39 protein-coding genes and 2 pseudogenes are annotated in these 49689 nt (G+C 62.9%); 30 read left to right on the forward strand and 11 right to left on the reverse strand.

The features are described from left to right. Window positions 1–85 precede the first annotated feature (85 nt). Window positions 86–511, forward strand: a pseudogene (locus tag J6497_RS32715) (hypothetical protein). Between the two features lie 418 nt (window positions 512–929). Here the strand turns inward: J6497_RS32715 and J6497_RS32720 are convergent. After that, window positions 930–1151 (reverse strand): hypothetical protein, encoded by a 222-nt coding sequence (locus tag J6497_RS32720; protein WP_312010408.1) that lies wholly within the window; start codon window positions 1149–1151, stop codon window positions 930–932. A 181-nt stretch (window positions 1152–1332) separates the two neighbouring features. Here J6497_RS32720 and J6497_RS32725 point away from each other — a divergent pair, with 181 nt between their 5' ends. Both J6497_RS32725 and J6497_RS32730 read left to right on the forward strand, forming a co-directional pair. Next, a complete protein-coding gene (locus J6497_RS32725) occupies window positions 1333–1536 on the forward strand; it encodes a cold-shock protein (protein ID WP_225708337.1) in 204 nt (67 codons plus the stop codon). 621 nt (window positions 1537–2157) lie between these two features. After that, window positions 2158–2430: pseudogene (locus tag J6497_RS32730) on the forward strand (isocitrate/isopropylmalate family dehydrogenase); the annotation flags it as partial. A gap of 279 nt (window positions 2431–2709) precedes the next feature. Here J6497_RS32730 and J6497_RS32735 read toward each other — a convergent pair. After that, window positions 2710–3105 (reverse strand): helix-turn-helix domain-containing protein, encoded by a 396-nt coding sequence (locus J6497_RS32735; RefSeq protein ID WP_130581961.1) that lies wholly within the window; start codon window positions 3103–3105, stop codon window positions 2710–2712. 527 nt (window positions 3106–3632) lie between these two features. Here J6497_RS32735 and J6497_RS32740 point away from each other — a divergent pair. Beyond that, entirely contained in the window at window positions 3633–3956 is a 324-nt protein-coding gene (locus tag J6497_RS32740; protein WP_225708338.1) for a hypothetical protein, read from the forward strand. Window positions 3957–3997: 41 nt separating this feature from the next. Here J6497_RS32740 and dctA read toward each other — a convergent pair whose 3' ends face one another. Next, window positions 3998–5320: a C4-dicarboxylate transporter DctA gene (gene dctA / locus J6497_RS32745; protein WP_225708339.1), complete on the reverse strand. Its 1323-nt coding sequence runs from the start codon at window positions 5318–5320 to the stop codon at window positions 3998–4000. A 462-nt stretch (window positions 5321–5782) separates the two neighbouring features. Here dctA and J6497_RS32750 point away from each other — a divergent pair, with 462 nt between their 5' ends. The 3 genes from J6497_RS32750 (at window position 5783) to J6497_RS32760 (ending at window position 8691) form a co-directional block, all read left to right on the forward strand. Next, window positions 5783–6781: a TRAP transporter substrate-binding protein gene (locus J6497_RS32750; RefSeq protein WP_225708340.1), complete on the forward strand. Its 999-nt coding sequence runs from the start codon at window positions 5783–5785 to the stop codon at window positions 6779–6781. Between the two features lie 87 nt (window positions 6782–6868). Beyond that, the gene (locus J6497_RS32755; protein ID WP_376708308.1) at window positions 6869–7375 is read left to right on the forward strand and encodes a TRAP transporter small permease; all 507 of its coding nucleotides are present in this window, start codon (window positions 6869–6871) and stop codon (window positions 7373–7375) included. Then, window positions 7372–8691: a TRAP transporter large permease gene (locus tag J6497_RS32760; RefSeq protein WP_225708342.1), complete on the forward strand. Its 1320-nt coding sequence runs from the start codon at window positions 7372–7374 to the stop codon at window positions 8689–8691. Before J6497_RS32755 ends, J6497_RS32760 begins: the two co-directional genes overlap by 4 nt. A 262-nt stretch (window positions 8692–8953) precedes the next feature. Here the strand turns inward: J6497_RS32760 and J6497_RS32765 are convergent, their stop codons facing one another. Continuing rightward, on the reverse strand, window positions 8954–10222 hold the full coding sequence (locus J6497_RS32765; RefSeq protein ID WP_225708343.1) for a serine hydrolase domain-containing protein: 1269 nt from the start codon (window positions 10220–10222) through the stop codon (window positions 8954–8956). 124 nt (window positions 10223–10346) lie between these two features. On the opposite strand from J6497_RS32765, the gene J6497_RS32770 reads away from it, so the two are divergent. The 8 genes from J6497_RS32770 to J6497_RS32805 all read left to right on the forward strand — a co-directional run bounded on the left by J6497_RS32770 (window position 10347) and on the right by J6497_RS32805 (window position 21574). Further along, on the forward strand, window positions 10347–11261 hold the full coding sequence (locus J6497_RS32770) for an intradiol ring-cleavage dioxygenase (protein WP_225708344.1): 915 nt from the start codon (window positions 10347–10349) through the stop codon (window positions 11259–11261). A 476-nt stretch (window positions 11262–11737) separates the two neighbouring features. Further along, window positions 11738–13207, forward strand: coding sequence for a CmpA/NrtA family ABC transporter substrate-binding protein (locus J6497_RS32775; RefSeq protein WP_225708345.1), 1470 nt, complete (start codon window positions 11738–11740; stop codon window positions 13205–13207). Between the two features lie 64 nt (window positions 13208–13271). Further along, the gene (locus J6497_RS32780) at window positions 13272–14360 is read left to right on the forward strand and encodes an ABC transporter permease (RefSeq protein WP_225708346.1); all 1089 of its coding nucleotides are present in this window, start codon (window positions 13272–13274) and stop codon (window positions 14358–14360) included. Window positions 14361–14372: 12 nt separating this feature from the next. Further along, window positions 14373–16085, forward strand: coding sequence for an ABC transporter ATP-binding protein (locus J6497_RS32785; RefSeq protein ID WP_225708347.1), 1713 nt, complete (start codon window positions 14373–14375; stop codon window positions 16083–16085). 42 nt (window positions 16086–16127) lie between these two features. Next, window positions 16128–16553 (forward strand): globin family protein, encoded by a 426-nt coding sequence (locus tag J6497_RS32790; RefSeq protein ID WP_225708348.1) that lies wholly within the window; start codon window positions 16128–16130, stop codon window positions 16551–16553. Window positions 16554–16564: 11 nt separating this feature from the next. Next, complete coding sequence (locus J6497_RS32795) at window positions 16565–17773, forward strand: NAD(P)/FAD-dependent oxidoreductase (protein ID WP_225708349.1); 1209 nt, start codon at window positions 16565–16567, stop codon at window positions 17771–17773. Beyond that, window positions 17770–20472 carry a nitrate reductase gene (locus J6497_RS32800; RefSeq protein WP_225708350.1) on the forward strand — a complete coding sequence of 901 codons (2703 nt, stop codon included), beginning with the start codon at window positions 17770–17772 and terminating at the stop codon, window positions 20470–20472. Before J6497_RS32795 ends, J6497_RS32800 begins: the two co-directional genes overlap by 4 nt. A 199-nt stretch (window positions 20473–20671) precedes the next feature. Further along, window positions 20672–21574, forward strand: coding sequence for an SMP-30/gluconolactonase/LRE family protein (locus J6497_RS32805; RefSeq protein ID WP_225708351.1), 903 nt, complete (start codon window positions 20672–20674; stop codon window positions 21572–21574). Between the two features lie 150 nt (window positions 21575–21724). Here the strand turns inward: J6497_RS32805 and J6497_RS32810 are convergent, their stop codons facing one another. Together J6497_RS32810 and J6497_RS32815 are read right to left on the reverse strand one after the other, a co-directional pair. Then, entirely contained in the window at window positions 21725–22654 is a 930-nt protein-coding gene (locus J6497_RS32810) for a response regulator transcription factor (protein WP_225708352.1), read from the reverse strand. Continuing rightward, window positions 22644–26012 (reverse strand): hybrid sensor histidine kinase/response regulator, encoded by a 3369-nt coding sequence (locus tag J6497_RS32815; protein ID WP_225708353.1) that lies wholly within the window; start codon window positions 26010–26012, stop codon window positions 22644–22646. Before J6497_RS32815 ends, J6497_RS32810 begins: the two co-directional genes overlap by 11 nt. Before the next feature lie 175 nt (window positions 26013–26187). Between J6497_RS32815 and urtA the strand changes: the two genes are divergently transcribed. From urtA to J6497_RS32855, 8 genes are all read left to right on the forward strand, one after another. Continuing rightward, on the forward strand, window positions 26188–27450 hold the full coding sequence (gene urtA / locus J6497_RS32820; RefSeq protein ID WP_225708354.1) for an urea ABC transporter substrate-binding protein: 1263 nt from the start codon (window positions 26188–26190) through the stop codon (window positions 27448–27450). Between the two features lie 105 nt (window positions 27451–27555). Then, complete coding sequence (gene urtB / locus J6497_RS32825) at window positions 27556–28482, forward strand: urea ABC transporter permease subunit UrtB (protein WP_225708355.1); 927 nt, start codon at window positions 27556–27558, stop codon at window positions 28480–28482. Window positions 28483–28501: 19 nt separating this feature from the next. Beyond that, window positions 28502–29641 (forward strand): urea ABC transporter permease subunit UrtC, encoded by a 1140-nt coding sequence (gene urtC / locus J6497_RS32830; RefSeq protein ID WP_225708356.1) that lies wholly within the window; start codon window positions 28502–28504, stop codon window positions 29639–29641. 10 nt (window positions 29642–29651) lie between these two features. Further along, window positions 29652–30407 (forward strand): urea ABC transporter ATP-binding protein UrtD, encoded by a 756-nt coding sequence (urtD, locus tag J6497_RS32835; RefSeq protein ID WP_225708357.1) that lies wholly within the window; start codon window positions 29652–29654, stop codon window positions 30405–30407. A gap of 197 nt (window positions 30408–30604) precedes the next feature. Continuing rightward, entirely contained in the window at window positions 30605–31294 is a 690-nt protein-coding gene (gene urtE / locus J6497_RS32840; RefSeq protein WP_225708358.1) for an urea ABC transporter ATP-binding subunit UrtE, read from the forward strand. 39 nt (window positions 31295–31333) lie between these two features. Further along, on the forward strand, window positions 31334–32563 hold the full coding sequence (fmdA, locus tag J6497_RS32845; RefSeq protein ID WP_225708359.1) for a formamidase: 1230 nt from the start codon (window positions 31334–31336) through the stop codon (window positions 32561–32563). Between the two features lie 90 nt (window positions 32564–32653). Continuing rightward, window positions 32654–32995 (forward strand): FmdB family zinc ribbon protein, encoded by a 342-nt coding sequence (locus J6497_RS32850; protein ID WP_225708360.1) that lies wholly within the window; start codon window positions 32654–32656, stop codon window positions 32993–32995. Window positions 32996–33219: 224 nt separating this feature from the next. Further along, on the forward strand, window positions 33220–34059 hold the full coding sequence (locus tag J6497_RS32855; RefSeq protein WP_225708361.1) for an aldo/keto reductase: 840 nt from the start codon (window positions 33220–33222) through the stop codon (window positions 34057–34059). Here the strand turns inward: J6497_RS32855 and J6497_RS32860 are convergent. Continuing rightward, entirely contained in the window at window positions 34056–34310 is a 255-nt protein-coding gene (locus J6497_RS32860) for a hypothetical protein (protein ID WP_225708362.1), read from the reverse strand. The genes J6497_RS32855 and J6497_RS32860 overlap by 4 nt on opposite strands. A gap of 140 nt (window positions 34311–34450) precedes the next feature. On the opposite strand from J6497_RS32860, the gene J6497_RS32865 reads away from it, so the two are divergent. Next, complete coding sequence (locus J6497_RS32865) at window positions 34451–35395, forward strand: DMT family transporter (RefSeq protein ID WP_225708372.1); 945 nt, start codon at window positions 34451–34453, stop codon at window positions 35393–35395. A gap of 192 nt (window positions 35396–35587) precedes the next feature. Here J6497_RS32865 and ppk2 read toward each other — a convergent pair whose 3' ends face one another. After that, the gene (ppk2, locus tag J6497_RS32870) at window positions 35588–36508 is read right to left on the reverse strand and encodes a polyphosphate kinase 2 (protein WP_225708363.1); all 921 of its coding nucleotides are present in this window, start codon (window positions 36506–36508) and stop codon (window positions 35588–35590) included. Between the two features lie 149 nt (window positions 36509–36657). On the opposite strand from ppk2, the gene J6497_RS32875 reads away from it, so the two are divergent. Continuing rightward, window positions 36658–37827: a fumarylacetoacetate hydrolase family protein gene (locus tag J6497_RS32875; RefSeq protein WP_225708364.1), complete on the forward strand. Its 1170-nt coding sequence runs from the start codon at window positions 36658–36660 to the stop codon at window positions 37825–37827. Between the two features lie 917 nt (window positions 37828–38744). Here J6497_RS32875 and J6497_RS32880 read toward each other — a convergent pair. After that, complete coding sequence (locus J6497_RS32880; RefSeq protein WP_028165031.1) at window positions 38745–39206, reverse strand: Lrp/AsnC family transcriptional regulator; 462 nt, start codon at window positions 39204–39206, stop codon at window positions 38745–38747. Window positions 39207–39344: 138 nt separating this feature from the next. Between J6497_RS32880 and J6497_RS32885 the strand changes: the two genes are divergently transcribed. Further along, a complete protein-coding gene (locus tag J6497_RS32885; RefSeq protein ID WP_225708365.1) occupies window positions 39345–41711 on the forward strand; it encodes a thiamine pyrophosphate-binding protein in 2367 nt (788 codons plus the stop codon). A gap of 192 nt (window positions 41712–41903) precedes the next feature. Next, window positions 41904–43334, forward strand: coding sequence for an aldehyde dehydrogenase family protein (locus J6497_RS32890; protein WP_225708366.1), 1431 nt, complete (start codon window positions 41904–41906; stop codon window positions 43332–43334). Between the two features lie 57 nt (window positions 43335–43391). On the opposite strand, the gene J6497_RS32895 is transcribed toward J6497_RS32890, so the two are convergent. After that, entirely contained in the window at window positions 43392–44354 is a 963-nt protein-coding gene (locus J6497_RS32895; RefSeq protein ID WP_225708367.1) for an SMP-30/gluconolactonase/LRE family protein, read from the reverse strand. A gap of 91 nt (window positions 44355–44445) precedes the next feature. On the opposite strand from J6497_RS32895, the gene J6497_RS32900 reads away from it, so the two are divergent. Continuing rightward, on the forward strand, window positions 44446–45264 hold the full coding sequence (locus J6497_RS32900) for an NAD-dependent epimerase/dehydratase family protein (protein ID WP_225708368.1): 819 nt from the start codon (window positions 44446–44448) through the stop codon (window positions 45262–45264). A 63-nt stretch (window positions 45265–45327) separates the two neighbouring features. Further along, entirely contained in the window at window positions 45328–47031 is a 1704-nt protein-coding gene (locus tag J6497_RS32905; protein ID WP_225708369.1) for an IlvD/Edd family dehydratase, read from the forward strand. Window positions 47032–47043: 12 nt separating this feature from the next. Here the strand turns inward: J6497_RS32905 and J6497_RS32910 are convergent, their stop codons facing one another. Then, a complete protein-coding gene (locus J6497_RS32910; protein ID WP_225708370.1) occupies window positions 47044–47838 on the reverse strand; it encodes an enoyl-CoA hydratase/isomerase family protein in 795 nt (264 codons plus the stop codon). 261 nt (window positions 47839–48099) lie between these two features. Between J6497_RS32910 and J6497_RS32915 the strand changes: the two genes are divergently transcribed. Beyond that, the gene (locus tag J6497_RS32915) at window positions 48100–49320 is read left to right on the forward strand and encodes an NAD(P)/FAD-dependent oxidoreductase (RefSeq protein ID WP_225708371.1); all 1221 of its coding nucleotides are present in this window, start codon (window positions 48100–48102) and stop codon (window positions 49318–49320) included. The last annotated feature ends 369 nt before the right edge of the window (window positions 49321–49689 follow it).

Here is a 49689-nt window from a genome sequence, read left to right on the forward strand (position 1 = left end):
ACCGAGAACTGGTAACGGAACGCCAAGGTGCCCCTAAACCTCGTGGATTGCGAACCGGCCGCGCTGGCGGTGTAATCGCCCGGCTATGGGCACGAAACCGCGCGAGGTTATCTGGGGCGGCAGGATCATGGGCGCCGACATACGCGCTCAGGCCGCCCGGGAGGCCGCCCAGAAGGCCATCCGGGAGTCGGACCGTGCGGAGGCGGAAACCTGGTCCGTGCGCATGGAGGACTATGGTGGGCGGCCCAGCCGTCGCCGACGATCGGCCAGTGCATTAATGGCGGCCTCGGCTGGGCTTGAGGTCGAGTGCAACCGCTGCAAGACCAGGGCAAGCCTTCCCCTGGACGCCATCCGCCGGCCGCGCGACACGCCGCTCTGGAAGCTGGAGGCCTCGCTGAAATGCCGGTCATGCCGGAAGGGCCGCTACGCGCCGCCGGTCCACATGATCAAGCTGAGGGAGACGCAGAGGATCACGCCCTACAAATGGGTGCATCCCGACGAGGAACGGTGAACAAGCCCAGCCAGACCCCCGTCCTTGGTCAGGATGCTAGCCGTCGAGGCTGTCTGGCCTTGGTCGTTCTCTGTTTCCGGTAAGCTTTGAAGTCAGCCAAGAGCTGTTGGGGATCCAACGTTTCCGCTTGCCTAACCTGCTCTCGCAACCACTCCAACTCGACAAGCTTTTCGAGCAGATCAGACGAATATTGCTCTACTAGCAATCGTCGGTTCATGGAAATCCCCACAGCCGCAATTCCTGTACGCACGCGAGCATTCTCTGGATACCTTCTTATGCTGAGCTGTGATAGCCAGATATCCGGGAAAGCACTGCCGCTACTTTAGGATGAGCTTCAATGGACAGCCCCGTGCGCAAAGGCGCCTCCGAAAGGGAATAAATTTTTTTACCAAATTAGCAGGGCGGTTGCGCCGTCCGACTATCCCGCCCTGTCATCGGTCAGGTGCTTCAGCATCTCCTCACAGGCTTTCTCGGCTTCCGCAAAGGTCTTGAACGGCGAACCGCCGACTCTGATCGCAGGCCTGTTCAGATCGATGAGGCGCCATGAGGCAACAAAGCCGGGCTGTCCATGAAGGCCGGGGCCGCTCCGACTCTCATTGCTGATCACGAACGAGAAGCCGTAACTGTTCGCACTCCACATTTGGAAGTCTTCCGTCGGACCGATGACGCGGCTGAACTGCATGAGACGGATGATGATCTAGATCGGCTCAGAATTGAGCCAAACCAACCCGCCTGTGCGCGTGCCCCGGGCGGGTTTTTCTTGCCGTGGACCGTGCCGCCATCATAGATTACCGCCATTGGTTTAAAAACGGAGTGCCGACGTGGCAACGGGTATTGTGAAGTGGTTCAATGCAACCAAGGGCTATGGATTTATTCAACCCGACAACGGCGGCAGGGATGTGTTCGTGCACATCTCGGCCGTCGAAAAAGCGGGACTGAGCGGTCTCAACGAGGGTGCCAAGGTGAGCTACGAAGAAATGACCAACAGGGGCAAGACGTCCGCTGAAAATTTAAGAGTCGGATGAATTTCAAATCCGCCGGCTTCGCGCTGGCGGCCGCTTTCTGTTAGGCACCAACGCCGACGGTAGTCCCAAAAAGATGCGCCGCCGGGCTCGGAATATACTGTCCCGGCGGCGGCCAGTTTCAAGCTGGGGCGCTGAAATCCGAGTCGTGGGATCATCTGCGCGCATGCCAAACGAAAGGCAGCCCGGCCCGGGGAAAAGATGGGACGGCGCGCGAAAGATCCAAAGGTTTGAGCCGAAACATTGAGGCCGCCTCAGTTGGCGGCCTCTGTCCCAGAGAACCACGGTCGGACGTCGGCGCCGCGCTTCCCGCAGGCTTGGCAGACGAACCACTCTTCGATGTCTGAGAGCCTCAGATTGTCCGGCCATCCATCGGCGTCCATGGTGATCGAGCGGCTGCACCTGTGGTCTTGCAGCAGACCAGCAGACGCTGAGCACCGGACGAGCGCATCTCGGCGAAAGTAATCTTTTGACGTCGATCCATCCTTACATACCACGCCTGTATGCAGGCGGATTTCTCTTAGTGGTAAGCAAACAGCGGGAGGGACGTTCGCCATCGTTCGCCGACGTTTATTCGACTGATATTCAACGAACCGGCATAATCCAAGCTAACTTATTGATTTCATTGGTATTAAATTGGAATTGTTTCAGCCGTGCCACGGCACCGCGCCCGATATCATGGGGCAGGGCAAGGCCAATCCGACCGCGATGATCCTCTCAGCCGCGATGATGCTGGACTGGCTTGCCGACAAGCATGGGCTGGAGAGCGCGGCGGAAGCTGGCGAGCGGATCGAGCGCGCCGTCGACAAGGCCTATGCCGACGGCATCAAGCCGATCGAGTTCGGCGGCCGCAACGGCACCGCCGACATCGCCAAGGCGGTGCTGGCGCTGCTGTAGGTCGAACGCGCAAGAAGAGGGCCTCAGGCTCCGACGATCGCAACCAATTGTCGCCCTCGGCATCAATGCTGCAACGGACGAGTCTCTGCGCATCACATTGAGCGCGGCGATATCAAGAGCGGCGATATCAAAAGCAAAAAGCGCCGCCATCTCAATGGCAGCGCTTCAGCAGGAGCCTCGATCCGAACCAACCTGGTCCGGTGCGGCGCTGCACCACGGTTCAACCCGCTTGCGCGGATCGCTGCGGTCCTCGCCACGACGCGGAGAAGGGCTGAATGCTCAGCCTTCGTTCGCGGCGATCGACTCCATCAACGACACCAATTGACGTTGAACCGTCTGGTCCTTGATCTTGCTGTAGGCTCGCAGCAACCTCAGGCTGAAAGCGCTGTCCAGGAACAGGAGGCTTTCGACTTCGCGAGACTTGTTGTCGCCGTCATAGAAGAACGTGACGGGCACGTCGAGCGCGGAAGCGATCTGCTGAAGGCGGGCAGCGCCGACGCGGTTCACGCCTTTCTCGTACTTCTGGACCTGCTGAAAGCTGACGCCGAGCTTTTCGCCCAGTTCCGCTTGTGAGATCTTTTGCTCCACACGCCGCAGGCGAATCCGCTTGCCCAACTCAATGTCGGGCTTGCCGGCACTGCGTTGCTTCATCTTCTTTGCTGCTGATCTGTTCATTCTGGTTACCCGTCCTTCAAAATCGGGAGGCCCTGCGCAGATTGGTCAGGGATTCGTCCATACTTCCGTGTCAACTTCGTCCGGGTCGTGAGCTCGTGTTGCGAACCACGGCATTCCAAGCTGATTGTCGAATGGTAGCCAAACGCCACGCGCTTTGGAAATACCCAGATACCGGCGCCGTCAGACTACCTGAAGTCGTCAACGCCCGGGCTATCCTGTGATATCCCGCAACCTACATTTGGCAAAATATTGGACAAACCACAACTACTACGGGTTCAATCGACACAGATTTTGGACGCATGCTTACTAGCTCGCCCTGCATACGTAATTCCACATCCCGTACTTGTACGGGGCCCCGAACGGCTTGGCTTCACCGAAAAATGACAGGGGAGGCAGCGTCGCGGCGCGCCTGTCCGGGCATTAGAACGAAAATAGAGGATCAATCACCCGCTGGACAATTTCGCAAAATTTCTGGATCATCCGCTCATTGACGCGCCCCACCACCTGCACACTTGTGGGAGAGGCTCATGAAGCGAAGAACTGAAACGCCGCGGATCTACCTCGCAAGTTCGGGAGCGGAAGAAATGCCGGTTGCCCATACCGAAGAACGTTTGCTCTCGCTGCTTGCGACGCTAGAGGAGTGCAGGGATTTCCTCACGGACAAGGCAAGTCCGGAAACGGCTCGTTTGCTGTCGCTGGCAATCCTCGAACTCAAGATGGAACTGCATCAGGTGACTGACGCCGAGCTCAAGGCGCTGTGCGATCTGATGACCTCGCAGGCGCAGACGCCGCAGGAAGTAAGGCTGGCCTCCGGCAGGCCGCTGCCGCCCTATCTGAAACTGGTCAAGTAGCAGAGCTCGATCCCTCCCGTCGTCTCGGACGGGCTCTCCTGTCAGCCCGCCGTCACGTCGACCAGTTCGGCGCCGTCGAGCACGAGGCGCGCTTTTTCGCGGTCGAGATCGCCTTCCCACGCTGCCACCACGACGGTTGCAACGCAGTTGCCGATCAGGTTGCCGAGCGCGCGGGCCATCCCGATGAACCAGTCGACCGATAGCACCAGCACGAGGCCAATGGCGGGAATGGTTGGTATGGCGTTCAGCGTTGCCGCCAGGATCACGATCGCCGAGCCCGGCACGCCATGCGCGCCTTTTGACGTGATCAGGGAGACGCCGAGCACCAGCAGAAGATCGCCGAACGACAGCGGCGTGTTGGTCGCTTGTGCGATGAAAACCACAGCCAGAGTGAGATAGATCGAAAAGGCGTCGAGGTTGAACGAATAGCCGGTCGGGATCACGAGCCCGACGACGGAGTCGTTGACGCCCAGTCGCTCCAGCTTGCGCATGATCTGCGGCAGCACCGCGTCCGAAGAGGCGGTCGCAAGCACGATGGTCAATTCCTCGCGCAGGTAGCCCAGGAATTTGAGGATGTTGATGCCGGCCAGGGCCATGACGCTGCCGAGCACGCCGAACACGAAGATCGCCACCGAGACGTAGAACAGCGCGACCAGCGACACCAGTTGCTTGAGCGAGCCGGCGCCGTATTTGCCGACCGTGTACGCCACGGCTCCAAGCACGCCGAGCGGCGCCACTCGCACGATCAGCCCCATCGCACGGAAGAGCACCGCCGAGACCGCATCGATCAGCGAGGTGACCTTCTCGCCCTTCTCGCCGCCGACCAGCGCCAGGCTGATGCCGAAGATCACCGCGAAGAACAAGACCTGCAGCACGTCGTTGCGCGACAGCGCATCGAAGGAAGTGGTCGGAATGATGTTCAGCAGGAAAGTGCCGATGCCGCCGCCCTGCAGCTTGTGGGCATTATCGGCATAGGTATTGAGCGCCTTGGCATCGAGCGTTGCGGTGTCGATGTTCATGCCATGGCCGGGTCCGAACAGATAGACCAGCAGCAGGCCAACGACGAGCGCGATCGTCGTCATCACCTCGAAATAGACCAGTGCCTTGACGCCGACGCGGCCGACCTTCTTGAGGTCGCCGGCGCCGGCAATGCCGTGCACGACGACGCAGAACACGATCGGCGCCACGATCATCGAGATCAGTTTGAGGAACGCGTCGCTGAAGATCTTCAGCCCGATCGCGAAGTCGGGAACGGTTACGCCGAGCGCGATGCCGAGCAACAGCGCGGCAAGCACCTGGACGAAAAGTGACGTGTAGAGCGGCTTGCGGGTCTCGGTGGCGGCCGTTGCTGTCATGGTTGACATGGCGTGTTCCCCATAGGTTTCGCCCATTTGGTAGCAACTTGCGTGCCAAAACGTCGCAGGCGCATGTTCGAGCGAAGCGGGTAGTCGGCGGAACATCTGGCAGGTTGCGCGCGCCAGGGTCTTCGCTTCGGGGACGCAGCGAGATTTCGGCTCGTCTCGGTGCCGCTATCGAGCGCGATAGGTCAGCGCATGGACGACCCCATGGGGGCAGGAAGCCGACCGTCGCCTCGCCATCGAGTTGCTCGCGGCCGCATCGGAAAATCCCGAGGCCTAGGCGCGGGGATTTCCCGCCGAGATCGTCGCCTGCCGTGCAGCGCTCGGCCCGAATGGGCGTTCGATCGCCGCCTTGAAATCAGCTTCCATCGCTCCGTCCTTTTGCATACGCTCGGGATCGCGGCCGCTTTGTCGGCGGCACCCACGACCCCCGGTTAACAGGGGCGGGGCATCACAGGGAGGGAGACGATGAAGCGAAGATCCGTGCTCGCCGGGCTTGGCGCTACGGCCGTCGTCGGCACATTCGGCACGCCGTCAATTCTCAAAGCTCAAACGCCTGTCTCGCTGAATGGCGCAGTGCAGTTCAACGACGATCACGCGTTCACCAAGGCGCTGGTGCGATTCCAGGAGCTGGTGCAGAAATACTACGGCAAGCCCATCAATTTTACGCTGCACAAGAACTCGTCGCTGGGTCTTGAGAAGCAGTATTTCGAGTACATGTCGCAGGGCAAGGCCGTCGACTACGCGATCGTCTCGCCGGCCCACATGTCGACCTTCGCCAAGGCCGCGCCGTTCATTGATGCTCCCTTCGTGTTCAAGGGCATCGAGCACATGAACAAGGTCGTCGAAAAGAATATCCTTGCGCCGATCGCCGACGAAGTGGCGAAGAAGGCCGAGGTGGTTCTCGTCGGCTACGCAGGAGGCGGCGTCCGCAACATATTCGCCAACAAGCCGCTGCGGACGCTTGCCGATATCAAAGGCCTCAAGATCCGCGTGCAGGGCGCGCCGATCTGGTCGAAGACGTTCGCTGCCGCAGGCATGAGCCCGACGGTCATCGCCTATAACGAGATCTACAACGCGATCCAGAACGGCGTGATCGCCGCCGGTGAGAACGAGGCGGCGGGGGTCGAGGCGATGAAATTCTACGAAGTCGCGCCGCACCTCAGCTTGACGCAGCACGCCGTGTCGATCCGGCCGGTCTGCTTCTCGGTGAAGACGCTCAAGACCCTGCCCAAGGAGCTGCAGGACGCGATCTTCAAGGCCGGCAAGGAGGCCGGTGATTTCGGCCGGCAGCTCGAATCGAGCGAAGAAGTCGTCAAGCTCGATGCCTTGGAGAAAGCAGGCAAGCTCAAGCGTGTGCCGTTCGAGGAGCGCGACGCCATGAAGAAGCTCGCTGATCCCGTGATGGCGACCTACGCGAAGGAGATTGGTGCCGAAGGCATCTTTGAAAAGATCAACGTCGCGTAAGCCGCCAGAGCCATTGAACGAAACGTCAGGGCAAGCCCATTGCTTGCCACGGGGACAACTAAGACCACGCGGGGGCCAATGACCGGAATGCCGCTGACAACCATACCAAGTTTGTGGCGTCGGGTTACAGCCGGCTACGCGAAACTGTTGGAGATCCTGCTGGCGGCGTGCGTCGGCATCCTGCTCGTCCCCGTCACGCTGCAGGTGATCTCGCGTTACACCCCCTTCATCCCGTCCTACATCTGGACCGAGGAGATGGCGCGGTTCCTGTTCATCTGGACCATCATGATCGGTGCGATGGTCGGCGTCAGGGAGGCGCTGCATTTCGAGGTCGACGTGTGGCCGGACCTGCCGCGGCGGGCCGAGGCCGCGGTGCGGATCGTTGCGCGTCTGGGCATCCTGGGGCTGGCGCTCGTGTTTGTATGGGCGGGGTTCGAGTTCACGCAGTTTGCCTGGAACAGGACGTCGGAACTGGCGGAGTTACCGCTCTGGCTCATTCACATTGCCTGGCCGGTGGCGGGCGCCACCTGGATCGTGTTCGCAGGCGAGCAGATTATCGATGAGGCGCGCATCCTGTTTGGGGCTGCGCAATGAGCGGAAACATCCTTTCCGCCGGACAGGCCGCCTCGATCCTGTTTGGTTGCTTCGTCGCGCTGTTGATCGTGCGCGTGCCGGTCGCTTTCGCGCTCGGCCTTGCCTGCCTGCCCGTCCTTCTGATCGAGCCGCGCCTGTCGGCAATGACGCTGGCGCAGGAAACTTTCAACGCTTACAACTCATTCATCCTGCTCGCGGTGCCGTTTTTCCTCTTGACCGCGAACCTGATGAGCATCGGCGGCATCACGGACCGGCTGGTTGCGCTTTCCCGCTCGATGGTTGGACATTGGCCGGGATCGCTGGCGCAGATCAACGTCGTGCTGTCGGTGTTCTTTGCCGGCATCTCGGGTTCTTCGACCGCGGATGCGGCGAGCCAGTCGAAAATCTTCATCGATGCCCAGACCAAGGAGGGGTACGACCTCTCCTTCTCCATTGCGATTACGGCGGTCTCGGCGGTGCTTGCCGTCGTCATCCCGCCCTCGATCCTGATGATCGTGTGGGGCGGGCTGATCTCCACCTCGATCGCGGCCATGTATCTGGCGGGCATCGTGCCCGGACTATTGATCGCGGGCGCGCAGATGCTGACCGTGCATGTCTATGCGGTGCGCCGTGGCTATCCGACCTATCCGAAGAATAGCTGGGCGGATTTCCGACGCGCCGTCTGGCGGTCGTTGCCGGCATTGACGACGCCGTTCATCATCGTGGGCGGCATTCTGCTCGGCTGGTTCACGGCAACCGAGTCCGCCTGTGTCGCCGTGCTCTATTCCATGGCGCTGTCCACATTCTTCTACCGCGAGACTGGGCTGCGGGAATTGTACAAGGCACTGCTCGATACCGGGCGTCTGGCCGCGGTCGCGCTGTTCTGTGTCGGCACCGCCAGCGCATTCGGCTGGCTGCTCGCCTATTACAGGATCCCGCAGGAACTGCTGGCCAACGTCGCGACCTGGGGCATGGGACCGATTGCGGCTGGCTTTTTCATCTCCTTCTGCTTTCTTGTCGTGGGCTGCTTCCTTGACGCTATACCGGCAATCGTGATCGTCGGCACCGTCCTCGAGCCCCTGGCAAGATCCGTCGATCTGCATCCGGTGCAGTTCGCGATCATCTCGATCGTCTCGCTGGCGTTCGGGCTGGTGACGCCGCCATATGGACTATGCCTGATGATCGCCTGCGCTGTTGCCGGCGTACGGCTGCGCTATGCTGTGAAGGACACCGTGATCATGCTGCTGCCGATGCTGATCGTGCTGGCGTCGCTCATCATCTGGCCGAACGTGTCGCTGTTTCTGCCGCGCCTGATCGTTCCGGAGATGCTGAAATAGCCTTGATCCATTCCGCGGCGCCGAGATCTGCGCCGCGGAATCTCTTAGAGCATGAGGAGACGAGGTCGAATTGTCTCCGCCATGGGCGCTGCTTCTCTTCACCTCTCCCGTAGGGAGAGGTCGGCGCGTAGCGCCGGGTGAGGGGATTTGCTCTATCGAGGGACCCGCAACCCCTCACCCGCGCCTTCGGCGCGACCTCTCCCCACGGGAGAGGTGAACTTGCGGACCAAGCCGATTCAACCAAATGACATCATGCTCTAGGTCAGAGATTGCTGTCGGTGATCGCGGCGTAGACCATGGTGCGCAGCTCGCGCCGCAGCGGGTAGGCGCTTGACGGCAGCACCTGCGTCATGAAGATCGTGATCAGCTCTTCCGCCGGGTCGATCCAGAATGACGTGGTCGCGGCGCCGCCCCAATTGTATTCGCCGGGGCTGCCGGCGAGCAGCGTCTGCGCCGGGTTCATGGTCACGGCAAAGCCGAGGCCGAAGCCGATGCCGTTGTAGGCCGCCTCGGAAAACAGCGAGCGCGACATCGCCGGCAGGTCGACATTGCCAGGCAGGTGGTTCGACGTCATCAGCTTCAATGTCTTCGGCCCGATCAGCCGCACGCCGCCGAGCTCGCCGCCATTGAGCAGCGCGCGGCAGAAGGTGAGATAGTCGGCGGTCGTCGAGCACAATCCGCCGCCGCCGGAGATCAGCGAGGGCGGCGACAGGAATGAGCTGGTGGCCGGGTCATCCTGCAGCGTCAGCCCGCCCTTGCGCTCGGCGGCGTGGAGCGTCATGCCGCCTTCCGGGTCGGCGGAATAGCAGGCCGCCAGACGATGCGCCTTGTCCGCCGGCACGAAGAAATCGGTATCGTTCATGCCGAGCGGATTGAAGATGCGCTCCTTCAGGAACTGCTCGAACGGGATGCCGCTGATCTTGCCGACGAGATAGCCGATCACGTCGGTGGCAACCGAATAATTCCATGCCTCGCCCGGCGAGAATTCCAGCGGGATCCTGGCGAGATCCTCGATCATGCTGTCGAGCGTCCCGGCCTTGACGACCTCGCCGATTTTCTTCTCGCGATAGGCGGCATCGACATTGGAGCGCTGCTGGAAGCCGTAGGTGAGTCCGGATGTGTGCCGCAGCAGGTCAACGATCAGCATCGGCCGTGACAGCGGCTTGGTCAGGAATGCCGGCGCGGTGCCGGCCTGGAACACGCCGAGGTTCTTCCATTCCGGGATATATTTGTGGACGGGCTCGTCGAGCGCGACGCGGCCTTCCTCGACCAGCATCATGAAGGCGACCGAGGTGATCGGCTTGGTCATGGAATAGATGCGAAAGATGGTGTCGTCCTTGACCGGCACCTTGCGCTCGACATCCGCAAAGCCCTGCACGGTCGAATGCACCACCTTGCCGCGGCGATAGACCAGAAGCTGTGTGCCCGGAAAGCGGCCGGCCTCGATGTAGTGGCGCTTCAGATGGTCCTCGAGGCGGTCCAGTGCGGCTTGCGACATGCCGGCGGATTCGGGGGAGGTGGGGGCTAGCATCGCTCTTCTCCGGTTGTGAGGCACGCCTTGATAGCCGAAAAGTGTCCGGTGTTCCAATCACCGGCCGCTTACCCCGGCAAGGGGGCGGGTGTAGACTCCAGCCGCGATATCAGGGAGGGAAACAATGCCTCAATTCAACGACACCGAACTGACCGCTGCCGTCATCCAGAGTTTCGAGGAAACGCCGAGCCCGCGGGCAAAATTCCTGCTTCAGGAATTGGTGAAGTCGCTGCACGACTATGTCCGCCGCACCGATCTCACCTTCGAGGAATGGGAATATGCGATCGATTTTCTGACCCGCACCGGTCACAAGTGCACCGATATCCGCCAGGAGTTCATCCTGCTGTCAGACGTGCTCGGCGTCTCCATGCTGGTCGATGCCGTCAACCATCGTGATCGCGATGGCGCCACCGAGACAACGGTGCTCGGTCCGTTCTATGTCGGCGAGCACAAGGTGACGCCGCATGGCACCGATATCTCGGCGACGCTGCCCGGCGAGCGATTGTACGTGCAGGCGCGCGTCACCGATCTCGACGGCAGGCCGGTTGCGGGCGCACCTGTTGACGTCTGGCATGCCGACGACGATGGCTTCTACGATTCACAGAAGCCGAGCTATGCGACGCAGGGCCCCTCGTCGCGGGCGCGCTTCATCACCGGCGATGATGGCCGTCTTCATTTCCGCACCATCCTGCCCTGCAGCTATCCGATCCCGACCGACGGCCCGGTCGGCGAGATGATCATGCAGACGCGGCGCCATCCGATGCGCCCCGCCCACATCCATTTCCTGGTCGCGGCGCGCGGCTATGAGCCCTTGATCACCCACGTCTTCATGGAGGGCGACAAATATCTCGACTCGGACGTGGTGTTCGGCGTCAAGGACGAACTGGTCGCCAAGATCGAGAAGCGCACCGATGCAGTGATGCCCGATGGCGCCAAGACAAGCGAGCCGTGGCACCTTATGACCTACGATTTCCGCATCAAGCCCGGCGAGGGAACGCCGCCGGCACCGCTCGGCGTGAAGGCCGCCGAAGACGCATAGCGTTAGCTATTTTGATCCGGTCGATCCCGCAAACTCGCTCTTGGCTCCCGCTTGCAGTGAGGTCGGCGCGAAGCGCCGGGTGGGGGCTCTCTCCACATATTCGGAGAACGTGATCGCGGAAGGAATCTCCTCCACAGCACGCCCCGCAAGCGAAATAGCTAGGGAGTTCCGCAGTGGTCGCCCAATTCTTGTGCGTCGCACAAGAATTGGGCGAATCGCAAATTTTGAATGCGGAGTGCGGAAGCTGGCGGTCCAGGCATCCGTCTCCCAAGTAATTCTTACAGCTACGTTTTCCGTCGCGCCGACGCTTGGCACGAAGCTTGAATAGACTTTGCGCGACGCCATTGAAGCCGTCCTTCGAAACCCATCATCCGAATTGTTACGCCGTCAAACCGGGCTTCCGGGAACGCGAAGCTATGGCCGAGCGGGATGAAAGTCGACGGTCGGCAACTCGGCGCAAAGGATCACGACATTCCATGACGAAGCCGACTGATCAGACAACGCCGCGCGGTCTCCATGTCCGACGAATCGGCAAAGCCATGGTGCGGACCTCGGCGCTTCCGGGGCTTGACCGCCGCGCATTCCTGGCTGCCGGCACCGTGGCTGCCGCGCTCGCCCTGGCGCCCCGCGGGGCGCGCTCTGCCGCGCTCAAGCCCGAGAAGGACGAACTGAAGCTCGGCTTCATCAAGTTGACGGATATGGCACCTCTGGCGGTCGCCAAGGAGAACGGCTACTTCGAGGACGAAGGGCTCATCGTCACGCTGGAGCCGCAGGCCAACTGGAAGGTTCTGCTCGACCGCGTCATCACCGGCGAACTCGATGGCGCCCACATGCTCGCTGGTCAGCCATTGGCCGCAACGATCGGCTTCGGCACCAAGGCGCACATCGTCACCCCGTTCTCGATGGACCTCAACGGCAACGCCATCACCGTGTCCAAGGAGATATGGGCGTCGATGAAGCCGCAGATTCCGAAGGACGCAAGCGGCAAGCCCGTTCACCCTATCAAGGCCGATACCCTGCGTCCGGCGATCGAGAAACTGAAGGCCGAGGGAAAACGGTTCAAGATGGGCATGGTGTTCCCGGTCTCCACGCACAATTACGAACTGCGATATTGGCTGGCATCAGGTGGCGTCCATCCCGGCTACTACTCGCCGGACGATGTCAGCGGAACGATCGCTGCCGAAGCGCTGCTGTCGGTGACACCGCCGCCGCAAATGCCGGCAACGCTCGAAGCCGGCACTATTAACGGCTACTGCGTCGGCGAACCATGGAACCAGGCCGCGGTGTTCAAGGACATCGGCGTACCCGTGATCACCGACTATGAGATCTGGAAGGACAATCCGGAAAAGGTGTTCGGTATCACCGCCGCCTTCGCCGAGAAATACCCCAATACGACGCTGGCGCTGACCAAGGCACTCATTCGCGCCGCGATGTGGCTCGATGAGAACGGCAATGCCAACCGGACCAAGGCCGTCGAACTGCTGTCGAAGTCCGAATATGTCGGCGCCGACAAGGCTGTCATCGCCAACTCAATGACCGGAACGTTCGAGTACGAGAAGGGCGACAAGCGCGAAATTCCTGACTTCAACGTTTTCTTCCGCTACTTCGCAACCTATCCCTACTACTCCGACGCTGTCTGGTATCTCACCCAGATGCGGCGCTGGGGTCAGATTGCAGATGCCAAGGATGACGCCTGGTATCACGCGATCGCCAAGAGCGTCTACCGCCCCGACCTCTATCTGGCCGCCGCCAAACTGCTCGTCGCGGATGGCAAGGCGAAGAAGGAGGACTTCCCCTGGGACAGCGACGGCTTCCGCGCCCCGACATCTCAGTTCCTCGACAACGTCACCTACGATGGCCGGAAGCCGAACGCGTACGTCGACAGCCTGAAGATCGGCCTCAAAGGCAAGCAGAAGATCGATGGCGCCAAGGTCGTCGACGGCTGACGATCGCAACGAGCCGGCCTCTCACCCGCAATGGAAACGAACTAACCTCGAGGAATAGAGCCTTATGGCACTGGTCAGCGACTACGTCGATGTCAAAGCAGAGGGATTGAGACGCGCGCGCAAGGAACGCACCTTCGCACGCATCAACACGGCCGAGGTCTATCTCAACATTCTCGGGCTGGGATGGCTGGCGCCCCTGGCGCGCATCGCCGCCGGCGACACCGTCAAGCCCCAATTGAAGCAACTGCGGCAAGGACTGTTCGTACCCCTGATCGGCATTGCGCTGTTCCTGGTAGCGTGGGCGTGGGCCGCGCCTCAGGTCAAGACGTCACTCGGCGCGATCCCGGGCCCGGCCGAGGTCTGGGTGCAGATGAAGAATCTTTACGCCGACCATGTCGCCGAACGCGCCAAGGAGGCGGCGTTCTACGAGCGGCAGAATGCGCGCAATGCCAAGGCCGTGGCCGATGGCCATCCAGAGGACGTGAAGCATCGCACCTATGCCGGCAGGCCGACTTATCTTGACCAGATCGTGACCAGCCTGCTCACCGTAGCGCTGGGCTTCGTGCTGGCGACATTTATCGCGGTGCCGCTCGGCATTCTCTGCGGCCTCTCGAAGACTATGAATAGTGCGCTCAATCCGCTGATCCAGATCTTCAAGCCGGTCTCTCCGCTGGCCTGGCTGCCGATCGTGACCATGGTCGTCTCGGCGCTCTACATCAATCCGTCCGAGGCGCTGCCGAAGTCCCTTGTCGTCTCCGCGATCACGGTGATGCTGTGTTCATTGTGGCCGACATTGATCAATACTGCGCTTGGCGTGGCGTCGATCGACAAAGACCTTTTGAACGTTGGCCGCGTCCTGCAGCTGCCGACCAGCCGGACCATCACCAAGCTGGTGTTGCCGAGTTCGCTGCCGCTGATCTTCACGGGCCTGCGGCTATCCCTCGGCGTCGGCTGGATGGTGCTGATAGCGGCCGAGATGCTGGCGCAAAACCCGGGCCTTGGAAAATTCGTCTGGGACGAGTTCCAGAACGGTTCATCGCAGTCGCTGGCCAAGATCATTGTTGCGGTCCTGACCATCGGCATCATCGGCTTCCTGCTTGATCGCGTGATGTACGCGCTGCAGTCGGCCTTCACGTTTTCCAGTCAGCGATGAGAGGAGGCCGGAATGTCGTTCTTGTCGCTCAAGGGCGTTTGCAAAGGTTATGGCACAGGCGCCAACCGGAGCGAGGTCCTTACCAATCTCGAGTTGGAGGTCGCCGAGGGTGAATTCGTCGCCATTGTCGGATTTTCCGGAAGCGGCAAGACGACGCTGATCTCGGCCATCGCCGGACTGGTGCAACCCGACGCCGGTGAGATCACCCTGAAGGGCAGGCCGGTGACCGGTCCGGGGCCTGACCGCGGCGTCGTTTTCCAATCCTATTCGCTCATGCCATGGCTCAGCGTGCGCGGTAACGTGGCGCTGGCCGTCGATCAGGTGTTTGCTCGCGAGAGCCGAGCCAATCGTGCGGTCCGCGTCGACCGCTACATCGAACTGGTCGGGCTATCGCACGCCGCCGCACGCTTGCCTTCCGAGCTCTCGGGCGGCATGCGCCAGCGTGTGGCGGTGGCGCGTGCTCTTGCCGCCAGTCCGGAGATACTGCTGCTCGATGAGCCGCTCTCGGCGCTCGATGCGTTGACCCGGGCCAAGCTGCAGGACGAGATCATCGACATCTGGTCGCGAGACAAGCGGACGGTGGTGCTCATCACCAACGACGTCGACGAGGCGATCCTGCTCGCTGATCGCATTATCCCTCTGCTGCCAGGCCCTAACGCGAGCCTTGGCAAGGAGTTCACGGTCGATATCGCGCGTCCGCGCCAGCGTTCCTCCATCAATGAGGATCTGAATTTCAAGCGGCTGCGCCAAGCAGTCACCAACTACCTGATGGATGCGGTGGCCGAGCGGACGGCGTCGTCGGTAACCGCGGCACGCACACTGCCCAACGTCGTGCCGATCACGCAAATGGAGAAGCCGCCGAGCGCCTATCAACGGGCTGCCACCTCCGTCTCGCGCAGTCTGGATCGCTATCTCGAGTACTCGCGGCTTTCCAAGATCTATCCCACGCCGACGGGGCCGCTCACCGTAGTGGACAATTTCGATCTTAAGGTACGGAAGGGCGAGTTCGTTACCGTCATCGGCCATTCGGGGTGCGGCAAGTCCACGGTGCTGTCGATGACGGCAGGCCTGAATGAAGTTTCGCTCGGCGGCATCATCCTGGACGGCCGCGAGGTATCGGCCGCCGGTCCCGATCGTGCGGTCGTTTTCCAGGCACCATCACTGTTTCCCTGGCTTACCGCGCGCGAGAACGTTGCCCTCGGGGTCGATCGTGTCTACCCGCATGCCAAGCGGCAGGAGCGTGACGAGATCGTTGATTACTACCTTGAGCGTGTCGGCCTGGCGGACTCGCTCGACAAGCCGGCGGTGGCGATGTCGAACGGCATGCGTCAACGTGTCGGCATTGCGCGCGCATTCGCGCTCTCGCCCAAGCTGCTGCTGCTGGACGAGCCGTTCGGCATGCTCGATAGCCTCACCCGCTGGGACCTGCAGGAAGTGTTGATGGAGGTCTGGGCGCGCACGCAGGTGACGGCGCTATGCGTCACTCATGACGTGGACGAGGCGATCCTCCTGGCCGACCGCGTGGTGATGATGACCAACGGTCCAAACGCCCGTATCGGTCACATCATGCATGTCGACATTCCGCGACCGCGCACGCGCAAGGCGTTGCTCGAGCACCCGAACTATTACCGCTATCGGCGCGAGTTGCTTGATTTCCTTGAGGCATACGAGCACGGCGCCGCACCGAAAGAGCCGGCGTCCGTCGCAAGTCCCGAAGCCGCGTGAGATACGGACCTTTCCATCCGAACTGAGCCGCAGGAGCAAGGAATGACACCCGAGCAAGTCAAACTCGTGCAGGAGAGCTTTGCCAAGGTCGCGCCGATTTCCGAGCAGGCCGCGAGCATCTTCTACGATCGCCTGTTCGAGGTCGCGCCGGCGGTAAGGGCGATGTTTCCGTCCGACATGACCGAGCAGCGCAGGAAGCTGATGGCGACGCTGGCGGTAGTCGTGAACGGCCTCTCCAATCTCGCATCCGTGCTGCCCGCCGCGAGCGCGCTCGCCAAGCGGCACGTCAGCTATGGTGCCAGGCCGGAGCATTATCCCGCTGTCGGCGGTGCGCTGTTGTGGACCCTGGAGAAGGGCCTCGGCGATGCCTGGACGCCGGAGGTCGCGGAAGCCTGGACCGCGGCCTATGGCACGCTGTCCGGCTACATGATTTCGGAAGCCTACGGCACCATCCAGGCTGCCGAATAGGGGAATGCACCGTGAGCGAACCGCTGGTCATTGTCGGCAACGGGATGGCGGCTGCGCGCCTGGTCGATGAATTGTCGAAGGTGGCGCTCGGGCGCTACGCCATCGCGGTGATCGGCAACGAGCCGCGGTTGGCCTACAACCGCGTGTTGTTGTCCTCCGTCCTTGCCGGCGAGACCACCTCGGAGGATATCGAGCTCAAGCCTGCATCGTGGTGGCGCGACCGCGGCGTCACCCTGAAATATGGCTGCGTTGCCACCGAAATCGATGTCGGCCGCCGCGAGCTGAAGATCGATGGCGAGGAGAGCATAGCATATTCGAAACTGGTGCTGACGACCGGCTCGTCGGCGCTGCGGCTCAACGTGCCGGGCGCCGATCTCGCCGGCGTGTACACGTTTCGCGACAGCCGCGATGTCGACCTGTTGTTGGCGCTCGCCGCGCGGAAGACACGTGTCGTGGTGATCGGCGGCGGATTGCTCGGACTTGAAGCCGCCTATGGCCTTGCGAAAGCCGGCGCGCCGGTGACGCTGGTGCACCTGATGGATCGGCTGATGGAGCGCCAGCTCGATGCGCCGGCAGCCTCGCTCTTGAAGTCGCTGGTCGAGAAGAAGGGCATCGAGATCCTGCTCGAGGCCAGCACCGCGCGCATCCACGGGCAGGGCCGCGTCAAACGCGTCGAGCTCGCGGATGGACGGCTGATCAAGGCGGACGCCGTGATCTTCGCCGCCGGCATCCGGCCGAACGTCGCGTTGGCGAAGGAAGCCGGCATTGCCGTCAACCGTGGCATCGTGGTTGACGATCAGTTACAGACCACCGCCGAAGGCGTGTTCGCGATCGGCGAATGCGCCGAGCATCGCGGCATCTGCTACGGCCTGGTCGAGCCGGCCTATGAGCAGGCGCGCGTGCTGGCGCGGCATCTTGCCGGGCAGGATGTCGCCTATGCCGGCAGCATCGTGGCAACCAATTTGAAAGTGTCCGGTGTCAGCGTGTTTTCCGCCGGCGATTTCATGGGCGCCGAAGGCAGCGAGAGCATCGTGTTCAGCGACGTTAACCACGGCACCTACAAGAAGCTCGTGATCGCAGACGGGCGGCTGACCGGCGCGGTCCTGATCGGCGACACCACCGATGCGCTCTGGTATCTCGACTTGATCCGCAGCCAGCATCCGGTTGCCAAGATCCGCGGCGACATGATGTTCGGCCGTTCGCTGGCGGAGGCGGCATGAGCGCCGATCCAGCCCTCCATGCCGTCAAGACCACCTGCGCCTATTGCGGCGTCGGCTGCGGCGTGCTGGCGACGCCGGACGGCAGCGGCGGCGCCGCGATAGCGGGCGATCCCGATCATCCTGCCAATTTCGGACGCCTGTGCTCGAAGGGCTCCGCGCTCGGCGAGACACTGGGGCTGTCGAACCGGTTGCTGCATCCGATGATCCGCTGCGACAACGGGATGGAGCACATCGCCTGGAGCGACGCGCTCGACCATGTCGCGCACCGCTTCAAGTACATCATCGCCCGCGACGGTCCCGGCGCGGTCGCGTTCTATCTCTCCGGCCAGTTGCTGACGGAGGATTATTACGTCGCCAACAAGCTGATGAAGGGTTTCATCGGCAGCGCCAATGTCGATACCAATTCGCGGCTGTGCATGTCCTCCTCCGTGGCCGGCCACCGCCGCGCCTTCGGCGCCGACACCGTGCCCGGCTGTTACGAGGATCTCGAACAGGCCGACCTCCTGGTGCTGGTCGGCTCCAACGCCGCCTGGTGCCATCCGGTGCTGTTCCAGCGCATGCTGGTCAACAAGCAGCAGCGCGGCGCGCGCGTGGTGGTGATCGATCCGCGGCGCACCGATACCGCTGGCGACGCCGATCTGTTCCTCGGCCTGAAGCCGGGGACCGATACTGCGCTGTTCTGCGGCTTGCTGGTGCATCTCGCCGATAACGGCGCGCTTGATCACACCTATATCGATCTCTATACGGCCGGCTTCGACGAGGCGCTCGCGCGCGCCCGCGGCATGGCCGGCAGCGTCGCGGCGACGGCGCTCGCCACCGGCCTCTCCGAGCAGGACGTCGCGACGTTCTTCAAGATGTTCGCCAGCACGCCGCGCGTGGTCACCCTGTATTCGCAGGGCGTCAACCAGTCGGCGCAGGGCACCGACAAGGTCAACGCCATCCTCAACTGCCACCTCGCCACGGGCCGCATCGGCAAGGTCGGCGCCTCGCCATTCTCGCTGACGGGACAACCGAACGCGATGGGCGGGCGCGAGGTCGGCGGACTCGCCAACCAGCTCGCCGCCCACATGGCGTTCACGCCGCCGGATATCGACCGCGTGCGGCGTTTCTGGAAGGCGCCGCGCATCGCCACCCATGAGGGGTTGAAGGCGGTGCAGATGTTCGAGGCGATCGGGCGTGGCCAGATCAAGGCGCTGTGGGTGATGGGCACCAACCCGGCGGTGTCGCTGCCGGATGCGGACGCCGCGCGCGAGGCGCTGAAGAAGCTCGAACTGTTTGTGGTGTCGGAGAATGTCCGCTCCAACGACACCGTGGATGCCGGCGCGCATGTGCTGTTGCCAGCGCAGGCCTGGGGCGAGAAATCGGGGACTGTGACCAATTCCGAGCGCCGCATCTCGCGCCAGCGCGCCTTCCTGGCGTCGCCCGGCGAGGCGAAGCCGGACTGGTGGATCCTTTGTGAAGTCGCAAAGCGGCTCGGCTTTGGCGCTGCGTTCGACTTCAAGTCCGCGGCGGACATCTTCCGCGAGCACGCCGCGCTGTCGGCATTCGAGAATAACGGCACCAGGGATTTCGATATCGGCACGCTGACGTCATTGTCGGAGGAAGCCTTCGATGCGATGGCGCCGGTGCAATGGCCGGTGCGGCAGGATGCGTCGCCGCAGCCGCGCTTCTTCGCGGAGGGCGGCTTCTTCATCAACGATCGCAAGGCGCGCTTTGTCGCGCCGGAAATTCCGGCGTTGCGCACCGAGACCACACCGGCGCGGCCCTTGCGGCTCAATACGGGCCGCATCCGCGACCAATGGCACACGATGACACGCACCGGCGCGAGCCCGAGGCTCGGCCAGCATCTACCCGAGCCGTTCGTGGAGGTTCACCCTGATGATGCGCTGCGCTACGGCGTCACCGACGGCAGCTTTGCCCGCGTCACCACCGACTACGGGCAATGCACGCTCCGCGTCGTCGTCAGCGAGCGCCAGCAGCGCGGCATGCTGTTTGCGCCGATCCACTGGAGCGAGGCCACCGCGACCGGCGCCCGCGTCGGCTCGCTGGTCGCACCCTTCACCGATCCGTTCTCCGGCCAGCCCGAGAACAAGGCGACGCCGGCCTCGATCGCTCCTTACGAATATGTGTTCCGCGGCTTCGCGCTGTCGCGTCAGCCGCTGCAATTGCCTGTTCATGCCTGGGTCGCGCGCGTCGCGGTCAATGGCGGCCACGGCTACCTGTTCGCCGACAATGGCGACCTTCTGGGCTGGCAGCTCTGGCTTCGAATGCACACCGAAGGCGACCTCGCCGAATACAAGGATTTCGGCGGCGGCATTTACCGCGGCGCCTCTTTCAGCACTGGTCGTATCGAGACGTGTCTGTTCATCGGTCCCGCCTCGGATGCCGGCGACTGGAACGTGGTGAAAAGCCTGTTTGCCACCGATGCGCTCAACGACGAGCAGCGCCGCATGCTGCTGTCGGGCAAGTCGGCGGACGGACTCTCCAATGCCGGCCCGATCGTCTGCGCCTGCTTTGGCGTCGGCCGAGCCACGATCTGCGATGCGATCGCCGCCGGCGCGACTTCTCCGGCAGAGATCGGCACCAAGCTCAAGGCCGGCACCAATTGCGGTTCGTGCATCCCCGAACTGAAGCGGCTGATTGCGCAGAGCGTTGTTGCTTCTGGTGACGAGCCAGGTCGCCTGACTGCAACGAACTGAGCAGCCAATCCCTCATGGTGCGGAGCGCGCAGCGCGTCTCGAACCATGAGGCCCCGATCTCGCCCGCGGCCCATCCTTCGAGACGCGCGCGATGCGCGCTCCTCAGGATGAGGTCTGAGTGCGATGCACTCGCGAGGGGAGACACTGCCGCGCATGTCCTCTATGGTGCCGCCCATTCCGCTAACGGGTGAACCAAGACATGTTGTACCTGGAAACGCCGCCGAAACTGATCGAGACCACGATCTTCTCCGCCATGCCGGACGAATTCCGGCGCAAGCAGTCGACCGAATGGGCCGATGCCAATCGCCCGGGTCAGCCAACCGATTGCTTCATCGAAGGCCCGTCGTTCGATGCCGATGGCAATCTCTACATCGTCGATATTCCCTTTGGCCGCATCTTCAGGATTTCGCCTGACAGGAAATGGTCGCTGGCCGTCGAATATCAGGGATGGCCGAACGGGCTGAAGATCGATTCCAGGGGGCGCATTTTCGTCGCTGACTACAGGCACGGCATCATGGAGTTTGATGCGCGGGCAGGGCGGATGTATCAGGTGCTGACCTCGCGCAATTCGGAGTCGTTCCGCGGCTGCAATGATCTGCACATCGCCTCCAACGGCGATATCTATTTCACGGACCAGGGCCAGACCGGCCTGCATGATCCGAGCGGCCGGGTCTATCGCCTGCGCGCGAGCGGCCAGCTCGACTGTTTGATCCACACCGGAGTCAGCCCGAACGGGCTGGTGCTCGATCCGCACGAGGCGGTGCTGTTCGTCGCGATGACCCGCGACAACGCGGTGTGGCGCGCGCCGTTCATGAAGGACGGCAGTGTGTCGAAGGTCGGGCGCTTCTGCTCGATGTTCGGCCCCGGCGGTCCTGATGGCATCACGATGGACAAAGCCGGCCGGCTGTTCGTCGCCCATGTCTCGCTCGGTCACGTCTTCGTGTTCGCACCATCAGGCGAGCTGATCGCGCGCATCAAGTCCTGCGCCGGCAGTGCCGTCACCAATGTCGCGATCGGTGGCGAGAACCGCGACCGGCTTTACATCACGGAATCCGCGACAGGCACGGTGCTGGTGGCCGATATCAGCGTGCTGGATCGTTGACGCAGCCGGGCTGCATCCTTCGAGACGCCGCGGAGCGGCTCCTCAGGATGAGGTCTGACAAGGGGCAATGATGTTAGACCCTCATGGTGAGGAGCGCGCAGCACGTCTCGAACCATGAGGCCGCGGAACTCGCCATGCGGGACGCCCGCCTCACGACTTCCTGTTCTTCGCATTCACCGCGATCGCCGCGGCCGCGGTGCGGTTCTCCACCCCGAGCTTGGAGTAGATCTGCTCCAGGTGCTTGTCGACCGTGCGAGGGCTTAGCCCTAAGATCTGCGCGATGTCGCGGTTGGTCTTGCCCTTGGAGAGCCAGGACAACACCTCGCCCTCGCGTGTGGTGAGGCCGAGCTCGCTGGAGAATTCCGCCGGCATGTCTCCGCTGGTGTCTTTCGCCAGCCGCAGCAGGAACTCGTTGGCGCCAAGCTTGCCCATAAATTGCAGCCGCAATTGCTCGTTGCCGGGGAACGACGCCATGGTCGTGGTCTTCGTGGTCGTCTTGCCCCTCTGCACGTGCTCGAGCCATTGCGGAATCGGGGCGGGCAGCACGACGTCGTCATCGCCGTCTTCCGCCAGCGTGTCCGACAGCAGCTTCTGCGCCTGCGGCGTCGCCCACAGGATCTTGCCGCGGTCGTTGACCGCGAGCAGATAGCGGCCGGAGACGTCGAGCGCGGCGCGCGCGCTCTGCGTCATCCGCGCATTGGCCAGATGCACGCGGATGCGCGCCAGCATCTCCTGCACCACGATCGGTTTTGTCACATAGTCGACGCCGCCGGCTTCAAGCCCGCGCACGATGTGCTCGGTCTCGGCCAATCCCGTCATGAAGATGATCGGCACATGGTCGAGCCCGGCATCGCGCTTCAGCCGGCGGCATGTCTCGAAGCCGTCCATGCCCGGCATCACCGCGTCGAGCAGCACGATATCGGGCGTGATCTGGTCCACGATCCGCATCGCGGACGCGCCGTCGAGCGCGACCATCACGGTCATGCCGGCGCCGTCGAGCGCGTCGGTCAAGAGCCGCAGCGTCTCCGGCGAGTCGTCGACGACGAGCGCGACGTCGCGCTTCCTGCTTTCAGTGGTCATAGCTGTGCAGCGCCTTCAGGGTCGCCATGTACTGATCGAGGTCGAAGCGATCGACCAATGAGCGCATCTGCGCGACGAAATCGGCATGCTCGGGATATTCAGTTCCGATCTCGTCGAGCTTGAGCTGGATCGCCCGGATATAGCCGAGTTGCCCGAGGCCGATCAGTTCCTCGATATATTTCACCGGCGGCCGCGAGCCGCTCTCCGGTCGCCACGGCGGCAGGGGTATCTCATCGGCCTCGTGCTGCCACTCGAGCTTGAGAAGCAGCCGGATGGTTTCGAGCAGGCGCGGGATGTCGATCGGTTTCATCAGGTAGCCGTCATGGAACGGCTGCGCGAGCGGCGCGCCATGCGCCTCCAGCGCGCTCGCCGAGATCATCAGGATGCGGGCCTGGTGATGGCCGGTCGAGCGCAGCGCCTCCGCCACGGTCCAGCCGTCCATGCCGGGCATGGAGATGTCGAGCAGGAACAGGTCCGGCCGGCAATGCTGCGCCAGCGCCAAACAGCCAGGACCATCGGGCGCGCTGAGCAGGATGAAGCCGAGCGGCGCCAGCACTTCGCGCAAGAGGTCGCGGTGCGTCGGATCATCGTCGGTGATCAGGACGGTCTTGCGCGGCCCGTGATAGCCATAGACCGGCGCGTCGGTCGGCGCGCTGCGGCGTGGGTTGGTGACCTCCGACAGCAATATCTTGACGCGGAACGTGCTGCCGACGCCGACCGTGCTGGTCACCTTGATGTCGCCGCCCATCACGCCCGCGAGCAACCGGCTGATGGTCAGTCCGAGCCCGGTGCCGGTGTGCGGCTGGGCGGCGCCGAGTGCGCCGCGCTCGAACGGCGCGAAGATGCGCTCGAGATCATCGGGCTGGATGCCGGGGCCAGTGTCGATCACCTCGAATTCGGCGACCGGGCTGCGGTAGTGCACTACGAATTGCACATGGCCGGATTGGGTGAACTTGATCGCGTTCGATAGCAGGTTGATCAAGATCTGCCGCAGCCGCTTCTCGTCGGCATAGACCACGACCGGCAGCACGGCGGGCCGCTTGAACACGAAATCGATGCCCTTGGCGGCCGCCTGCAGGCGGAACATCCCGACGAGCTGGTCGAGGAAATCATTCAGCCGCACCTCGTCGCGCGACAGATACAGCCGTCCGGCCTCGATCTTGGAGATATCGAGGATACCGTCGATCAGTCCGGACAGATGATCTGCGCTGCGGCGGACCACACGCACTTGCTCGCGCGGCCGTGTCTGCAAGGTAGTGTCCTGCTCCAGCAGTTGCGCATAGCCGGAGATCGCGTTCAGCGGCGAGCGCAGCTCGTGGCTGAGGCCGACGATATAGCGGCTCTTGGCGAGGTTGGCGGATTCGGCGACTTCCTTGGCGCGCTGCAGTTCGGCGTCGGTGCGCTTGTGGGCGTCGATTTCCTGGATCAGCAGCGCGGTCTGCCGCCGCGTCTCTTCCTCCGCCGCGCGCCGGCTCTGCTGTGCCAGCACGAACAGCCAGGCGACGACGCCGATAATGATCGTCAGCGCAAAAAATACTTTCCACAGCACGTCCGACAATAGATCGCCGGCCTGCACGGTCGCGGAGGTCTGCAGATAGATAAGGCCGAGCACCAGCCCGACCAGCCCTGCGGAGACCGCGAACACGCCGAGATAGTGTCCAAGCTGCGAATTGATGCGGGCATAGATCGGCTGCGGCAGCAATTTGCCCAGCGTCTCGGACACCTGCGCCTGGATCCGCGCATGCGGCTTGCAGAGGTCGTGGCAGCGCGCGTCCAGCGAGCAGCACAAGGAGCAGATCGGTCCGGCATAAGCGGGGCAGGCGGCCATGTCCTCTGGCTCGAACGAATGCTCGCAGATGCAACACTGGATCTGCTCGAGGTTCTGCCAGCTCCGCTTCGGCTTGCGCGCGATGTAGTATTTGCCGTTGGTGGCCCAGGCGATCAGGGGCGCGACGACGAAAGCGACCGCCAGCGCGACGAAGGCAGAGAGCGCCTTCGCGGTCGGTCCGAACACGCCGTAGAAGGCGCTGATCGAGACGATGGTCGCGATCAGCATCGCGCCGACGCCGACCGGGTTGATGTCGCAGAGATGCGCGCGCTTGAACTCGATGTGCTGCGGCCGCAAGCCCAGCGGCTTGTTGATGACGAGATCGGCGACCAGCGCCCCGACCCAGGCGATCGCGACATTGGAATAGAGCGCGAGCGTCTGCTCCAGCGCCTTGTAGACGCCGATCTCCATCAAGAGCAGCGCGACGATGACGTTGAAGACCAGCCAGACAACGCGGCCGGGATGGCTGTGGGTGAGGCGGGAGAAGAAGTTCGACCAGGCGATAGAGCCGGCATAGGCGTTGGTGACGTTGATCTTCACCTGCGACAGGATCACGAAGGTGCCCGTCAGCGCCAGTGCCAGATCCGGCTGCGACAGCACGTATTGATAGGCTTCCAGATACATGTTCGCGGGCTCGGCGGCGTGCTCGGTGGAGACGCCGTGGCTCAGCGCGAAGAACGCGAGGAACGACCCGGCCAGCAGCTTCAGCGCGCCCAGAACGATCCAGCCGGGCCCCGCGCTGAGGAGCGCGATCCACCAGGCCCGCCGCGAGGTGCGCCGGTCGCGCGGCAGGAAGCGAAGGAAGTCGACCTGCTCGCCGATCTGCGCCACCAGCGAGAACACCACGGACGCCGCGGTGCCGAACAGCAGCAGGTCAATCTGGCCGGAAGGGTCGCCATGCTCGCCGGCGAAGTGGCGCCACTCGATGAAGGAACGCGGATGGGCATAGGCGATCGCGGCAAAGGGCAGGATGTGCAGCACGATCCAGAGCGGCTGCGTCCATAGCTGGAAGCGGCTGATCAGGGTGATGCCGTAGACCACCAGCGGGATGATCACGACGGCGCTGATGAGATAGCCGATCGGCCGCGGGATGCCGAAGCACATCTCTAACGCGGTCGCCAGGATCACCGCCTCGATCGCAAAGAAGATGAAGGTGAAGGAGGCGTAGATCAGCGAGGTGATGGTCGAGCCGATATAACCGAAGCCGGCACCGCGGGTCAGGAGATCGATGTCGATGCCGAACTTGGCGGCATGGTAGGCGATCGGCAGTCCGCAGCAGAAGATGATGGCGCTGACCACGAGGATGGCGGCGGTCGCGTTCATCGCACCATAGTTCAGCGTGATCGTGCCGCCGATCGCTTCCAGCGCCAGGAACGAGATCGCACCTAACGCAGTATTGGCGACGCGGGCGGCGGACCAGCGGCGCGCGCTCTTGGCTGTGAAGCGCAGCGCGTAATCTTCCAGCGTCTGGTTGGCGACCCACTGATTATACTGACGCCTGACGCGGTCTATCCGCTGCCGCCCTGCCAATTCCCCACCTCCTGAGCCGACCTCGGTCTCCCGATAGTCCCGCTCGCAAATCCCGTACCAAAATCTACGTCGCTATTTTGCGGTGCAGTATACGCAATCTTGCGTATCAGTGCGCTGCACAAAACTGGGCAATCCTCGCCTGACCAATAGGCGTTCTCGAACCAGTGGGGTGCTCATGTCAGACGAAAAGAAACCGGGCCTGCGGTCGCCGTTTCGGCGCAAGCTGCTGATGGGAATGGCGGCGCTGCCGGCCATCTCGATGCTGCCACGCACTGCGTTCGCGGAGGCGCCGGCAACTTCCGCGGTCAACACCACCGGCCTCGCCGTCACCGACAGCGAAGTGACCGTCGGCATCCTGCACTCCGTCACCGGCACCATGGCGATCTCGGAGACCGGTTCGGTGGAAGCGGAAAAACTGGCAATCGAGCAGATCAATGCCGCCGGCGGCGTGCTCGGCCGCAAGATCAAGTTCATTCAGGAGGACGGCGCCAGCGACTGGCCGACCTTTGCTGAGAAAGCCAAGAAGCTCCTCGTCAATGACAAATGTGCCGCCGTCATGGGCTGCTGGACCTCTGCCTCGCGCAAGGCGGTGTTGCCAGTGTTCGAGCAATACAACGGCATGCTCTACTACCCGACCTTCTATGAAGGCCTCGAGCAGTCCAAGAACGTGATCTATACCGGCCAGGAAGCCACCCAGCAGATCATCGCCGGCCTCGACTGGGTCAACAAGACCAAGGGCGCCAAGACCTTCTATCTGCTCGGCTCCGACTACATCTGGCCGCGCACCTCGAACAAGATCGCGCGCAAGCACATCGAGGGCCATTTGCAGGGCGCCAAGGTCGTCGGCGAGGAGTACTTCCCGCTCGGCCACACCCAGTTCAACTCGGTCATCAACAAGATCAAATTGACGAAGCCCGACGTGATCTACGCCATCATCGTCGGCGGCTCCAACGTCGCCTTCTACAAGCAGCTCAAGGCAGCCGGCATCGACCTCTCCAAGCAGACGCTGCTCACGATCTCGGTCACCGAAGACGAGATCGACGGCATCGGCGGCGAAAACATCGCGGGCGCCTATGCCTGCATGAAATACTTCCAGTCGCTCGACAATCCCAACAACAAGGCCTTCGTCACCGCGTTCAAGAAGATGTGGGGCGAGAAGACCGTGATCGGTGACGTGACGCAGGCCGCCTATCTCGGCCCGTGGCTGTGGAAGTTGACGGTGGAGAAGGCCGGCAGCTTCGACATCGACAAGGTGGCGGCGGCTTCACCCGGCGTCGAGTTCAAGGGCGCGCCGGAAGGTTATGTCCGCGTCCACGAGAACCATCACCTCTGGTCGAAGACGCGCGTCGGCCGCGCCAAGACGGATGGCCAGTACGAATTGATCTACGAGACCGCCGATCTCGTCGAGCCCGATCCGTTCCCGAAGGGCTACCAGTGAGAACGCGCCTCGGCTGAGGCCGCTTCTCCCAATTGACAGCAGCGTGGGCTAGTCGGCCCACGCGTGCGCCACGCGCACAGACCTGACCCATGCAGAGGACGGATCATGTTCGGTGACTATTCGCTCAGCGATCTCGGCGCCATCTTCGCGATGCAAGGCTTTGCCGGGCTGATCCTGTTCTCGGTCTACGTGCTGATGGCGCTCGGGCTCGCCATCATCTTCGGCCAGATGGGCGTCATCAACATGGCCCATGGCGAGTTCATGATCCTCGGCGCCTATGTCACCTGGATGACGTCGAGCGCCTTCCAGCAATATCTGCCCTCGCTGTTTCCCGGCTATTTCTTCATCGCGATGTCGCTCGCGTTCATCGCATCAGGCGCGCTCGGCATGCTCGTCGAATGGGCGCTGATACGCCATCTCTACAAACGCCCGCTGGACACGCTGCTCGCGACCTGGGGGCTGAGCCTGATCCTGCAGCAGGCCTATCGCTCGGTGTTCGGCGCGCGCGAAGTCGGCGTCGAATTGCCGGAATGGATGATGGGCTCCAAGCAGGTGACCGACACCATCGAAGTGCCGATCAACGGCATCTTCGTGATGGGCTTGACCGTGTTGATCACGCTCGCGGTCGCCTACATCTTGGTCTTCTCGCGCTGGGGCAAGCAGGTTCGGGCCGTCGTGCAGAACCGCGTGATGGCCGGCGCCGTCGGCATCAACACCGAGAAGGTCGACCGCTACACCTTCGGTCTCGGCTGCGGCATCGCCGGCGTCGCGGGAAGCGCCTTCACCATGATCGGCTCGACGGGGCCGACCGCCGGCCAGCTCTACATCGTCGACACCTTCCTGGTCGTCGTGTTCGGCGGCGCGGCCTCGCTCGTCGGCACCATCGCCTCCGCCTTCACGATCTCGCAGGCGCAGTCGACCATGGAGTTCTTCCTGTCGGGCTCGATGGCGAAAGTGCTGACGCTGCTTGCAATCGTCGCGATCCTGATGATGCGGCCGCAAGGACTGTTTGCACTCAAGGTCCGCAAATAACAACAAGCAGGCTCTGGTCATGATCATCAACTCGCGCTTTTTCAATCGCTCCGAGCTGATCGGATTCCTCGCGCTCGCGCTACTCCTCTTCGTCATCCTGCCGCTGTCGCTGGATATCTTCCGTCTCAACCTGGTCGCTAAATATCTCACCTACGCCTTTGTCGGAATTGGCCTTGTGCTGTGCTGGGGCTATGGCGGCATTTTGAGCCTGGGGCAGGGCGTATTCTTCGGCCTCGGCGGCTACTGCATGGCGATGTATCTGAAGCTGGAAGCCTCCAGCGTCGAGAATACCAAGATCCAATCGACGCCGGGCATTCCCGATTTCATGGACTGGAACCAGCTCACGCAGCTCCCCTTCTTCTGGAAGCCGTTCCATAGTTTCCCGATCACGCTGATCGCCATCATTCTGGTGCCGGGCATCTTCGCTTTCATTATCGGCGCGGCGATGTTCAAGCGGCGTGTCGGCGGCGTCTATTTCGCGATCATCACGCAAGCGATCGCCGCGATCATGACCATCCTGATCGTGGGCCAGCAGGGCTACACCGGCGGCATCAACGGGATCACCGATTTGCGCACGCTGCACGGTTGGGACATCCGCACCGACCACGCCAAGTTCATCCTCTATTTCGTCGAGGTCGTGCTGCTGTTCGCCTGCATTGTCGCCGCGCAGTTCATACGGCTGACGAAGCTCGGCCGCATCCTGGTGGCGATGCGCGAGCAGGAGGACCGCGTCCGCTTCTCCGGCTACAGCGTCGCCAATTTCAAGATCTTCGCCTTCTGCGCCGCAGCGATCTTCGCGGCGATCGGCGGCGCCATGTTTACGCTCGAGGTCGGTTTCATGTCGCCGTCTTTCGTCGGCATCGTGCCTTCGATCGAGATGGTGATCTACACCGCGGTTGGGGGCCGGATGTCGATCTTCGGCGCGGTCTGGGGTTCGCTGCTGGTCAACTTTGCCAAGACCAGCCTCTCGGAATCCTTCCCGCAGCTCTGGCTGTTTGGCTTAGGGGCGCTCTTCATCGCGGTCGTGCTGGCATTCCCGAACGGACTCTCCGGCATCTGGCAGGATCATGTGCAGCCGCGCATCGACCGCCTGCTGGCTGCGCGGAAATCGAAACCCGGCAACGGCTTCTCCGTCGCCGATGGCGCACCGGCGGAGTAGGGAGAGGGTCATGCTCATCGGTCATCAACCCAAGGATTTCCTGCTCGCGGTCTCCGGCCTTACCGTTTCCTTCGATGGCTTCAAGGCGGTCAACGATCTCTCCTTCTATGTCGAGGACAACGAGATCCGCGTCATCATCGGCCCCAACGGCGCCGGCAAGACCACCGTGCTCGACCTGATCTGCGGCAAGACCAAGACCACCTCAGGCTCGATCCAGTTTCGCGGTCAGGAGCTGACGAGGTTGCGCGAGAACGAGATCGTGCAGGCCGGCGTCGGCCGCAAATTCCAGACGCCGTCCGTGTTCGAGGATCTCACCGTGTTCGAGAATCTCGAGATCTCGTTTCCGCGCGGCCGCACCGTGTTCGGATCGCTCACCTTCCAGCGCGACGCCGCCGTGAAGCAGCGCGTCGAGGAAGTCGCCGAGATGATCTTCCTCAAGGACCGTCTCGATACCTATGCGGACCAATTGAGCCACGGCCAGAAGCAATGGCTCGAGATCGGCATGCTGCTGATCCAGGACCCCGACCTCCTGATGCTGGATGAGCCCGTCGCCGGCATGAGCGTGTCAGAGCGCGCCAAGACCGCGGAATTGCTCAACCGCATCATCAAGGGCCGCTCGGTGCTCGTGATCGAGCACGACATGAAATTCGTCGAGGACATCGCTCACAAGGTCACCGTGCTGCATCAGGGGCAGATTCTTTCGGAGGGCACGATGGAGCACGTCAAGAACGACCCGAAGGTCATTGAAGTCTATCTCGGGCACTGAGCATGGTGATGTGTAGTCCCGCCGCCACGCACTCCGTCCACCTCTCCCCATCGGGGAGAGGTCGGATCGCATCGCCAGATGCGATCCGGGTGAGGGGGCTTGCTCTCTCGTGGGACCTGATCCCCTCACCCGGCGCTACGCGCCGACCTCTCCCTATGGGAGAGGTGAAGAAAAGCATCCGGCTATAGGTGGCGCTCATGCTCGCAATCTCCGATCTTCATGTCGCCTATGGCCAGAGTGAGGTGTTGCACGGACTCAATGTGTCGGTCGCGGCTAACGAGATCGTGGCGATCATGGGCCGCAACGGCATGGGCAAGACGACGCTGATGAAGTCGCTGATGGGCATCCTGCCGACCAAGAGCGGCTCGGTGACCATGGACGGCGCTGAGCTCAACAAGCTCGAAAGCTATGAGCGCGTGGCCAAAGGCCTCGCCTATGTCCCGCAGGGCCGCATGATCTTCTCCACCATGACGGTGAAGGAGAACATCGAGACCGGCCTCGTCGTGCATGGCGAGTCCGAAGTGCCCGGCGCCATCTACGAACTCTTTCCGGTGCTGCTCGAGATGAAGAACCGCCGCGGCGGCAACCTGTCCGGCGGCCAGCAGCAGCAGCTCGCGATCGCGCGCGCGCTCGCGACCAAGCCGAAAGTGCTGCTGCTGGACGAGCCGACCGAAGGCATCCAACCGTCGATCATCAAGGAGATGGCGCGTACGCTGAAGCGCATCCGCGACGAGCGCGGCCTCTCGATCGTGGTCTCCGAGCAGGTGCTGAGCTTTGCCCTCGACATCGCCGACCGCGTGCTGGTGATCGAGAACGGTGAGATCGTCCGCGACGATCCGCGCGACACCGTCGATGCCACGCAGATCTCGAAATATTTGTCCGTCTAATCTCTAACCAACCAAGGCTGGTAACAAGGGGAGCTTCTGATGCCAGAGACACTCATCAAGGTCGATCTCACCAAATCGGCGTATGACAACGACATGGTGCATAACCGCTGGCACCCGGACATCCCGATCGTGGCGTGGGTCAATCCCGGCGACGATTTCATCATCGAGACCTATGACTGGACAGGCGGCTTCATCAAGAACAACGATTCCGCTGATGACGTGCGCGACATCGACCTGTCGATCGTGCACTTCCTGTCCGGCCCGATCGGCGTCAAGGGTGCTGAACCCGGCGACCTCCTGGTCGTCGACCTGCTCGACGTCGGCCCACTGAAGGAGAGCCTGTGGGGCTTCAACGGCTTCTTCTCCAAGCAGAATGGCGGCGGCTTCCTTACCGATCATTTCCCGCTGGCGCAGAAATCGATCTGGGACATCAAGGGTCTCTACACCTCCTCGCGCCATGTGCCCGGTGTCAACTTCGCCGGACTGATCCATCCCGGCCTGATCGGCTGCCTGCCGGACCCGAAGATGCTTGCGACCTGGAACGCGCGCGAGGCCGAATTGATCGCGACCAACCCGACCCGCGTGCCCGGACTTGCCAACCCGCCGTTTGGTCCGACCGCGCATGGCGGCCGCGCCAAGGGCGACGTGAAAGCCAAGATCGGCGCGGAGGGCGCGCGCACCGTGCCGCCGCGCGAGCATGGCGGCAATTGCGACATCAAGGACCTCTCGCGCGGCTCGAAGATCTATTTCCCGGTCTATGTACCCGGCGGCGGCCTCTCGATGGGCGATCTGCACTTCAGCCAGGGCGACGGCGAGATCACCTTCTGCGGCGCGATCGAGATGGCCGGCTGGCTGCACCTCAAGGTCGATATCATCAAGGACGGGGTGGCAAAATACGGCATCAAGAATCCGATCTTCAAGCCGTCGCCGATCACGCCAAACTACAGGGATTTCCTGATCTTCGAAGGCATCTCGGTCGATGAGGCCGGCAAGCAATATTACCTCGACGTCCACATCGCCTATCGCCAGGCCTGCCTGAACGCGATCGAATACCTGAAGAAGTTCGGCTACTCCGGCGCGCAGGCCTATTCGATTCTGGGCACCGCACCGTGCCAGGGCCACATCTCCGGCGTCGTCGACGTGCCGAACGCCTGCGCCACGCTGTGGCTGCCGACGGAGATTTTTGACTTCGACGTGATGCCGTCGTCGGCCGGTCCGATCAAGCACATCACAGGCGACATCCAGATGCCGATCTCGCCGGACAAGTAGCTGTCTGCGCGACGAGATGCGGGACGGCGCGTATCTGCCGCCCGCATCCGCCGCGAGTTTTTGAACCCTGCTCGCGCGAGGAGGAGAAAAATGCCCGTCTACGAATATCTCTGCGACGAATGCGGCCCGTTCACGGACATGCGGCCGATGTCGGAATGCGACCTGCCGCGAGACTGCCCGCAATGCGAAGCGGAATCGCCGCGCGTGATCCTGACCGCGCCGAGCTTCTTCTGCATGCCTTCCAACAATCGCAAGGCCCACGCCGTCAACGAGCGCAGCGCGCATGCGCCGAAGACGCTCGACCAGTACAAGGCCGCGCACAGCCCGGGCTGCGGCTGCTGCTCTGGCAAGAAGCCGGCGAGATTGATGACGAAGAGCAAGACCGGCGCCAAGGGTTTTCCCACCGCGCGCCCCTGGATGATCAGCCATTAACGCGCGAGCGCGCGGCACAAAACACGCTGTCGTCCCGGCCTTGAGCCGGGACCCATAACCACAGGGCTGTGTGGTGTGCTCCGCCGCAACCGCGTGCTCGCGCCACCACATCTTCCTGTGGTTATGGGTCCCTGCTTTCGCAAGGGACGACATCTGTCTTGCCGCGACATCGCCTCACCCATCGTCTAAGGTTCGCCTCCCGCAGTTCCTTCGACGTGGCGATCATGCGCACCAAGAAATTCGGCCACCATGGCCCCAACGTCTCCGTGATCGGGCAGGGCACCTGGTATCTCGACCACGGCGACCGCAAGGCGGCGGTCGCGGCGCTGCGCCGTGGCATCGAGCGCGGCATGACCCACATCGACACTGCGGAGATGTATGGCGATGCGGAACTCGTAATCGCGGATGCGATCGAGGGCCAGCGCGAGGACCTGTTCCTGGTCTCCAAGGTGCTGCCCAGCAACGCCTCACGCCGCACCACCATCATCGCCTGCGAGCGCTCGCTGAAGCGGCTGAAGACCGATCGGCTCGACTGCTATCTCTTGCACTGGCGCGGATCCTATCCGCTGGAGGACACCGTCGCGGCGTTCGAGGAACTGGTCGCCTCCGGAAAAATACGGTCCTGGGGCGTCAGCAATTTCGACGCCGCCGATCTCGACGAGATCCTGGAAGTTTCTGACGAGGGCAGGATCGCCTGCAATCAGGTGCTCTATCACCTGCAGGAGCGTGCGATCGAGCACGCCGTGATCCCCTGGTGTGAGAAGCACGGCGTCGCCGTCGTCGCCTACTCACCGTTCGGCCACAATGATTTCCCGTCGCCGCGGAGTAAGGGCGGCGCGGTGCTGCAGACGGTCGCCGAGGCGCACAACGCCACGCCACGCCAGGTCGCGCTGGCTTTCCTCGTCCGCGCGGCTTCCGTGTTGGCGATCCCCAAAGCATCAAGCGCGGAACACGCCGCCGAGAACGCCGCGGCCGGTGACCTCGTGTTAAGCGCCAGCGAGATCGAAGCGTTGGACAAGGCTTTTCCGCGTGGTAACAAGCCGCGCTCGCTGCCGATGCTCTAGAGCATGATCCGGAAAAGTGTGAAGCGGTTTTCCGAAAAGATCATGCTCAAACAACAACCTAAAGCGCGATGATGATTCATCCTCATCTCATCGCGCTTTAGAGCATTGGTCCCGGACTCGAAGGCCAGCGCTAGCGCAAAGTGGGCACCGGTTTTCCGAAGCGGGTCACGCTCAAAAATAAAGCCGCGCGTCACGATTCTTAAACAAAGTGTTGCAATCCCTATGGTGTGCTGCCGCACACGTTCGCGCATATCGGACCCCTGTTTTTCAGCCCTTGTGGTTGCGCTCCAATTGAAGTTCTTCTAGGACGTTGCCAGATTCCCTGGATTTTGCCTTCGAGATTGCCGTGACTCCGCCCCCCGCCGCAGCCGCCAGGCTGGACAGCGCCTTATTGCCATTGCCTGCAAAGAAATCTTCCTCCGGCAAGGTGCCCGCGCGCGCCGACCGGCCGTTGAGGGGCATCGCCCTGATCCTGCTCTCGACGGTTTTCCTGGGCACCTCTGACGTCACCTCGAAATATCTGTCGGCGACGCTGCCCTCGATCGAGATCGCCTGGATCCGTTTCCTGGTGTTCACGCTGATCATGTCGCCGGCGATGCTGCCGGGCTCGCCGCTCTATGCGCTACGGACCGGCAGCGTTGGACTGCAATGCGTCCGCGGCGCCGCGCTCTTGGGTTCCTCGCTGTTCTTCATCTCCGGCCTGCGGTTCCTGCCGATCGCGGAAGCAGCCTCCACCAGCTTCGTGTCGCCCCTGTTCGTCACGGCGCTGTCGATCATTTTCTTGGACGAGAAGGTCGGGCTGCGCCGCTGGATCGCAACCGGCGTCGGCCTTTTCGGTGTCCTCATCATCCTGCGGCCGGGTACCAGCGCGTTCCATACCGCCGCCTTCTTCCCGCTGCTGTCGGCTTTTTGCTGGGCTTCGACCCTCGTCATGACGCGCATGATCAGCGGCCGCGATGCCGCCATCACCACCATGACCTATTCCGCCATCGTCGGCTTTGCCATCCTGAGCCTGATGGTGCCGTTCGCCTGGGTCACGCCGACCTGGCAGGATATCCTGTTTGGCGTCGTGGTCGGCGTGGCCTCGACTGCTGGCCAGTGGATCGTGGTGCTGGCCTTCCGCTACGCCGATGCTTCGGTGCTGGCGCCGTTCTCCTACACGCAATTGCTGTGGGTCAGCATCCTGGGCTACCTCGTGTTCGGCGAAGTGCCCGACGCCTGGACCATCACGGGTGCCGCGTTCATCGTTGCCTCCGGCCTTTACACCGCCCATCGCGAGCGCGTCCGTCACTCGCAACTATTGACCGTACCCGGCGAGCCCTCGCCGAACGCGTGAGCCGCTTGCATTCCGGTGATTGCGAGGAATCGCAGGGCGGGCAAAGCGACTTGTCCGCCGTAGCTCAACGAGCGAAGGCGGAAGCGTGCCCACCGTCCGACATTCCGCCCGTGGTGGTGGGCGCGCGGAGCCTGTCATCGGGCGCGCGTTCGCGCGACCCGTTGGCTTTGCCGACCCTACAAGGTGGCGCCGTCAAAACACTGCTGGAACGTACATCTCCGGCGGAACTGGTCCGCGATGATAGTCGGGATTGCGGACGCGCGGCGGCAACGCGACCGGGATGTGCTGCACAGCCTGATACGGAATCTGGCTGAGCAGATGCGAGATGCAGTTCAGCCGGGCGCGCTTCTTGTCCACGGCGTCCACGATCCACCAGGGCGAGTCCGGCAGGTGGGTGTGCTCCAGCATCGTCTCCTTGGCCTTGGTGTACTGCTCCCACCGCGACCGCGCCTCGACGTCCATCGGGCTCAGCTTCCACTGCTTCAGCGGATCCTGGATCCGCATCATGAAGCGGAACTGCTGCTCGTCATCGGTGATCGAGAACCAGTACTTGATCAGGATGGTGCCGGAGCGGATCAGCATTCGCTCGAATTCCGGTACCGACTTGAAGAACTCCTGGTATTGCTCCTCGGTGCAAAAACCCATGACGCGTTCGACGCCGGCGCGGTTGTACCAGCTGCGGTCGAATAGCACGATCTCGCCGCCGGCAGGCAGGTGCGCGACATAGCGCTGGAAGTACCACTGCGTCCGCTCGCGCTCGCTCGGCGCCGGCAGCGCCGCGACGCGGCAGACGCGCGGGTTGAGGCGCTGGGTGATGCGCTTGATCACGCCGCCCTTGCCGGCGGAGTCGCGGCCCTCGAACAGGATCACGACCTTCTTCTTCTCGTGCTGCACCCAGTCCTGCAGCTTCACGAGCTCGCCCTGCAGCCGCAGCAGTTCCCGGAAATAGAGCCTGCGATCGAGCGCCGGCATGCCGCCGCGCGCGGCGTCGTCGAGATCGTCCAGCCGCGTGTCGTCAAGCTCGAGTTCAAGCTCCTCGTCGAGATTGTCGGCGATTTCCTGGTTGATGCGCTCGCGTAAGGTAGCTTCGTCGATGGGAGTGGATGTGGTCATGAAATGCGTCTCTCGGCTGCTCACAGACGGGTGTCGACCGGCGGAATTGACCGCGCTTCTGTGACATCGGCATGACGATGCTCTCACACCAGCGTTGCAGGCGTGCTAAGAAACTCCGTCAACAACGAAACGGATGGGAGACAGCCCAAATGATCACGCTGACCGCAAACGATGTCCTGCCTGATGATGATACAAGCGGCACGCTGGTCGGGCGCGTCTGGTTGCCGCAGCTTCAAGGTGCGACCGTGGTCGTGATCCGCGGCGACGGTGTGTTCGATGTGACCGCGCGCTATCCGACGGTCAGCGCGCTGTGCGAGGAGGGTGATCCGGCGGCTGCGCTGCACGGCATCAAAGGCGAGCCGCTCGGCGATCTCGACAGCATCGTGGCCAACACGCCGCCGGACCGCCGCGATCCCACGAAACCGTGGTTGCTCGCGCCGCTCGATTTGCAGGTGCTGAAGGCCGCGGGCGTCACCTTCGCCATTTCGATGCTGGAGCGCGTGATCGAGGAGCGGGCGCGCGGCAATCCGGCTTCCGCCGAGGCCATTCGCAAAGAGGTGGTGCGGCTGGTCGGCGACGACCTGTCCAAGCTCAAGCCTGGATCAGAGGAGGCGATGCGGCTGAAGCAGGTGCTGATCGAGCAGCAGGCCTGGAGCCAGTATCTGGAGGTCGGCATCGGTCCCGACGCGGAAGTGTTCACCAAGGCGCCGGTATTGTCCTCGGTCGGCACCGGCATGGACGCCGGCCTGCATCCGAAATCGACCTGGAACAATCCGGAGCCGGAGGTCGTGCTCATCGTCTCGAGCCGTGGCAACATCGTGGGCGCCACGCTCGGCAACGACGTCAACCTGCGCGACTTCGAGGGACGCTCGGCGCTGCTGCTCTCCAAGGCGAAGGACAACAATGCCTCATGCGCCGTCGGCCCGTTGCTCCGCCTGTTCGACCGCAGTTTCTCGCTCGACCATGTGCGTAATATGGATGTCGGCCTGACGGTGAAAGGACAAGATGGTTTCGTTCTCGAGGGCCATTCGTCGATCAGCAAGATCAGCCGTGATCCGACCGACCTCGTGGCGCAGACCATCGGGCCGGTCCATCAATACCCTGACGGCTTTGCCCTGTTCCTCGGCACCATGTTCGCACCCGTGAAAGACCGCGACGCCCCGGGCCAGGGCTTCACCCACAAGCGCGACGACATCGTCACGATCGCCGCCCCCGAACTCGGCAAGCTCGTCAACCGCATGCGCCCAAGCGACGAATGCGAACCCTGGACGTTTGGAATCGCGGCATTGATGAAGAGCCTCGCCGTTCGTGGTTCGTAGGGTGGGTTAGCGAAGCGTAACCCACCATTTGCGTGCCACAACCACCGCCATCATTCCGGGCGCCGCGGCAGCGGCGAGCCCGGAATCCATTCCCGCTACAAACCACCGCTGTCATTCCGTGGCGTCCGAAGGACGAGCCCGGAATCCATCGGGCGGCAAGCGCAAGTGGTGGAATGGATTCCGGGCTCGATGCTTCGCATCGCCCCGGAATGACAAGGTTGATTGTCGCGACTTAAGTGCGACAAAACGACCCGACGGGCAAATCACCAAAAGTCTGTCCATCCCTCGCGCGAAAAATAAATCGCTTAACCCGTCGGGCAAATCAGCATTATGACTCCGCGCGTCTCACGGCGGATGAGGGGCGGCTCGCGATCGTCACGAACGTTGCGGTGAGATGCGGTGGACGCGGGTGTTGCGACTGACGAGCGCGGCATCAGCGGACGGCGAAGTCGTGTGGTTCTGGCGCCCCGACGCTGGCGCTAAGTCTTGCAGAGATGATCTGCGAGTGACGGTGGCAAGAAAGCCCGGTCACCGGGAAGAGCACGAAGTAAGCCGTAAACCACTGCGCAGGGAAAGCCGGTGTTGCTCCGGTTGACCTGTGGTCCTACCCCCGTGCTTTTTGTTGCACGGGGCCCACGGGTGCAACCGGCACCCGGCTTTCCCTGCGCCCTCTATCTTCCAGGAGGGTGAAACGAGACGTAAACCTCGGACGCAATGCGCCGCGAGAACGAAGATTCACATCTGTCACCAACTCCATCGTCACGCCTGCGCTTCACCTCCCCTTGAAAAGGGGAGGTCGGTTTGCGCGTTTCACGCGCAAACCGGGTGGGGATCCTCTCTCCGCGAGCGCCTGTGTCCGTGGCTGACCCCCACCCAACCTCCCCCTTTCAGGCCCTTTCAGGGGGAGGAGCGCAGAATCACACCGGCAGCGCGATCGAGTATTTCACCTGGCTCAATGCAAAGCTCGACTCGATCGAGGCGATGCCGTCCAGCCGCGTCAGCTTGTTCTTCAGGAAGGCTTCATAGGAGGAGAGATCGGCGGCGACGACGCGCAGGAGATAATCGCGGTTGCCCGTCATCAGATAGCATTCCAGGACCTCATCCCATTTCGAGATCGCGCGCGCGAAGCGGTTGAGGTCTTCCTCCTTCTGCCGCGCCAGCTTGATCGAGATGAAGACGCTGACATGCAGACCCAGCGCCTTCTGATCGACGGTCGCGATGTAGCGCGTGATCACGCCGCGCTCCTCGAGCAGCTTCACGCGGCGGTGACAGGGCGAGACCGACAGGCCGACCTTGTCGGCCAGTTCCTGCATGGTCATGCGGCTGTCGGTCTGCAGCAGGCTGAGGATCTTGCGGTCGATGGCGTCTAGCGCTGGCATTGGGATGAACTCACAGTCTGGAAGCAGGATGTGGGAATTTATCCCAATCCTGGACGGTATGTCGCAAGGATTTGAGATTTTTGCCGATGGCAGCCCCGCTAAAATCGGCGCATATTGAATTGAGCCCGGAGCATGGCCATGGGAATCGAGCCTCAACGCCTGGAGCTGTTGTCGGCCTTGGCGCGGAAAGTGCTCTGGCTGTCGTCTTGGACGATCCATCACGCCAACCATATCCGCCTCAACGCGGATGGGCTGAAGGTCGGCGGCCACCAGGCCTCGTCAGCCTCGCTCGCCAACATCATGTCGGCGCTCTATTTCTCGGTGCTGCGCCCGCAGGATCGCGTCGCGGTGAAGCCGCATGCGAGCCCGGTGTTCCATGCGATCCAGTATCTGTTCGGGCATCAGACCCGCGAGAAGCTGGAGAATTTCCGCGGCTACAGGGGCGCGCAATCCTATCCGTCGCGCACAAAGGACGCCGACGACGTCGATTTCTCGACCGGCTCGGTCGGGCTCGGCGTGGCGCAGACGCTGTTCGCCTCGCTGGTGCAGGACTACGTCAAATCGCATGGCTGGATGAAGGACCGTCCCGAGGGACGCATGATCGCGCTGGTCGGCGACGCCGAGATGGACGAAGGCAATATCTTCGAGGCGCTGCTGGAGGGCTGGAAGCACGGCCTGCGCAACACCTGGTGGGTGGTCGACTATAACAGGCAGTCGCTCGATGCCGTCGTGCGCGAAGGATTGTGGGCCAAGTTCGAAACCATGTTCCGCAATTTCGGCTGGGACGTGGTGATCGTCAAATACGGCAAGCTGATGCTCGAGGCCTTCGCCGAGCCGGGCGGGGAAGCATTGAAGCGCTGGATCGACAACTGCCCGAACCAGATGTATGCCGCACTCTGTTTCCAGGGCGGCGCCGCGTTCCGCAAGCATCTGCAGGACGACATCGGGGACCAGGGGCCGGTGTCGGCCCTGATCGACCGCCGCAGCGACGAGGAGCTGCTGGCGCTGATGTCCAATCTCGGCGGCCATGACATGGCGAGCATGATCGAGGCGTTCGAGGCGATCGACCATGATCGCCCGGTCTGCTTCATCGCCTACACCATCAAGGGCGTCGGGCTGCCGTTTCAGGGCCACAAGGACAACCACGCCGGGTTGATGACGGTCGCGCAGATGGAGAAATGGCGCGCCAGCCAGAACATCCGGCCGGGCCACGAGTGGGAGAAGTTCGAGGGCCTGTCGCAGGATCCCGCCGAGCTCAAAGCGTTCCTCACTGAGGCGCCCTTCAACCGCGAGGGACGGCGCCGGCTGGATGCGCCCGCGATCGAGGTGCCGTCGCAGCTTGCCTTCAAACCGACATCGCAGATGTCGACGCAGCAGGGTTTTGGCCTCGTGCTGAACGAGGTCGCCCGCGGTGACAGCGAGCTCGCCGCGCGGATCGTCACCGTGTCGCCCGACGTCACCGTATCGACCAATCTCGGCGCCTGGGTCAACCGCCGCGGCCTGTTCGCGAAGGCCGAGAACCACGATCTGTTCCGGCAGGAGAAGATCCCATCCGCCTACACCTGGGAATATTCGCCGAAGGGGCAGCATTTCGAGCTCGGCATCGCCGAGATGAACCTGTTCATCCTGCTCTCGGCGCTCGGGCTGTCGCACCAGATCAATGGCGAACGGCTGCTGCCGGTTGGCACGCTCTACGATCCCTTCATCGAGCGCGGCCTCGATGCGTTGAACTATGCCTGCTATCAGGATGCGCGCTTCATGGTGGCGGCGACGCCATCAGGTGTGACGCTGGCGCCCGAAGGTGGCGCGCATCAGTCGATCAAGACGCCGCTGATCGGCATCGGTCAGGATGGGCTTGCCGCATTCGAGCCGGCCTTCGTCGATGAGCTCGCTGTCATCATGGCGTTCGGTTTCCAGCACATGCAGCGCGAGAGCGCAGGCGGCGGCTCGGTTTACTTGCGGCTATCGACCCGCACCATCGAGCAGCCGCAGCGGATCATGACGGGCGAGCTGCAGCGCGACATCACCGACGGCGCCTATTGGCTGCGGCGGCCGGGGCCGAACTGCGATATCGTGGTCGCCTACACCGGCGCGGTCGCGCCGGAGGCGATAGAGGCGGTTGGCTTCATCGGCGAGAGCCATCGCGATGTCGGCCTGCTCGCGATCACCTCCGCCGACCGGCTCCATGCAGGATGGACCGCTGCACGGAATTTGCGCCGCGACCGGCGCGGCGTGCAGCATCTCAGCCATGTCGAAAAGCTGCTCTCGGCCCTGCACCGCGACTGCGGTCTCGTCACCGTGCTCGACGGCCATCCGGCCTCGCTCGGCTGGCTCGGCAGCGTGCGCGGACATCGCGTCGAGGCGCTGGGCGTGGAGCATTTCGGCCAGACCGGCTCGATCGGCGAGCTCTACCGTCACCACGGCATCGACGCCAACGCCATCATCGACGCCGCCGAAGCGGTTACCGTCGGCGCCCCCGTGCGGCACCGCAAAATGGCGGTGTGAGGCAGGAGGACGAAGAGGGGAGGGAGCGACAGCGAGCCGTCTTGCCACCATCGCGAGGCTGATCTTATATCCGGTATTCGCCGCATCGCGGCGCACCGCATATGGCGGGTTCAACTGATCAAGCTTTCGTGCAAGGATGCCTGCCGAACGCTTCCATTCTGTTCTCCATACGCCCCGCACAAGAGGTTTCCGATGGTCAACCGCCTGCAATTCTATATCGACGGCGCCTGGGTCGATCCCGTCGTCAAGAAGTCCACCCCCGTCATCAATCCGGCAACCGAAGAGGCGATGTATGAAGTGGCGCTCGGCTCCAAGGCCGACGTCGACAAGGCGGTAGCCGCGGCAAAGCGCGCCTTTGAGACCTATTCGCAAACCAGCCGCGAGGAGCGCGTCGCGCTCTTGACCAAGATCGTCGAGGTCTACAAGGGCCGGATGAAGGAAATCGGCGCCGCCGTCTCCGACGAGATGGGCGCGCCATTGCCGATGGCGGAGAAGCTGCAGGCCGGCGCCGGCCTCGGCCATCTCATGAACACCTTAGAAGTGCTCAAGAAGTACGAGTTCGAAGAGACCATGGGCACTGCCGTGATCGTGCGCGAGCCGGTCGGCGTCATCGGCATGATCACGCCTTGGAACTGGCCGCTGAACCAGATCGCCTGCAAGGTCGCGCCGGCGCTCGCGGCGGGCTGCACCATGATCCTGAAGCCGTCCGAGTTCACGCCGACCTCGGCGCTGATCTTCGCCGAGGTCCTCGATGAAGCAGGCGTGCCGAAGGGCGTGTTCAACCTGATCAACGGCCTCGGCCCCGAAGTCGGCGCCGCCATGAGCGAGCATCCGGATATCGACATGATCTCGTTCACCGGCTCGACGCGCGCCGGCGTCGATGTCGCCAAGCGTGCCGCACCGACCGTGAAGCGCGTCAGCCAGGAACTCGGCGGCAAGTCGCCGAACGTCATCCTCGACGACGCCGACCTCGCGAAGGCGGTGACCGGTGGCGTCATGCACATGTTCAACAACTCCGGCCAGTCCTGCAACGCGCCGTCACGGATGATCGTGCCACTGTCGAAGATGAAGGAAGTGGCCGCGATCGCCAAGGGCGTCGCCGACAAGACCAAGGCCGGCGATCCCCGCGCCGACGGCACCACCATCGGCCCGGTCGTCAACCGCGGCCAGTGGGACAAGATCCAGGCGCTGATCAAGAAGGGCATCGACGAAGGCGCCACGCTTGTTGCCGGTGGTCCCGGCCTGCCCGAGGGCGTCAACAAGGGCTTCTATGTCCGCCCGACCATCTTCGCCGACGTCACAAACGAGATGACGATCGCCCGCGAGGAAATCTTCGGCCCGGTGCTGACCATCATCGGCGCCAAGGACGAGGAAGACGCGGTGCGCATCGCCAACGACACGCCTTATGGTCTCGCGGGCTACGTCTCCGCGGGCACTGTGGAGCGCGCGCGCAAGGTCGGCCGGCAAATCCGAGCCGGCAACGTCAACCTGCAGGGCGTGCCGAACGAACGCACCGCGCCGTTCGGCGGCTACAAGCAGTCCGGCAACGGCCGCGAATGGGGCAAATTCGGCCTGGAAGAATATCTCGAGGTGAAGGCCGTCGCCGGCTTCAATGCGGCGTAAGCCTTTCACGACAAGATTGCGGCGCCGGGATGGGCCCTCCGTCCCGGCGCGGTGTTTCTACCCGCCGAGCGCGCCTTGCGTGTTCACATAGAGCGCATAGATCGACTGACTGGCGGCCATGAACAGGCGGTTACGCTTCAAGCCGCCGAAGCAGAGGTTGGCGCAGCGTTCGGGCAAAGCGATACGGCCGATCATGACGCCGTCGGGCGCGAACACGACGACGCCGTCGAGTTCGGGATCGCCCATGCCCCAGCCGCACCAGAGGTTGCCGTCGATGTCGCAGCGCATGCCATCAGGCGTGCCCGGGCCGGCATCGACGAAGACCCGCTTGTTGGAAATCTTGTCGCCGCCAGGCGCCACGTCAAAGGCAAGGATCTTGCGGTTCGGCACCCCGCGCGATTCCACGATGTAGAGGATCTTTTCATCCGGCGAGAAGCACAGCCCGTTCGGCCCCAAAACGCCCTCGGCGACAATGGTCGCTTTGCCGGTGTCGCCGTCGATCCGGTAGACGTTGGCATCGATCTCGGGCTCAGCCTTGTAGCCTTCGTAATTGCCGAGCAGGCCGAACACCGGATCGGTGAACCAGATCGAGCCGTCGGACTTCACGACAACGTCATTGGGCGAGTTCAGCCGTTTGCCGCCAAAGGAGTCCATCAACGCCGAGATCGATCCGTCATACTCGGTGCGCACCACGCGGCGGCCGCCGTGCTCGCAGGTGATCAGCCGGCCCTGCCGGTCGCGGGTGTTGCCATTGGCGAAGTTGGAGGGCTTGCGGAAAATGCTGACCGCGCCGGTTTCCTCTTCCCATTTGATGATGCGCTGGTTGGGGATATCGCTGCACAGGAGATAACGCCCATCACCGAACCAAACCGGGCCCTCGGCCCAGCGCAGGCCAGTGGCCAGCCGTTCCACCGCCGAGAGCTTGAGCCAATATTTCTCGAAGCGCGGATCGAGCGCATGGATCGCGGGATCAGGATAAAACGTCGCCGGACGCCAGCCGGCGGAATGCGTATCGGACATTTGCTGTTCTCGTTGTGATGTTTCCTCGCGCCTCATTTTGCTATCATTGTCAGACAGCGACCGCAAATCGGCTGAAACAATGAGGGAAGAAATGCCACGCATCCTGATGACCGGCGCGGCCGGCGGTATCGGTACCAGCCTGCGCAAGCTGCTGCCGCCGATCTATCCCGATCTCGTGCTCAGCGATCTCAAGACGCCGGCCGATCTCGGAGCGAATGAAACGTTCAAGCCTGCCGATCTCGCCGACCTCGCCCAGGTCGAGGCGATCTGCGAGGGTGTCGATGGCATCCTGCATTTCGGCGGCTATTCGGTCGAAGGCCCCTGGGATTCGATCCTACAGTCCAACATCATCGGCTGCTACAACCTGTTCGAGGCCGCTCGCAAGAGAGGTGTGAAGCGCGTGATCTTCGCCTCCTCGAACCATGCGGTCGGCTTCTATCCGCGCCATCACCGCATCGGCACCGATGTGACTGCGCGTCCCGACAGCCGCTACGGCGTGAGCAAGGTCTTCGGCGAAGCGGTCGGCGCGCTCTATGCCGACAAGCATGGATTGAAGGTGACCTGCCTGCGCATTGGCAATTTTGGTGAAAAGCCGCTGGACCATCGCCGGCTCTCGATCTGGCTGAAGCCGGAGGATCTGGTGCAGCTCTGCCGCATCGGGCTCGAGCACCCCGACATCCATTTCGAGATCTTTTACGGCGCCTCCTCTAACGAGCGCTCCTGGTGGGACAATCACCGTGCCTACGATCTCGGCTATCGCCCGACTGGCCGTGCGGAAGAGTTCCGAGAGCACGCGATGGCCGAACAGGCCAAACTGCGGCCCGATCCGGTTGGGGACTTCTACCAAGGCGGTGCGTTCTGCGGCATGGAGTTTGACGGTGACAAGAGCCGGGTCATCGACTGGAAGTAATGTGCGTTGACAACATCCGCCGCACTCCTTTAGTGCCCGCAACAAGACAAGAGGACGAAGAAAATGGCTGAAGGACTGCGCAAGGGGCTGACGAGCTATGGCGACGCTGGGTTCTCGCTGTTCCTGCGCAAGGCCTTTATCAAGGCGATGGGTTATTCGGACGACGCGCTCGACCGCCCGATTGTCGGCATCACCAACACCTATAGCGACTACAATCCCTGCCACGGCAACGTCCCGCAGATCCTTGAGGCCGTGAAGCGCGGCGTGATGCTGTCAGGCGCGATGCCGTTCGTGTTCCCGACGATCTCGATCGCGGAAAGCTTCGCGCATCCGACCTCGATGTATCTCCGCAACCTGATGGCGATGGATACGGAGGAGATGATCCGCGCCCAGCCGATGGACGCGGTCGTTGTCATCGGCGGCTGCGACAAGACGCTGCCGGCGCAGATCATGGCCGCTGTCAGCGCCGATCTGCCGACGGTGGTCATCCCCGTTGGGCCGATGGTGGTCGGCCATCACAAGGGCGAGGTGTTAGGGGCCTGCACCGATTGCCGGCGGCTGTGGGGTAAATATCGCGCCGGCGAGATCGACGACAACGAGATCGAGGCGGTCAACGGCCGGCTCGCGCCATCGGTCGGCACCTGCATGGTGATGGGCACCGCCTCCACCATGGCCTGCGTCACCGAGGCGCTCGGCCTGTCGCTGCCGATGAGCGCGACGATCCCGGCGCCGCATGCCGAGCGTTTCCGCTTGGCGGAAGCAAGCGGCAGGGTCGCGGCCGCTATGGCGAAGGCTAAGGGGCCGAAGCCGAGCGAAATCCTGACGCCGGCATCTTTCCGCAATGCGCAGGTCGTGCTGCAGGCGATCGGCGGCTCGACCAACGGCCTCATCCACCTGACCGCGATTGCTCATCGCGCGCCGCACAGGATCGACCTTGAAGCTTTCGACAGACTAGGCCGCGAGGTGCCGGTGCTGGTCGACCTGAAGCCATCGGGCGAACACTACATGGAGCATTTCCATCATGCCGGCGGCGTGCCGAAACTGATGGCGCAGCTCGGCGATCTCATCGATCTTGATGCCAAGACTATCACCGGGCAGACGCTGCGCGAGGTCGTCGCGGCGGCTGAGGAGGTGCCAGGGCAGGATGCGATCCGCTCGCGCCAGAATCCGATCAAGGCGGAAGGCGCCATGGCCATCCTGCACGGCAACCTGGCGCCGCGCGGCGCGGTCATCAAGCAATCCGCGGCGAGCCCGAAGCGCTTGCAGCATACCGGGCGCGCCGTCGTATTCGAATCCGTGGAAGACATGACGCGCCGCGTCGACGATCCCGAATTGGATGTCACTGCCGACGACGTGCTCGTGCTGCGCAATGCCGGGCCCAAGGGCGCGCCCGGCATGCCAGAGGCGGGGTATCTGCCGATCCCCAGGAAGCTTGCGCGTGCCGGTGTAAAGGACATGGTGCGGATTTCGGATGCACGCATGAGCGGTACGGCATTCGGCACCATCGTGCTGCACATCACGCCTGAATCAGCGGTTGGCGGTCCGCTGGCGCTCGTGAAGAACGGCGACATGATCCGGCTCGATGTCGCAAAGCGCCGCATCGATCTTTTGGTTGATGAGGCCGAATTGCAGAAGCGCCGCGCGGCGCTGGCGCCGCGGGCGACGCCCGATTGGGCGAAGCGCGGCTATGCGCACCTCTTCAACGAGACCATCCTGCAGGCCGATGAAGGCTGCGATTTCGATTTCATGCGCGCCGACGGCAAGTGATGGGCTCTGGTCCTATTTCGACTTGCTGGTGAATTTCTTCACGGCGATGCGGAATTCGTCGGTTTGCATGCAGTCGATGATGGCGTCGCGCTCGGCATCGAGCTGCGCCTGGATCGGCGTCGTCGGTGCGCGGTGGATCAATGCCTTGGTCGCGGCAAGTCCAGCCGGCGCATTCTGCGCAAGCCTCAGCGCAAACTCGCGCGTCGCAGCTTTCAGCTCGACGGCCGGAACCACCTTTGCGACGAGGCCCCAGTCGTACGCCTGCGCCGCCGAAAAACTGTCCTCGGCCAGAAAGATCTGCAGCGCCCGGCGTGGGCCGACGCTCGCGGCAAGGCCGACCGTGCCGCCGCCATCGGGCGAGACGCCGATCTTGGCATAGGCAGGCGTGAAGCGGGCATCTTCTGCCGCAATGCAGAGATCGGCGACGAAGGCGAGCGAAAGCCCGGCACCCGCCGCCGAACCGTGCACGCTCGCCAGCACGAGCCTGGGCATCCGCCGGAGCGTCGCGATGAAGGCGTGGTAGTGCTTGAGCAATTCGCCAACGACGGAGTTGACATCATTGGCCTCGACTGCCGCGCCAATGGTTTGCAGATCGCCGCCGGCGCAGAAGGCGCGGCCTGCGCCTTCGATCACGAGCACACGGACATGGTCATTCGCCTCTACCTCGACACCGATCTGCTCGAGCTTCTTTGCAATCGACAAATCGATCGCATTGAAGGCGGCCGGTCGGTTGAGCGTGATCGTGGCAATCGCGCCGTCGATGTTGAGCAGCGCCGGGTCGGTTGTAGTAGCGTCGGGTGTCGGCATGAGGGCCTCCCAATCAGGACGGTTGGCACGCATTTAAGTGCGGGAGGCGAGGGGTGACAATCCCGCCAGTCACAAAATGGCGCCTTATTTCGTTTCGCCGCCGGAAACGCTCTTGCATCGCGGCAAAGCATGAGGCCAAATGACGCCCGCCATCGTCTGGGACGCGGACACGAGCGCCGCGAGGATGAGGCGACAAGCCACATCAGCGGAGAGAGGACACGGCGTGGGTTGCTCCTGTGCGTCTGCAAACGGACTGTCGCGATGACGGCAGGACCGGTGATCATCGTCGGCGCCGGACACGCCGGCTTCCAGCTTGCTGCGTCCTTGCGGCAGGACGGTTTTGCCGAGCGCATCGCGCTCATCAATGACGAAGGCCATCTGCCGTACCAGCGGCCGCCTTTGTCGAAGGCCTATCTGAAGGGAACCAGCGGGCCGGAGACGTTGATATTCCGACCGGAAAAATTCTACCACGAGCAGAACATCGATCCGATCACCGACCGTGCCGTCTCGATCGACCGTGCCGCCCGAAAGCTCACGTTCCACTCCGGCGCGTCGCTCGAATACGGGCACCTGGTGCTTGCGACCGGCGCGCGCAACCGGCTGCTTGACACCCCCAAGGCCAATCTGGAAGCCGTGCGCTACCTGCGCACGCTGGACGAGAGCGAGGCGCTGCGGCGTCTGCTGAAGCCCGGCTGGCGCGTCGTCGTGATCGGCGCCGGCTTCATCGGGCTGGAGTTCGCCGCGACCGCGCGCGCGAAGGGTCTCGAGGTCGATGTGGTCGAACTGGCGGCGCGCGTCATGGCGCGCGCGGTGACGGCGGAAATCTCCGACTACTTCCAGTCGCGGCACACGGCGACAGGCATCCGCATCCATCTCGGCGTTCAGGTCACAAGCATCGAGGCCGACGGCGCCAGGGTGACGGGCGTCAGCCTCAGCGACGGCCGGCATATCCCTGCCGATCTCGTCGTGGTCGGCGTCGGCGTATTGCCGAATGTCGAGATCGCTGCCGAAGCTGGCCTGCCGGTGGCGTCTGGCATTATCGTGGACGAGCACCTGCTTACCTCGGATCCGAATATTTCGGCGATCGGCGATTGCGCGCTCTACAAGAGCGAGCGGTTCGGCGGCTCGCTGCGGCTGGAGTCGGTGCAGAACGCGACCGACCATGCGCGCTGTGTCGCCGCGCGGCTCACGGGCCATGCCAAAGCCTATGACGGGCTGCCGTGGTTCTGGAGCGACCAGGGGTCCGACAAATTGCAGATGGTAGGGTTGACCACCGGCTATGATCGGGTTGTCGTGCGCGGCGACCGCGAGCAGGGGCAGTTCTCGGCATTTTGTTACCGCGACGGTCACCTCGTCGGCATCGAATCCGTCAATCGCGCCGGCGATCACATGTTCGGCCGGAGATTGCTCGGCGCCAATCGCTCGATCACGCCGGAGCAGGCGGCCGACCCGAGCTTCGATTTGAAGAGCGCGTTGACGTGAATTCGTAGGGTGGGCAAAGCGCAGCGTGCCCACCATTGCTTGCAGAACGTGGGATGGTGGGCACGGCACTGCGCGCCTTTGCCCACCCTTGTATTAGCGCGTTGGAGTAGAGTGAGATCGTTCCGTGAGGAATGGCCCAGCCCGGGTGGCCGCCCGAGCTGGGCTGCCGATCGATCGGATCGCTGCCCACCGAAGCCTTGAGGCTGCCTTGTAGCAAGATCGCGGTCGGCGCTTCATCGGGACCCGAATGGTTGAACGAACTTCAGGTTCGCATCACAAGGGAGGGTCGACGAAGATGGCCAAGCCTATCACAATCTGCGCCGGGATCGATACCGGCAAACGGAAGCTGGACGTGGCGCTCGACGGCAG

It is taken from the genome of Bradyrhizobium cenepequi, from assembly GCF_020329485.1.
GTDB lineage: Bacteria > Pseudomonadota > Alphaproteobacteria > Rhizobiales > Xanthobacteraceae > Bradyrhizobium > Bradyrhizobium cenepequi.

Bases quoted from the DNA above. Each gene is read 5' to 3' on its own strand.
- J6497_RS32720 (WP_312010408.1), bottom strand. From the start codon at position 1,151: ATGTGGAGTGCGAACAGTTACGGCTTCTCGTTCGTGATCAGCAATGAG.
- J6497_RS32735 (WP_130581961.1), bottom strand. From the start codon at position 3,105: ATGAACAGATCAGCAGCAAAGAAGATGAAGCAACGCAGTGCCGGCAAG.
- J6497_RS32740 (WP_225708338.1), top strand. From the start codon at position 3,633: ATGAAGCGAAGAACTGAAACGCCGCGGATCTACCTCGCAAGTTCGGGA.
- dctA (WP_225708339.1), bottom strand. From the start codon at position 5,320: ATGTCAACCATGACAGCAACGGCCGCCACCGAGACCCGCAAGCCGCTC.
- J6497_RS32750 (WP_225708340.1), top strand. From the start codon at position 5,783: ATGAAGCGAAGATCCGTGCTCGCCGGGCTTGGCGCTACGGCCGTCGTC.
- J6497_RS32755 (WP_376708308.1), top strand. From the start codon at position 6,869: ATGCCGCTGACAACCATACCAAGTTTGTGGCGTCGGGTTACAGCCGGC.
- J6497_RS32760 (WP_225708342.1), top strand. From the start codon at position 7,372: ATGAGCGGAAACATCCTTTCCGCCGGACAGGCCGCCTCGATCCTGTTT.
- J6497_RS32765 (WP_225708343.1), bottom strand. From the start codon at position 10,222: ATGCTAGCCCCCACCTCCCCCGAATCCGCCGGCATGTCGCAAGCCGCA.
- J6497_RS32770 (WP_225708344.1), top strand. From the start codon at position 10,347: ATGCCTCAATTCAACGACACCGAACTGACCGCTGCCGTCATCCAGAGT.
- J6497_RS32775 (WP_225708345.1), top strand. From the start codon at position 11,738: ATGACGAAGCCGACTGATCAGACAACGCCGCGCGGTCTCCATGTCCGA.
- J6497_RS32780 (WP_225708346.1), top strand. From the start codon at position 13,272: ATGGCACTGGTCAGCGACTACGTCGATGTCAAAGCAGAGGGATTGAGA.
- J6497_RS32785 (WP_225708347.1), top strand. From the start codon at position 14,373: ATGTCGTTCTTGTCGCTCAAGGGCGTTTGCAAAGGTTATGGCACAGGC.
- J6497_RS32790 (WP_225708348.1), top strand. From the start codon at position 16,128: ATGACACCCGAGCAAGTCAAACTCGTGCAGGAGAGCTTTGCCAAGGTC.
- J6497_RS32800 (WP_225708350.1), top strand. From the start codon at position 17,770: ATGAGCGCCGATCCAGCCCTCCATGCCGTCAAGACCACCTGCGCCTAT.
- J6497_RS32805 (WP_225708351.1), top strand. From the start codon at position 20,672: ATGTTGTACCTGGAAACGCCGCCGAAACTGATCGAGACCACGATCTTC.
- J6497_RS32810 (WP_225708352.1), bottom strand. From the start codon at position 22,654: ATGACCACTGAAAGCAGGAAGCGCGACGTCGCGCTCGTCGTCGACGAC.
- urtA (WP_225708354.1), top strand. From the start codon at position 26,188: ATGTCAGACGAAAAGAAACCGGGCCTGCGGTCGCCGTTTCGGCGCAAG.
- urtB (WP_225708355.1), top strand. From the start codon at position 27,556: ATGTTCGGTGACTATTCGCTCAGCGATCTCGGCGCCATCTTCGCGATG.
- urtC (WP_225708356.1), top strand. From the start codon at position 28,502: ATGATCATCAACTCGCGCTTTTTCAATCGCTCCGAGCTGATCGGATTC.
- urtD (WP_225708357.1), top strand. From the start codon at position 29,652: ATGCTCATCGGTCATCAACCCAAGGATTTCCTGCTCGCGGTCTCCGGC.
- urtE (WP_225708358.1), top strand. From the start codon at position 30,605: ATGCTCGCAATCTCCGATCTTCATGTCGCCTATGGCCAGAGTGAGGTG.
- fmdA (WP_225708359.1), top strand. From the start codon at position 31,334: ATGCCAGAGACACTCATCAAGGTCGATCTCACCAAATCGGCGTATGAC.
- J6497_RS32850 (WP_225708360.1), top strand. From the start codon at position 32,654: ATGCCCGTCTACGAATATCTCTGCGACGAATGCGGCCCGTTCACGGAC.
- J6497_RS32855 (WP_225708361.1), top strand. From the start codon at position 33,220: ATGCGCACCAAGAAATTCGGCCACCATGGCCCCAACGTCTCCGTGATC.
- J6497_RS32860 (WP_225708362.1), bottom strand. From the start codon at position 34,310: ATGCGCGAACGTGTGCGGCAGCACACCATAGGGATTGCAACACTTTGT.
- ppk2 (WP_225708363.1), bottom strand. From the start codon at position 36,508: ATGACCACATCCACTCCCATCGACGAAGCTACCTTACGCGAGCGCATC.
- J6497_RS32875 (WP_225708364.1), top strand. From the start codon at position 36,658: ATGATCACGCTGACCGCAAACGATGTCCTGCCTGATGATGATACAAGC.
- J6497_RS32880 (WP_028165031.1), bottom strand. From the start codon at position 39,206: ATGCCAGCGCTAGACGCCATCGACCGCAAGATCCTCAGCCTGCTGCAG.
- J6497_RS32885 (WP_225708365.1), top strand. From the start codon at position 39,345: ATGGGAATCGAGCCTCAACGCCTGGAGCTGTTGTCGGCCTTGGCGCGG.
- J6497_RS32890 (WP_225708366.1), top strand. From the start codon at position 41,904: ATGGTCAACCGCCTGCAATTCTATATCGACGGCGCCTGGGTCGATCCC.
- J6497_RS32895 (WP_225708367.1), bottom strand. From the start codon at position 44,354: ATGTCCGATACGCATTCCGCCGGCTGGCGTCCGGCGACGTTTTATCCT.
- J6497_RS32900 (WP_225708368.1), top strand. From the start codon at position 44,446: ATGCCACGCATCCTGATGACCGGCGCGGCCGGCGGTATCGGTACCAGC.
- J6497_RS32905 (WP_225708369.1), top strand. From the start codon at position 45,328: ATGGCTGAAGGACTGCGCAAGGGGCTGACGAGCTATGGCGACGCTGGG.
- J6497_RS32910 (WP_225708370.1), bottom strand. From the start codon at position 47,838: ATGCCGACACCCGACGCTACTACAACCGACCCGGCGCTGCTCAACATC.
- J6497_RS32915 (WP_225708371.1), top strand. From the start codon at position 48,100: ATGACGGCAGGACCGGTGATCATCGTCGGCGCCGGACACGCCGGCTTC.